The sequence below is a fragment of the Pseudomonas cedrina subsp. cedrina genome (assembly GCF_001983175.1).
Classification (GTDB): domain Bacteria; phylum Pseudomonadota; class Gammaproteobacteria; order Pseudomonadales; family Pseudomonadaceae; genus Aquipseudomonas; species Aquipseudomonas cedrina.
The window spans coordinates 1-48,895 of record NZ_MNPW01000022.1; the positions used below are offsets into that span (position 1 = coordinate 1).

At 61.0% G+C, this 48,895-nt stretch carries 40 protein-coding genes and 2 pseudogenes; 20 read left to right on the forward strand and 22 right to left on the reverse strand.

Features of this window, described 5'->3' with window-relative positions; translation table 11 throughout:
- Window positions 1-493 precede the first annotated feature (493 nt).
- The 14 genes from BLL36_RS28800 to arnC all read right to left on the reverse strand — a co-directional run bounded on the left by BLL36_RS28800 (window position 494) and on the right by arnC (window position 17,476).
- Complete coding sequence (locus BLL36_RS28800) at window positions 494-1,645, reverse strand: acyl-CoA dehydrogenase family protein (protein WP_076954979.1); 1,152 nt, start codon at window positions 1,643-1,645, stop codon at window positions 494-496.
- 3 nt (window positions 1,646-1,648) lie between these two features.
- Complete coding sequence (locus tag BLL36_RS28805; RefSeq protein ID WP_076954980.1) at window positions 1,649-2,752, reverse strand: enoyl-CoA hydratase/isomerase family protein; 1,104 nt, start codon at window positions 2,750-2,752, stop codon at window positions 1,649-1,651.
- Between the two features lie 116 nt (window positions 2,753-2,868).
- Window positions 2,869-3,720: an alpha/beta hydrolase gene (locus tag BLL36_RS28810; protein ID WP_076954981.1), complete on the reverse strand. Its 852-nt coding sequence runs from the start codon at window positions 3,718-3,720 to the stop codon at window positions 2,869-2,871.
- Complete coding sequence (locus tag BLL36_RS28815) at window positions 3,717-5,387, reverse strand: cytochrome P450 (RefSeq protein WP_231998976.1); 1,671 nt, start codon at window positions 5,385-5,387, stop codon at window positions 3,717-3,719. The genes BLL36_RS28810 and BLL36_RS28815 overlap by 4 nt, the downstream gene beginning before the upstream one ends.
- Window positions 5,335-6,954 carry an acyl-CoA dehydrogenase family protein gene (locus BLL36_RS28820; protein ID WP_231998977.1) on the reverse strand — a complete coding sequence of 540 codons (1,620 nt, stop codon included), beginning with the start codon at window positions 6,952-6,954 and terminating at the stop codon, window positions 5,335-5,337. The genes BLL36_RS28815 and BLL36_RS28820 overlap by 53 nt, the downstream gene beginning before the upstream one ends.
- Window positions 6,955-7,224: 270 nt before the next feature.
- Complete coding sequence (locus BLL36_RS28825) at window positions 7,225-7,935, reverse strand: HPP family protein (RefSeq protein WP_076954983.1); 711 nt, start codon at window positions 7,933-7,935, stop codon at window positions 7,225-7,227.
- 229 nt (window positions 7,936-8,164) lie between these two features.
- On the reverse strand, window positions 8,165-9,787 hold the full coding sequence (locus tag BLL36_RS28830; protein WP_076954984.1) for an ArnT family glycosyltransferase: 1,623 nt from the start codon (window positions 9,785-9,787) through the stop codon (window positions 8,165-8,167).
- A gap of 3 nt (window positions 9,788-9,790) precedes the next feature.
- Entirely contained in the window at window positions 9,791-11,170 is a 1,380-nt protein-coding gene (locus BLL36_RS28835; RefSeq protein WP_076954985.1) for a UDP-glucose dehydrogenase family protein, read from the reverse strand.
- Entirely contained in the window at window positions 11,167-11,580 is a 414-nt protein-coding gene (arnF, locus tag BLL36_RS28840; protein ID WP_076954986.1) for a 4-amino-4-deoxy-L-arabinose-phosphoundecaprenol flippase subunit ArnF, read from the reverse strand. The genes BLL36_RS28835 and arnF overlap by 4 nt, the downstream gene beginning before the upstream one ends.
- Window positions 11,577-11,924 carry a 4-amino-4-deoxy-L-arabinose-phosphoundecaprenol flippase subunit ArnE gene (gene arnE, locus BLL36_RS28845; RefSeq protein WP_076954987.1) on the reverse strand — a complete coding sequence of 116 codons (348 nt, stop codon included), beginning with the start codon at window positions 11,922-11,924 and terminating at the stop codon, window positions 11,577-11,579. Before arnE ends, arnF begins: the two co-directional genes overlap by 4 nt.
- Window positions 11,921-13,576: a lipid IV(A) 4-amino-4-deoxy-L-arabinosyltransferase gene (arnT, locus tag BLL36_RS28850; protein ID WP_076954988.1), complete on the reverse strand. Its 1,656-nt coding sequence runs from the start codon at window positions 13,574-13,576 to the stop codon at window positions 11,921-11,923. Before arnT ends, arnE begins: the two co-directional genes overlap by 4 nt.
- Window positions 13,573-14,457 (reverse strand): 4-deoxy-4-formamido-L-arabinose-phosphoundecaprenol deformylase, encoded by an 885-nt coding sequence (gene arnD, locus BLL36_RS28855; RefSeq protein ID WP_076954989.1) that lies wholly within the window; start codon window positions 14,455-14,457, stop codon window positions 13,573-13,575. Before arnD ends, arnT begins: the two co-directional genes overlap by 4 nt.
- The gene (gene arnA / locus BLL36_RS28860; protein ID WP_076954990.1) at window positions 14,457-16,448 is read right to left on the reverse strand and encodes a bifunctional UDP-4-amino-4-deoxy-L-arabinose formyltransferase/UDP-glucuronic acid oxidase ArnA; all 1,992 of its coding nucleotides are present in this window, start codon (window positions 16,446-16,448) and stop codon (window positions 14,457-14,459) included. Before arnA ends, arnD begins: the two co-directional genes overlap by 1 nt.
- Window positions 16,445-17,476, reverse strand: a complete 1,032-nt coding sequence (arnC, locus tag BLL36_RS28865) for an undecaprenyl-phosphate 4-deoxy-4-formamido-L-arabinose transferase (RefSeq protein ID WP_076954991.1) — start codon at window positions 17,474-17,476, stop codon at window positions 16,445-16,447. The genes arnA and arnC overlap by 4 nt, the downstream gene beginning before the upstream one ends.
- Before the next feature lie 412 nt (window positions 17,477-17,888).
- Between arnC and BLL36_RS28870 the strand changes: the two genes are divergently transcribed.
- Together BLL36_RS28870 and BLL36_RS28875 are read left to right on the forward strand one after the other, a co-directional pair.
- The gene (locus BLL36_RS28870) at window positions 17,889-18,713 is read left to right on the forward strand and encodes a M949_RS01915 family surface polysaccharide biosynthesis protein (protein ID WP_076954992.1); all 825 of its coding nucleotides are present in this window, start codon (window positions 17,889-17,891) and stop codon (window positions 18,711-18,713) included.
- Window positions 18,714-18,821: 108 nt separating this feature from the next.
- The gene (locus BLL36_RS28875) at window positions 18,822-19,736 is read left to right on the forward strand and encodes a site-specific integrase (protein ID WP_076954993.1); all 915 of its coding nucleotides are present in this window, start codon (window positions 18,822-18,824) and stop codon (window positions 19,734-19,736) included.
- A gap of 135 nt (window positions 19,737-19,871) precedes the next feature.
- Here the strand turns inward: BLL36_RS28875 and BLL36_RS28880 are convergent, their stop codons facing one another.
- Window positions 19,872-20,729 carry an SDR family oxidoreductase gene (locus tag BLL36_RS28880; protein ID WP_076954994.1) on the reverse strand — a complete coding sequence of 286 codons (858 nt, stop codon included), beginning with the start codon at window positions 20,727-20,729 and terminating at the stop codon, window positions 19,872-19,874.
- A gap of 112 nt (window positions 20,730-20,841) precedes the next feature.
- Window positions 20,842-22,050 carry a multidrug effflux MFS transporter gene (locus BLL36_RS28885; RefSeq protein WP_076954995.1) on the reverse strand — a complete coding sequence of 403 codons (1,209 nt, stop codon included), beginning with the start codon at window positions 22,048-22,050 and terminating at the stop codon, window positions 20,842-20,844.
- A gap of 628 nt (window positions 22,051-22,678) precedes the next feature.
- Between BLL36_RS28885 and BLL36_RS31860 the strand changes: the two are divergent.
- From BLL36_RS31860 to BLL36_RS28905, 5 genes and pseudogenes are all read left to right on the forward strand, one after another.
- Window positions 22,679-22,963 (forward strand): annotated as a pseudogene (locus BLL36_RS31860) (HAMP domain-containing protein); the annotation flags it as partial.
- 132 nt (window positions 22,964-23,095) lie between these two features.
- Complete coding sequence (locus BLL36_RS31865) at window positions 23,096-23,821, forward strand: methyl-accepting chemotaxis protein (RefSeq protein WP_394329507.1); 726 nt, start codon at window positions 23,096-23,098, stop codon at window positions 23,819-23,821.
- Between the two features lie 197 nt (window positions 23,822-24,018).
- Window positions 24,019-24,939, forward strand: coding sequence for a ribokinase (gene rbsK, locus BLL36_RS28895; protein ID WP_076955018.1), 921 nt, complete (start codon window positions 24,019-24,021; stop codon window positions 24,937-24,939).
- Between the two features lie 28 nt (window positions 24,940-24,967).
- Window positions 24,968-26,299, forward strand: coding sequence for an L-fucose:H+ symporter permease (fucP, locus tag BLL36_RS28900; RefSeq protein ID WP_076954997.1), 1,332 nt, complete (start codon window positions 24,968-24,970; stop codon window positions 26,297-26,299).
- Entirely contained in the window at window positions 26,296-27,342 is a 1,047-nt protein-coding gene (locus BLL36_RS28905; RefSeq protein WP_076954998.1) for an aldose 1-epimerase family protein, read from the forward strand. The genes fucP and BLL36_RS28905 overlap by 4 nt, the downstream gene beginning before the upstream one ends.
- Here BLL36_RS28905 and deoR read toward each other — a convergent pair.
- A complete protein-coding gene (deoR, locus tag BLL36_RS28910) occupies window positions 27,339-28,097 on the reverse strand; it encodes a DNA-binding transcriptional repressor DeoR (RefSeq protein WP_076954999.1) in 759 nt (252 codons plus the stop codon). The two genes, BLL36_RS28905 and deoR, sit on opposite strands and share 4 nt — an antisense overlap.
- A 127-nt stretch (window positions 28,098-28,224) precedes the next feature.
- Here deoR and deoC point away from each other — a divergent pair, with 127 nt between their 5' ends.
- A complete protein-coding gene (gene deoC, locus BLL36_RS28915; protein ID WP_076955000.1) occupies window positions 28,225-28,908 on the forward strand; it encodes a deoxyribose-phosphate aldolase in 684 nt (227 codons plus the stop codon).
- An 82-nt stretch (window positions 28,909-28,990) separates the two neighbouring features.
- Here deoC and BLL36_RS28920 read toward each other — a convergent pair whose 3' ends face one another.
- Entirely contained in the window at window positions 28,991-29,236 is a 246-nt protein-coding gene (locus tag BLL36_RS28920; protein WP_130926008.1) for a hypothetical protein, read from the reverse strand.
- A 500-nt stretch (window positions 29,237-29,736) separates the two neighbouring features.
- Between BLL36_RS28920 and BLL36_RS28925 the strand changes: the two genes are divergently transcribed.
- The 3 genes from BLL36_RS28925 to BLL36_RS28935 all read left to right on the forward strand — a co-directional run bounded on the left by BLL36_RS28925 (window position 29,737) and on the right by BLL36_RS28935 (window position 36,742).
- Entirely contained in the window at window positions 29,737-30,939 is a 1,203-nt protein-coding gene (locus BLL36_RS28925) for a M48 family metalloprotease (protein WP_076955002.1), read from the forward strand.
- Window positions 30,927-36,380: a WGR domain-containing protein gene (locus tag BLL36_RS28930; protein ID WP_076955003.1), complete on the forward strand. Its 5,454-nt coding sequence runs from the start codon at window positions 30,927-30,929 to the stop codon at window positions 36,378-36,380. The genes BLL36_RS28925 and BLL36_RS28930 overlap by 13 nt, the downstream gene beginning before the upstream one ends.
- Window positions 36,381-36,514: 134 nt before the next feature.
- On the forward strand, window positions 36,515-36,742 hold the full coding sequence (locus BLL36_RS28935) for a hypothetical protein (RefSeq protein ID WP_076955004.1): 228 nt from the start codon (window positions 36,515-36,517) through the stop codon (window positions 36,740-36,742).
- Between the two features lie 21 nt (window positions 36,743-36,763).
- Here BLL36_RS28935 and BLL36_RS28940 read toward each other — a convergent pair whose 3' ends face one another.
- A complete protein-coding gene (locus BLL36_RS28940) occupies window positions 36,764-36,994 on the reverse strand; it encodes a hypothetical protein (RefSeq protein ID WP_076955005.1) in 231 nt (76 codons plus the stop codon).
- A 197-nt stretch (window positions 36,995-37,191) separates the two neighbouring features.
- Between BLL36_RS28940 and BLL36_RS28945 the strand changes: the two genes are divergently transcribed.
- The 5 genes from BLL36_RS28945 to idi all read left to right on the forward strand — a co-directional run bounded on the left by BLL36_RS28945 (window position 37,192) and on the right by idi (window position 42,494).
- Window positions 37,192-37,452, forward strand: coding sequence for a metallothionein (locus tag BLL36_RS28945; RefSeq protein WP_076955006.1), 261 nt, complete (start codon window positions 37,192-37,194; stop codon window positions 37,450-37,452).
- Between the two features lie 364 nt (window positions 37,453-37,816).
- Window positions 37,817-38,686, forward strand: coding sequence for an isocitrate lyase/PEP mutase family protein (locus BLL36_RS28950; RefSeq protein WP_076955007.1), 870 nt, complete (start codon window positions 37,817-37,819; stop codon window positions 38,684-38,686).
- 217 nt (window positions 38,687-38,903) lie between these two features.
- Window positions 38,904-41,120, forward strand: a complete 2,217-nt coding sequence (locus BLL36_RS28955; protein ID WP_076955008.1) for a cytochrome P450 — start codon at window positions 38,904-38,906, stop codon at window positions 41,118-41,120.
- Window positions 41,117-41,962 (forward strand): class I SAM-dependent methyltransferase, encoded by an 846-nt coding sequence (locus BLL36_RS28960; RefSeq protein ID WP_076955009.1) that lies wholly within the window; start codon window positions 41,117-41,119, stop codon window positions 41,960-41,962. The genes BLL36_RS28955 and BLL36_RS28960 overlap by 4 nt, the downstream gene beginning before the upstream one ends.
- The gene (gene idi, locus BLL36_RS28965; RefSeq protein WP_076955010.1) at window positions 41,952-42,494 is read left to right on the forward strand and encodes an isopentenyl-diphosphate Delta-isomerase; all 543 of its coding nucleotides are present in this window, start codon (window positions 41,952-41,954) and stop codon (window positions 42,492-42,494) included. The genes BLL36_RS28960 and idi overlap by 11 nt, the downstream gene beginning before the upstream one ends.
- 57 nt (window positions 42,495-42,551) lie before the next feature.
- On the opposite strand, the gene BLL36_RS31870 is transcribed toward idi, so the two are convergent.
- Together BLL36_RS31870 and BLL36_RS31875 are read right to left on the reverse strand one after the other, a co-directional pair.
- Complete coding sequence (locus BLL36_RS31870) at window positions 42,552-43,136, reverse strand: methyl-accepting chemotaxis protein (RefSeq protein ID WP_370737450.1); 585 nt, start codon at window positions 43,134-43,136, stop codon at window positions 42,552-42,554.
- A gap of 3 nt (window positions 43,137-43,139) precedes the next feature.
- A pseudogene (locus BLL36_RS31875) lies at window positions 43,140-43,907 on the reverse strand (PAS domain-containing protein); the annotation flags it as partial.
- Window positions 43,908-44,086: 179 nt separating this feature from the next.
- Between BLL36_RS31875 and BLL36_RS28975 the strand changes: the two are divergent.
- Together BLL36_RS28975 and BLL36_RS28980 are read left to right on the forward strand one after the other, a co-directional pair.
- The gene (locus BLL36_RS28975) at window positions 44,087-44,467 is read left to right on the forward strand and encodes a RidA family protein (RefSeq protein ID WP_076955012.1); all 381 of its coding nucleotides are present in this window, start codon (window positions 44,087-44,089) and stop codon (window positions 44,465-44,467) included.
- Between the two features lie 70 nt (window positions 44,468-44,537).
- On the forward strand, window positions 44,538-46,517 hold the full coding sequence (locus tag BLL36_RS28980) for a peptidase U32 family protein (RefSeq protein WP_076955013.1): 1,980 nt from the start codon (window positions 44,538-44,540) through the stop codon (window positions 46,515-46,517).
- On the opposite strand, the gene BLL36_RS28985 is transcribed toward BLL36_RS28980, so the two are convergent.
- A complete protein-coding gene (locus BLL36_RS28985; protein WP_076955014.1) occupies window positions 46,495-47,400 on the reverse strand; it encodes a DMT family transporter in 906 nt (301 codons plus the stop codon). The genes BLL36_RS28980 and BLL36_RS28985 overlap by 23 nt on opposite strands.
- 109 nt (window positions 47,401-47,509) lie before the next feature.
- On the opposite strand from BLL36_RS28985, the gene BLL36_RS28990 reads away from it, so the two are divergent.
- The gene (locus tag BLL36_RS28990) at window positions 47,510-47,953 is read left to right on the forward strand and encodes an Lrp/AsnC family transcriptional regulator (RefSeq protein WP_076955015.1); all 444 of its coding nucleotides are present in this window, start codon (window positions 47,510-47,512) and stop codon (window positions 47,951-47,953) included.
- A 303-nt stretch (window positions 47,954-48,256) separates the two neighbouring features.
- The gene (locus tag BLL36_RS28995) at window positions 48,257-48,715 is read left to right on the forward strand and encodes an REP-associated tyrosine transposase (protein WP_076955016.1); all 459 of its coding nucleotides are present in this window, start codon (window positions 48,257-48,259) and stop codon (window positions 48,713-48,715) included.
- Window positions 48,716-48,895: the final 180 nt, after the last annotated feature.

Genomic DNA, 48,895 nt, shown 5'->3' on the forward strand with positions numbered 1-48,895 from the left:
TATCACTTTGGTCATGACACTGGCCGGTGCTTTTTTCTCAAACCGCGCTAGAACTTCTGCCCACATCGCTTTCGTCACCCTGACTGGAGTTTTGAGGGATTTTATCAAAGACCTTGAAAGGGCTGGCCCTTACGGCGGGTCACTTTTTGAAGAGCGCAAAAAGTAACCCAAAACGCTTCGCCCCACCACTCGGTGCCTCGCCTAGGCTCGGCATGCCCGTAATCCGACATTGATTTGGGGGGCCGCCGCCACGCGCCATCCATGGCGCGGGGCGGCTAAACCGGCGTCCTGCCGGTTTACCCCCCAAATCAACATCGAATTAAGGCCAGCGTGGTTGACGGGGCGCCTCAGATCAAGATCAAAAACAAAGCGCGGCGGCCTTAGAGCCGACCGGTATTCATGTCGAACTCGGTTCAAAATGTGGGAGATTGGTCAACTGAAAGTTGTGTAGATACCCATGGCCATCGCAGGCAAGCCAGCTCCCACATGTCAGTTATAGCTGGTAATTTTTCAACTCCCGCGCAATCACCATCCGCTGAATCTCGCTGGTGCCCTCGTAAATCTGCGTAATCCGCGCATCCCGGTAATAACGCTCCACCGGGTAGTCCTCCAGGTACCCATACCCACCGTGAATCTGCATGGCTGACGAGCAGACCTTCTCGGCCATTTCCGAGGCAAACAGCTTGGCCTGGGACGCTTCGGACAGGCACGGCTTGCCCGCGCTGCGCAGGCGGGCCGCATGCAGGATCAACAAACGCGCAGCGTTGAGCTGGGTTTGCATGTCGGCGAGCAGGTTGGCCACGCTCTGGTGTTCGATGATCGCCTGCTTGAACTGCACGCGGTCACGCGCATAGGCCAAGGCGGCCTCGAACGCAGCACGGGCAATGCCCAGCGCCTGGGCGGCGATGCCGATGCGACCACCTTCCAGGTTGGACAGGGCGATGGCCAGGCCTTTGCCGCGCTCACCCAACAGGTTCGCTTCGGGGACGCTGCACTGGCTCAGGGTGACCGCGCAGGTGTCCGACGCACGGATGCCCATCTTGTGTTCGGTGCGATCCACCACGAAGCCTGGTGTATCGGTCGGGACGAGAAACGCCGAAAGGCCTTTTTTGCCCAGCTCAGGGTCGGTCACGGCGAACACGATGGCGAGCTTGGCGCGCTTGCCATTGCTGACAAACTGCTTGGCGCCGTTGATCACCCACTGCCCGTCGCGCAGTTCGGCGCGGGTGCGCAGGTTGTGCGCCTCAGAACCGGCCTGGGGTTCGGTCAGGCAGAAGCATCCGATGGCCTGGCCGCTGGCGAGATCGGCCAGCCAGGTTTGCTTCTGTGCGTCTGTGCCGTAGTTGAGGATGGGCCCGCAACCCACTGAATTATGGATACTCATCAGCGCGCCAGTGGCGCCGTCTCCGGCGGAGATCTCTTCGACGGCGAGGGCATACGCGACGTAATCGACATAGGTGCCGCCCCATTCTTCCGGCACCACCATGCCCAGCAGGCCGAGCTCGCCCATTTTCGCCACCAGGGCGTCGTCGATCCAGCCGGCTTTCTCCCAAGCCTGGGCGTGGGGGGCAATTTCACCGCGGGCAAAGTCGCGCGCCATGTCGCGAATCATCACTTGTTCTTCTGTATATTCAATGTCTTGCATGGCTTAGTTCACAACCTTCTTGAAGTGATCGAAGAAGCTTTGCACATGGCTCGGGTTCAGCTCGTGCAAGGTTGGCGGGTTCCAGCGCGGGCTCTTGTCCTTGTCGATGATCAAGGCGCGCACGCCTTCGATCAGGTCGCCGCGTTCGAACCATTGGCGGTCCAGGTGCAGTTCCAGGGCGAAACATTGCTCCAGGGGCAGGCGACGGCCACGGCGCAGCATCTCCAGGGTGACGGCCATGGCCAGCGGCGAGCGGGTTTTCATCAGGTTGGCGGTGGTCAGCCCCCATTCGCGGCTGTCGGCGACGGTCACTTGCTGCAACTGCTCAACGATGCTTGCGACATCCGGCAGCGCGAAGAAGTGATCGATGGCGGGGCGCAAGGCGGCCAGCGGCGCATCGGGCAGTCGCTGCACGGCGAGTTTAGCCAGCACGCCCTGCAAATCCTTGAGCGGCGAGCCATGCCATTGCAGGCCGTCGAGCTTGCGGTCGAGATCGGCGAACCTGGCGCTTTCCAGGTACCAGTCAGCCAGGCCGCAATAGAGCGCGTCGGCGGCGTGAATCTGCACCCCGGTCACGCCCAGGTAGGTCCCCAGCTCGCCGGGGACGCGCGACAGGAAATAGCTGCCGCCCACATCAGGGAAGTAACCGATGGCCACTTCCGGCATCGCCAGGCGGCTGCGCTCAGTGACGACGCGCAAATCCGCGCCTTGCACCAGGCCCATGCCGCCGCCCAGGACAAACCCGTCCATCAGCGCCAGCACCGGCTTGCGGTAATGGTGGATGGCCAGGTCCAGTGCGTATTCCTCGACGAAGAAGTCCTGATGCAGGGTATCGCCGTTCTTGAAGCTGTCGTGAAGCGAGCGAATATCGCCGCCCGCGCAGAAAGCCTTGTCGCCGGCGCCGCGCAGCACCACGGCATATACCTGCGGGTCGTCGGCCCATGCCTGTAGCTGCGACGCCATGCTGCGCACCATCTGCAGGGTGATGGCATTCAAGCCGGCGGGGCGGTTGAGGGTGAGGTGGCCGATATGGTTACGGACCTCGGCGAGCACTTCGTCCTGAAGCGTTTCTGCGTGGCATGCTTCGGATGAAACCTGAGCAGTCATCGATAACTCCCTGCTTTTATTGTCTTTATCAAGATGTTCGCGGGCGAACTCTCTCGTGATCGTACCAGCGCAAATTTGCCCAGTACAACCTTCAATCGTGCAGGTGGTTTTTGCATTTATGCAGAGGTGCCAGCCTCCGTGAAATGCCTCGCCAACGCTTCGGCGCACAGCAGGATGGCGCGTCTGGCCTGCGGGTTGGCGGCGGGGTAGTTGATAAAACCGTGGCACATACCGGCGTACTCCTTGTGGCGCACCGGCACACCGGCTTTTTTCAAGCGGCTCGCGAAGGAACGTCCTTCATCGCGCAGCAGGTCACAGCCGGCGGTTATGATCAGCGTAGCAGGCAAAGCGTTGAAACAGGTGTCCCGCGCCGGCGAGAGCCAAGGGTGAGCCAGAGGCACACCCGGCGGCACGTAGTGACCCAGGTACCCGTCCAACTTGTCGGCGGTCAAGCCGAAGCCGTCGGCGAATTGCTTTCGGGAACGATTGCACGCCAGGCAGTCGAGCACCGGGTATAGCAGCAACTGGAAACCTATTTCGGGGCCCTCCAGATCCCTGGCGATCTGGCTAATCGCGGCAGCCAGCCCCCCGCCGGATCCACCGCCTGCGACTGCCATGCGCGAGGCGGCCAGTCCCAACCCGGCACCTTCACGTGCTATCCATTCGGTAGCGGCGTAGCAGTCTTCCACCGCTCGGGGAAAACAACGCTCGGGCGGGCGGGCATAGTGCACGGCCACCACTGCGCAGCCGGCCCACTCACACATGATTCGGCAGAAGCTGTCATGGGTGTCCAGATCGCCCGCAACCCAACCGCCCCCGTGGAAAAACATCAGCACCGGCGCCGGATCCGGATGCGCTGGCCGATACAGCCTGACCGGCACCGACCGGCCCCGTGTGGTAAGCGTGATATCGCTTATCCGCATGACCACAGCATCGCGTACCGCCTGGCGTTCCTGGGCCACGTTCATAATTGGCCGACCACGGCCTGGGCTTCGATTTCAATCAGGAATTGAGGTGCTATCAGCGCCTTTACGCAGAGCAACATCGTCGTGGGTTCGCAGTTGTTGAAAAACTTCTTGTGGGCCTTGAGGATTTTGCGCCACAGCTCCATGTCGGTGGTGTACATGCGCGTGGCAACCACGCGCGTACGATCGGTGCCCAGCTGCTTGAGCGCGGTCTCGATGATCTCCAGGCATCGCCAGGTCTGACCATAGACATCGTCTTCGGCGAAAGGCTTGCCTTGCTCGTCGAACGCGACGGTCCCGCTGGTCATGATGAGGTTGCCGGCGCGCAGCGCGCGGCAGTAGCCACCTTTCTTTTCCCAGGGCGCTGCGGAAAAGCAACGGGTAATAGCATCGGCGGAGGGAGCCAAATCCACTTGAATCCGACTCAAGCCACGAAACTGCAGGCTGTTGCCGCGCCAGAGCGGCGGCCGCCCTTTAATGAGGTGCATGTGCGGAAAACGCCGCAGCAGGGTGGTGAACAGAATCTTGGCTTCCAGTTTGAAAAGCAGGCGGCCCATGCAGAAATGGGGGCCGCGCCCAAACGCCAAGTGGTCCAGTTTCGTGCGCTTCAGGTCGAATTGATCAGGGCGAGCAAAGCGCGCCGGATCGCGATTGGCTGCCGCCCGCATCAGAAACACCAATTCACCTTTGCGCATGGTTTTACCATGCAGAACCACGTCCTCCGTCAGTACCCGATGACTCAGTTGACCGGCCGGGCAAATGCGCAATGCCTCCTCGATAGCAACGTCTATCAGTTCGGGATCGTCCCTGACTTGCGCCCAGCGCGTTGGCTTCTCCAGCAGGTAGAACAGGATGATTCCCAATTGGTCGGCACTGGTGGTCGTGGCGGCAACCAGGACGAATGCCAGTTGGGCCAGGCCGTCTGCCTCGCTCATGCCCGATTTGTCAGCGGCGACGATGACTTGACTGACCAGGTCGTTTCCGGGCGCACGTCGGCGTTGACCAATGAGCCGGGAAAAATAGCCGTACATCTCTTCGATGGCCTGCAGCGCCTGTTTGGGGCCATAAGCCGGGTCGGTGCTGCCGACCATGCACACGATAATGGCGTCGGTCCAGTTCCTGATTTTCAATGCGTCTTCGGCTGGAATATGGAACAAATACGCCAGAATGAATGCGGGGATCTTGTTGAACAGCTCAACCATCATTTCCGGACGGGGGCTCAACTGGGTCAGTTGGTCGTCGACAATCTGTTGAATCGCATCGCCAAGCGCCTCGATAGCGCTCGGGCTGAAGGCTTTGCCCAAGACTTTACGCCCTGCCTCATGCTCCTTGCCGTCCAACGAATACATCCAACGGGATGCTTTCTCGACAAAGGGCTCCAGCACCGCACGTTTTGCCTTGGATAACTGTGCGTCCGCCAGTTGGCGCATGCGATTGGATGAGTAACGTTTAGCATCCACCTGCGCGGCGTTGACGTCACCGAACCGGGTGAGCAGCCAAGCCTTGTGGTGCTCGCACCAGTGCACCGGGTCGTGTGTGCGCATCCAGGCGAAGGCCCGGTAGGGATCACGAATGATTTTCGGATCGGAGAAATCAGGTGGACTCTGAAGGGCCATTTCATTGCTCCTCATACAGTGGTCGCGTGAACTGACGGATGTAATCAGGCGCATCGATCATCGCGCTGATCAGGGCCTGGGGCGGTTTGAGCTGGCCTGCCAGGCGCGCGATCTGCGTTTGGGTGGCATGCTGGCGCAGGTTCTGCACGCGTGGGCTCAGCCAGGAGTGCAGTGGTCCGTAGAACACTTCAACCAGGTCGGTAAGTGTCTCGGAGTCCAACAACTGCGGGCTTTCGACTTCCTGAATAATCAGGTCCAGAGCCCTGGCATAGGCCATGCCCACGGCCTGTTGATGGTCAAACCCTGCCGTCTCGGCGCATTGCGAGACGATCTTCGCTTCTACCCACTGGCCGAGATTGCTGGGCGTGCTGCCGACAAAGCGTGGCCGCGCCAACGCGTCCCTGATGATCTGGTAGGCCATCACTGAGCTATCACCGGCGAACGTATTGGCGACTTCGCAGTCCATACGTTGCGTGACGATCTGGTTGTAATGGTGAAAGCCTTGGGAGCCGCACAGCTCACGGGACAGGGCGATCACATCGAGCCCCAGCCAGGCACCGACGGCCTTGTCCAGTGCCGCCAACAGGTGCAACTCCTTGCGTCGTGGGGGCTGCGCCCAATGCGCTTCGAAGCGCTTGCGTACCGCTTGCTCCAGGTATTTGAGCGCCAGGGCTTTGAGCTGTATGGCGTAGAGGCGCTGGCGGAACAGCGGCTGGCTCAAGAGCGGCTTTCGGCCATCTGCACCGTGGACCAACCGGTGCCGGGCGAACCTATACCCCAAGTGCGCCGAAAGGCCCGCGCTGTGGCGTATGCCCGCCATGAACAACAACCTCTCCTGAAGGAAGGTCTTCAACGAATCAATGAAGCGTTCAGCCAGCGGCAGGTCGCTGACAAAAGCGCCGTCGTCGGTAAAGTGTGCGTGCCGTTGCAACAGTGCATCCATCGGGATGGTCATGTGGTCGAAGCGGATTGCGGCGACCTGATTGGCGTGAATACCCCCCTTGGGATCGCAGGCCATTACCCGAACCCCCTCTTGGAGGCGGCCGTTTTCCCGTTTACGAATCACGACGCGAAACCAGTGATGCCCCTGATCCTCGCCGTCTACCATCAGGCGCGCAATTACCATCACCACCTGCGCCGCGCGCAGCGCATTGCCTATCCAGCATTTGCAGGCTTGAGGGGAGGGGGAATGAAGGATCAAGCAGTGGCGCTTACGATCATAGGTCACTTGGGTTTGCACGTGGCGCACGTCGGTGCCTACGCCCACTTCCGTACAGCCGAAGGCATAGACCTTACGCAGGCGCAGGGCCTCGTCGCGATAGCGCACCACTTGGCGGGGGCTGGCGTGGTTGAACAGCGCATCGACGGCGATCATATGGTCGACGATCGAGGAGTGCAGCGCGTAGTCGAATGCGCCCAGCCAGCCCATGATTTCGCAGAGTTTGGCAAACTCCCGTTGACGCGACTGCCCCAGCCACAGTTCGTTACTGATGACGCCGCTATCGAAAATCGCATGCATGCGCCGGATGGTCAGGTCCATATAGGCCTGAAGGCCGAGATGATGACGTTGTCGCGGCTCAAACAGCGAAGAACTGAACAGCGCTTTAAGCGTGGCTTCCATGGCCGAGCTCTCCCGTTTCCAACATTAACTGTCGAAACACTTGAGCAGGAGCGCCGGCAGGGCGAGTGGCGTGAGGGGGTAACGGAAGTGACCGATACACGATAACGCCCAATGTACATTGGACCATAGCCAGACATTCCTTTGTCTTCGCTACTGGAATTACGCGGATCCAGACGTCAGGGTGAACAGCAGACAACTTCAAGTGGTGTATTTACTCTAGTCCGCGCATGACCCATTGCAAGGTGCGGTATTCGCCGTCCGTCGCACCTGTCATACCACCCGACTTGCCAGCACTTCCCCGATGCTCCGGCGCCTGGCATGGGTTTCCGCTGCGTGGATCAACTGTTCAAGCTCGGTGGGCTCCACATCGTAGAACCGCTCCATTTCGGCCAGCGCCAGCTTCAAATCGGCGGCGGTGATGGCGGGGTCGCTAGCGGCGTTGGGGTTGACCAGGAGTGCGGCGGCTGGTTCGACTGCGCCTTTGGGGTAGCGCGTGCGGGTGGCGTTGTTGTAAGCCAGCGCACAGGCCAGCAAGCCGCCGGCGCCCAGCAGCACGGCGCCCAATTCGTACCAGCCGAGGGCGGCGGAGGCGGGGTCGGCCAATACCAGCGTCATGGCCAAGCCCCCGGCCGGTGGGTGCAGGCAGCGCAGCCAGCACATCAATATCACCGTCATGCCCGCCGCCAGGCAAGCGCCGCCCAGGGAGGGACCCAGCACGCGGGCGATCAGCAGGGCCACCACGCCCGCGCACAGGTAGCTGCCGATGATCGACCAGGGCTGCGCCAGCGCACCGGATGAGACGGCGAACAACAACACGGCTGAAGCGCCGAGCGGGCCGAGCAGGTGCAGCGCGACGTCCATGCCGAACGCTTTGGAGCACAGCCAGACACTGAACAGCGTACCCAGGGCCATACCGATGGCGGCACGGCTCCATTCGGTAGGGCGGGTGTTGATAGCAGCGGGGAACCAGCGAGCGAGCATTGAAAGGGGATCCATAAACAGCGGGCAAAAAAAAGGCTTGTCTGGTTGCCCGGAAAAGCCCTTTGAAAGTTCCAGCATTTGGGGGAAGGAACGCTGTGCAGTGTGCCGCCCTTGGGGAGCGTGCGCCAATGCATATTAATGAGGGTTGAGTGCAAAAATAATGAGCTGTAACGGCTTCAATTGGACAGCGCACAGGCGTTTTCTGCGCCGTGAGCCGCCGGTACCGACGTCAAGGCTGCGCTGTCTTGTCCAGGTGCAGCAGCACGTAAGGGTTGTGGTCAAACGCTCCGGACAGAGTCGGGGTGATGGCGCGAAAGCGCGGGTCTGCCAGACCTTCATAGTCCGCTTCGCTCATCACCAGCCAGGCGGGCCCCTGGATCGGTTTTAGGTCGCCAGCCTGTTGGGTAAACAACGGCACCTGGTCGCAGTCGAGGTTGACCATGTACTTGATGGCCTTGGCGTCTTTGCCCAAACCGTGCAAGACCACCGGCGCCCGCTGCGCCATCACCTGTTCATGCACTCGGAGGGTAAAGGTGCGGGTGTCATAGACACTGCGCAGCAGCGGCTCGACCACCAGGATATAGGTGCCCCACACCGCCAGTACTGCCACAAACGCGGGGCCGACCGGCCGCAGGCGCGCCTTGAACAGCATGACCAGCGCCAGGGCCTGCAGCGCCGCAAGCGTGCCGAGCACCCAGCCGAGAGCGTTCAATTGTTCCGGGTAGCGCGCACGTGCGACTAACAGGCTGGCGATCAACAGGGTCGGCAACAGCGTCCAGATCCCCAGCATCAGCCCACGCAACCCGGCGAACAGCCGCCCGTGCGCGACGTGGAACGGATACGCCGCAATAATCGCCGCCATGGGCAGCATCGGCAGCACATAACGCGCCTTTTTCGCCTGGGGAATGGACAGGCCGAGCATGACCAGCAGCCCCGCCGCCGCGCAGTACCCCACCAGCCGCAACGCCGGCCCCGGCGCTCGCCGCCCGCTGATCAGCATGGCCAACAACACCAGCAGTGCCATCGGGTACGCCATGGCGGCGTTGCCCAGGGAACTGGTGAAGTAATACAGCACGCCACTGGAGCCTTCGCTGCCATCCATGCGCCCCAGAAACTGCATGCGGATCACGTCCTGCATGAAGCTTTCGCCGCCGCTGAGCTTGGCCATCAGCAACAGCAGGCCCACACAGGCCACCAGCAAGGCCAGCGCCAATAAGCCAAAACTGATGAGCTGGCGCCATTGACGGTTGAGCAGGTAGTAACTGCACAGCATGCCCGTCGGGATGACCAGGCCAATCGGCCCTCGCACCGCAAAGCCGAGAATCAGCAGCAGGTACACCCAATGCAGGCGCTTGGCCGCGCCGAAGTGGTCATGGGCATACCCCAGGTAGAACACTGCCAAGGCAATCGCCGCCAGCATCTGGTCGAGGGACACCGCGCGGGTTTCGCTGATAAACGTGCTGCTCAGCAACAATACCGCGATGCTCAACACGCCCCAGCGCTGGGAGTAGGACGCCGTCAGGCGATACACCAGGGTGACGATCGACGCCGAGGCAACCGCCGTCGGCAACCAGGCGGTGAGGCTGGTGACCTCGCCGAAGGGCAATGACAACAACCAGGTCAGCAGCGTCGAAGTGGCCAGGTAATCCGCATAAGGCTGCCCGTACGTGGTGGGAAAAAAGCCTGGCCCATGGCGCAGCATCTCTTGGGCGAACAGCACGAAGCGTGAGTCGAAGCCAATGATCGCCTGGTGCCAACTGCCGGCGATAAACAGCAACAACGCCAGCAAGCCCAAACCAAGGGATTGGCGGCGGATCGGCGGGCTCAGCAGGGGCGGTCGATCTTTATTCACCTATCAGGCTTCCACAACCTGCGGCAGCCACTGCTGCTGGGGAATCGGCAACTGGCAGGAGTCGCCACGGCCGATCGGGTAATACTGGAAGCCCTTGCGCGCCAGGCGTTCGCCGTCGTAGAGGTTACGTCCGTCAAAGATCACAGGGGTTTTCAGGCGCTGGTGGATCAGGTCGAAGTCCGGCGCCTTGAACTGTTGCCATTCCGTGCAGACGATCAGCGCATCGGCGCCGGTCAAGGTCGACTCGGGCGTACCCATCAGCATCAGGCGCGCTTCGTCAGCGTAGAGGCGCTGGGTTTCCTGCATGGCTTCCGGGTCGAAGGCGCGCACGTTGGCGCCGGCGGCCCACAATGCTTCCATCAGCACGCGGCTGGGGGCATCGCGCATGTCGTCGGTGTTGGGCTTGAACGCCAGGCCCCACAGGGCAAAGGTCTTGCCGCGCAGGTTGCCCTGGAAGAACGCATTGATGCGTTCGAACAATTTGCTCTTCTGGCGCTGGTTGATCGCTTCCACCGCCTCGAGCAGATCGCTGGAGCAGTTGGCCTGCTTGGCGCTGTGGATCAGGGCACGCATGTCCTTGGGGAAGCATGAGCCGCCGTAGCCGCAGCCGGGGTAGATGAAGTGATAACCGATGCGCGAGTCGGCGCCGATGCCAAGGCGCACGGCTTCGATGTCGGCGCCCAGGTGTTCGGCCAGCTCGGCGATCTGGTTGATAAAGCTGATCTTGGTGGCCAGCATGCAATTGGCGGCGTATTTGGTCAGCTCGGCGCTGCGCAGGTCCATGAAGATGATGCGGTCATGGTTGCGGTTGAACGGGGCGTACAGGTCGCGCATCACCTCGCGTACTTCTTCGCGCTCACAGCCGATGATGATGCGGTCCGGGCGGCGGCAGTCGGCGACGGCCGAGCCTTCCTTGAGAAACTCCGGATTGGAGACGATATCGAATTCCAGGTGCCGGCCGGCCAGGTGCAGGGCCTTCTCGATGTGTGCCCGCAGGGTGTCACCGGTGCCGACGGGCACGGTGGATTTCTCCACCAGAATTACCGGGTCCCTGCGGTGCCGGGCCACCGCATCGCCCACCGACAGCACGTACTTCAGGTCAGCCGAGCCATCTTCGTCCGAAGGCGTGCCCACAGCGATAAACAGCACCTCTCCATGCTCGACGGCCAGCTTCTCGTCAAAGGTGAAATGCAGGCGTCCGCTCTCCAGGTTCTCCTTCACCATCGCCGCCAGCCCCGGCTCGAAGATGCTCACATGGCCCTGCTGCAACAGCTTGACCTTGTTCTGGTCGACGTCCATGCAAATGACGTCGTGACCCACCTCGGCCAATACAGTGGCCTGCACCAGGCCGACGTAACCACTACCAAATACACTGATTTTCATGGGGCATTCCTGGGACTTGTAGCGCTAACACGACGAGAGTTGATAACCAACACACCGAAGATGACAAACGCCACCCCCAGGGTCTTTGAAACGGAAAATTCTTCATTGAACACCGGCAGGCTGGCCGCCAGCAGGTACACCAGCGCATAGCTGACGCTCAGCAACGAATAGGCGCGGCCCAGGGGCAGGTGCTTGAGCGCGCCAAGCCAGCAGAGCATCGACAGCGCGTAGGCCAGGATCGCCACGATCACCACGCCAAGGGCGCCGAGATCGATACCGCCGTTGTTGAAAGCGCTCAGCCATGCATCGGGCAGCGGCAGGCGCGTCATGCTCCAGCGCATGCCCAGTTGGGCGGCGCTGACCAGGCCGACACTGCCCAAGGCCAGGGCAAAGCCTTGAACCCGGCTCATAGGTGGCGCCCCAGCAGCACGACACCGCCGATCACCAGCGCCACGCCCAGCCAGTGACGGCCATCGACGGGCTCATCAAAGACAAAGCGCGCCACCAGCGTGACCAGCACAAAATTCAGGCTGAGCATGGGGTAGGCAATGCCCACTTCCAGGCGCTGCAATACCAGCAGCCACACCAGCAGGCCCAGGCCCAGGCACGCCAGCGCCGACCACAACCAGGGCGAGCGCAGTTTCAGCGCCCAGCCATCCGGCAGGTCGCGCCAGCTTTCCACGGCGAATTTCTGCGAGACCTGGCCCATGCAGGTCAGCAGGCAGGCGGTCAGCAACAGCAGCAGGGTGATCAAGGCGTCACCTGCGGGAATACCAGGATCACGATGTTGCCTTGCTCGTAGCGCTTGCCGTCGCTGGGCAGCAAGGCGACTTCGGCCCGTTCATCCTCACCTTTGACCCGCATCACCACCGCCACCGAGCCTTTTTTGCGGGCCTCGAGCATCCATTGCTGGACCTGGGTAGTGTCCACCTGATGATGGCCGGCATCCGGGTAGGCGAGGCCGTATTTGACTTCGCCGACGGTGTTGTAGAGCGTCACGTCCGGGCGCGCCAGGCGCCATGCCAGCGCCGACGCCGCGCCCAGGTCATTGCTCAGCAGGGCGCTGGCCGGTTGCAGTTGCTGCAGGTGATCGATGATGAATTGATCCGGAGTCTTGTTGTACACCACCGAATGGGGCAATGCGGCCGGCAGCAACGCCACCAACAGCCAACTGCCGATCACCGGCGCCGCCCACAGCCGCAAAGGCTGCGCCGCTTGCAGCAGGTTGACAAGGATCCAGCCGAACAGCGCGGTGAACACCAGCACCAGGCTGAGGGTCTCCTGACCGGGCGCGTAGACCGGCTTTTTCAATTGAAACCAGGTCAGGGCCAGCAGCACCACGACGCCAATGATCAGGTTCAGCCCGCCGTTGATGCGCAAGGCCCGGTAACGGCCCTGGGCCAATTTGTCAGCCAGGGTGTTGCCCATCAGCAAGGCCAGCGGCAGCAGGCACGGCAGGATGTAGGCCGGCAGCTTGCCCTTGGCCAGGCTGAAGAATGCCAGTGGCATCAACAGCCACAGCAGTACGAAGCCGATGTTCGCGCTGCGTTTGTCCCGCCAGGCCTGGCGCAGGGTAGACGGCAGCAACGCGATCCACGGCAGGCTGAACGCGACCAGCAGCGGCAGGTAATACCAGAACGGTTCGGCGTGCTGCGCGTCGTCGCCGGCAAAGCGCTGGATGTGCTCGTGCCAGAAAAAGAAGTTCCAGTAATCGGGTTCCTGCAGGTGCACGGCCAGTGCCCACGGCAGGCTGACGATAATCGCCACCAACACGGCAACCAGTCCATAGCCCAGTAGTTCACGCAAACGCTTTTGCCAGATCGCGTAGGGCAGGGCGATCAATACCGGCAGCAACCAGGCCAGGAAGCCCTTGGTCATGAAGCCCATGCCACAGGCCAGGCCGAGCAATGCCCAGGACCCTAGCCGAGCGCTGCGCGTGGTGCTGTCGAAGCAAAACCACAAGGCCACGCCGGTCAGGTTCACCCAGAAGGTGAACTGCGGGTCGAGGTTGGCATAACCGCCCAGGGCCGCGACGCTGACAAAACTCATGTACAGCAGGCTGCTGGCCAGGCTTTTGTGCGGGTCGTTCCACAACCGGCGCGACACCCAGTACACCAGGAGGATACTCAAGCCGCTGCTCAAGGCCGATGCAAAGCGCACGCCGAACAGGTTCTGCCCGAAGATCGCCTGGCCCAGCGCGATCATCCAGTAGCCCGCGGCGGGCTTCTCGAAGTAGCGAATACCCATGAAGTGCGGCGCGGCCCACTTGCCGGTCAGCAGCATTTCCTGGCTGATCTGCGCGTAGCGGGTTTCATCCGGGATCCACAGGCCATGGGTGGCCAGCGGCAGCAGGTAAAACACAGCAAACGCCAGCAGCAACAAAGGCAGGGCCAGACGACGGATCATGCCTGTTGCACTCCGAGCCAACCCTCACGACCGGGCAACGCACCGCGCACCAGGTGTTGCTGGGGCAGGCTGGCCGGGTCGCCGGGCAACAGCTCGCCCAGCGGCGTGAAGTCGATGCCGCGCTGCGCTGCCTGGGCGAGCAACTGGCGAAAATCGTTGGCCATCAGTATCCCTTCTACTTCGGCGTGGATCGTGTAGACGTTGAGCCTCGACGCGGCAAAACGATCGAGGATGAAGCTGTTGAAGTCTTTGGCAACCACCACCGGCCCAACGACTTCGTCGAAGGTCGGCAGGTCTACCGGAATTTGTGGGGTGCCCGCGCTGCCATCGGCCAGGGTTGGACAAAACAGGCTGGTGCCCCGGCAATCGCTGTTGTAGCGAAAGTTGAAACCTTGCTTGGCTTGCACCACGCGTTCGTCGGCACGCCAGCCGGCGGCGGCTGAACAGTCGACGCGCTCACCGAGGATGTCGCTCAGGGTGTCGACACCCCGGCGGATCTGCTCGACCAGTTGGGCCTCGCTCCAGCGCCCGGTGTTGGCCTGCCAGCCGTGGTGGTCCCAGGCGTGCAGGCCGACTTCGTGCCCGGCGGCCTTGGCCTGGCGCATCAAGTGCCCCAGGTCGCGGCCGATCGGCTTGCCCGGCCAGGCGGTGCCGGCCAGCAAGATATCCCAGCCGTACAGGCCGGCGGCATTGGAACGCAGCATCTTCCACAGGAACTGCGGGCGGATCAGGCGCCACAGGTGGCGGCCCATGTTGTCCGGCCCGACACTGAAGAAGAACGTCGCTTTCACCGAGGCTTCATCCAGGGCTTCGAGCAGCCGCGGCACACCGTCACGGGTGCCACGGTAGGTGTCGACGTCGATGCGCAGGCCAGCTTGCATTAACGTTTGTCCGCGATTTCAAGCATGGCTTCACGCAGGAAGAAATCCAGCGTGTTGCCGATGGTTTCGCTCATCTCAACGGTCGGCGCCCAGTTCAGCAGGCGCTTGGCGTTTTCGATGCTCGGCTTGCGGTGCGCCACGTCCTGGTAACCGGCGCCGTAGAACGCCTTGCTTTCCACGTCACGGAAACCGGCGAACGGCGGGAAGTTGCCGCGCAGCGGGTGGGCTTCGAACTGACGCAGCAGCTCTTCGCCCAGTTGGCGGATGCTGGCTTCGTTCTCCGGGTTGCCGATATTGATGATCTGGCCGTTGCACACGTCATTGTCGTTATCAATGATGCGCGCCAGGGCTTCGATGCCGTCGGCGATGTCGGTGAAGCAACGCTTCTGCTCGCCACCGTCGAACAGGCGGATCGGGGTGCCTTCCACCAGGTTGAGGATCAGTTGGGTGATGGCGCGCGAGCTGCCGATACGCGCCGAATCCAGGCGGTCCAGGCGCGGGCCCATCCAGTTGAACGGACGGAACAGCGTGAAGTTCAGGCCCTTGGCGCCGTAGGCCCAGATCACGCGGTCCAGCAGTTGCTTGGAGACCGAGTAGATCCAGCGCTGCTTGTTGACCGGGCCCACCACCAGGTTGGAGGTGTCTTCGTCGAAGTACTGGTCCTGGCACATGCCGTAGACTTCGGAGGTCGACGGGAAAATCACGCGCTTGTTGTACTTGACGCAGTAGCGCACCAGCTTGAGGTTCTCTTCGAAGTCCAGCTCGAACACGCGCAACGGGTTGCGGGTGTATTCGATCGGCGTGGCGATGGCCACCAACGGCAGGACCACGTCGCACTTCTTGATGTGGTACTCGATCCACTCGGTGTGGATGCTGATGTCGCCTTCCACGTAATGGAAATTCGGGTGGCTGCGCAGGCGCTCGATGGCGTCGGAGCCGATGTCCAGGCCGTAGACTTCGTAGCGGTCGTCACGCAGCAGGCGCTCGGACAGGTGGTTGCCGATAAAACCGTTCACGCCGAGGATCAGCACGCGGGTGCGGCGCGGCTTGCGGCCGGACTCGGCACCGCGCAGCACGGAGCCGTCGACCAGGCCCAGTTCATTGGCCAACGACGGGCCGGCGAGGTACAGGCCGTTGTCGTTGCGCTGGCCGAAGGTGATCACCAGGGAGTCTTCAGCGCAAGCAATGCGCAGCGGGTTGACACTGATCACACGGCCCGGCGCCAGGCCTTCGTTACCCTTGACCACCTCGGCTTGCCACACGATCAGCTTGTGCTCGCCGACCGCGCAGAAAGCGCCAGGGTAAGGCTGCGTCACGGCGCGAACCAGGTTGAACAGCTCTTCAGCCGGTTTATTCCAGTCAAGCTTGCCGTCGGCGGCGGTGCGGCGGCCGAAGCAGGTGGCCTGGCTTTCGTCCTGGGCAGTTTCAGCCAGCTTGCCTTGCACCAGTTGCGGCAGCGCATCGCGCAGCAGATGGCTGGCGGCCTCGCGCAGTTTGGCGTGCAGGGTCAGGCCGGTGTCGCTGCGTTCGATGGTGACTTTGTGCTGGGCCAGGATCGCGCCGGCATCGGCACGTTTGACCATGCGGTGCAGGGTCACGCCGGTTTCGGTTTCGCCGTTGACCAGCACCCAGTTGGCCGGCGCGCGGCCACGGTATTTGGGCAGCAGCGAGCCGTGCAGGTTGAACGCGCCCTGGCGTGCGGAGGCCAGCAATGGCTCGCTCAGCAGGTTGCGGTAGTAGAACGAGAAGATGTAGTCCGGGCTCAACTTGGCGATGCGCTCGACCCACAGCGGGTGGTTGGCGTCTTCCGGGGCGTGCACCGGGATACCGTTGCGCGCGCACAGCTGGGCGACGGAGGCGTAGAAGTTGTTTTCCTTGGGGTCATCGGCATGGGTGAACACGGCGGCAATGTCGTAACCCGTCGCGAGCAGCGCTTCAATCCCGGCACAGCCAATATCGTGATACGCGAATACAACAGCTTTTGAACTCATGATTGGACCTGATCAGCAGAAGTAGAAGTATGGGAGGACACCAGGCCGTCGACGACGACCACCGGAGCCGGTGCTGCGGGCGTATTGCGCAGCACTTTTTCGATAAAGAAGCGCGGGCGGGCGCGCACATCGCTGTACATGCGGCCCAGGTATTCACCCAGCAGGCCCATGCCGATGAATTGGCCGCCGGTGAACACGAACAGCACCGCAAACAGCACGAACAAGCCATCGCCCGCCCAGTCGGCGCCGAAGGCCAGGCGCATGACGATCAGCGCAAAGGCAAACAGCATGCCCAGCGCCGCCAGGCTGAAACCGACGATGGACAGCAGGCGCAGCGGGGTCGTGGTCATGCAGGTCAGCAGGTCGAACATCAGGCTGATCAGGCGCATGGCGCTGTATTTGGATTCGCCGTGTTCGCGCTCGGCGTGGTGCACCAGGATCTCGGTGGTGTGACGGGCAAAGCCGTTGGCCAGGATCGGGATGAAGGTGCTGCGTTCGCGGCAGGCGAGCATGGCGTCGACGATGGTGCGGCGGTACGCGCGCAGCATGCAGCCGTAATCCGTCATGGCCACGCCGGTGGAACGCTGCACGGCCAGGTTGATCAGGCGCGAAGGCCAGCGGCGAAACGCCGAGTCCTGGCGATTGTTGCGCACCGTGGCGACCACGTCGTAACCGAGGGCGGCCTGTTCTACCAGGCGCGGGATTTCTTCGGGCGGGTTCTGCAGGTCGGCATCGAGGGTGATCACCACGTCGCCCCGGCATTGCTCGAAACCGGCCATGATCGCCGCATGCTGGCCGTAGTTACGGTTGAGGATCACCGCCACCACGTGGCTGCCTTCCTCTACGGCTGCGTCTTCCAGCAATTGCGCCGAATTGTCGCGGCTACCGTCATCCACCAGGATGATTTCGTATTCGTAGGCCAGTTGCTTGCAGGCTGCCGTCGTGCGCAGCAGCAATTGCGGCAGGCTCTCTTCTTCGTTGTAGACCGGGATAACGATCGACACGCAATGAATAGGGTAGGGTTTCAAAGATTCATGACCTCGGGGTTTAAGCAACTTGGAGCATGGAAACAGCAGCAATCATTGGGCGAAAGTCCAGGCCGCAGACCCGGAAGCGCCGCCAAAGGTGAAGTGTAATCAATAGCTTAGACGCTGTAGCGCAGTTAGCGGTGAAGTGCTGTGTTCAAGATTAAGCGTAAACATGTGGAACAGATATGAAAGGCAGATGAAAAACTCGTTTATTTGACAGGTAGACAGCTAGGGTTCAGCTAGACAACTAAGGGGCCGCCGGCTTTAGTTGCCGGGCGAAATAGGAGCCGTGAACCGGGCATTTGGTTCAACGGGCGCGCCTATGCGCCGTCAATGAATTTTAGTGAAGAATCTTCTCTGCAATGCACCGCAAGTGCCGGTAAAGTAAGCCGTCTCTTGCCAGGGTGATCGGATGAATAGCGTGCAGCTTTTACGCGGCCAGTTGCGGCCGGCTTTGTTGGGATCGTTGATCGGGTTGTTGATGACCGTTGCGTGTGCCGCCCCGGCGCAGGCCGACGACGCCGTGGCGCTCAGCAGCCTCGACCAGGTGCCGGACGGCGTGGAAGTGCGCGGCAAGCAGATCGCCGCCTATACCTGGGACGACCGCCAAGGCAAGAACCTGTTGGTACTCGCCGAGCAAATCAGCGAGCGGGACGATGACGGCACGCAGTCGGCGTTCGTGTACGCGGCCCAATACCTGATCGACGGCAACCGTCCCAAGCGCGTGTGGATGCTCTACGACGACGTGCAGCATTGCCAATTCGATGCCTCCCTGCGCTTCGACAGGGCCGCGACCAAAGTCACCGACTTGAGCGGCGATGGCATCACCCAGGCGACCGTGGGGTATTCGCGCACCTGCACCAGCGACGTCAGCCCTAACGAATTCAAGCTGATCATGCATGTCGGCAAGGCGCAGAAGTACCGTTTGCGCGGTGTCGACCGCTACGGCGCGGCCTGGTGGGATGAAGAGGCCGGCGCGCTGCGCGGCATGCCATTGCCCAAGGACTGCAGCGTGGCCGGGCAACAGGCGCTGGTCAGCCAGTACAAGGAGCAGGGCACCGAGTTGCCGTTGCCAGGCTGTTATGGCGATGAGAAAGACTTTGCCAAGGCGCCAGAGGCTTACCTGACGTTCATGCGCGAGCATTGGTTCGCCCTGATGCAGAAACAGGACAGCGAATGGAGCCAGGCCCAGCTCCAGCCGCAGGCGCCCACCGAGGAAGACGATACGGCCCCGTGACTTGGTGCCAGGGCCGCTCCCGGGTTAGACTCAGCCTTCGCCAATTCACTAAATACCTCGATTTAACAAAGGCTTGTTCGAGGTATTTAATCCAAAGGCTGATCTACATTGACTGAGTCCATCCGCAACCCACTGACCCTGTACCTCACTCGCCTGGCCCCCTCCAGTCAACTGACCATGCGCTATGTGCTGCAAGACGCAGCCGACCGCCTGGGCTTCGAGGACATCAACCTTGAAGACATCGACTGGCACCTGTTGCAACCCGAACACGTCATTGCCCTGGTCGCCGCTTTACGCGAGGACGGTTACGCACCCAATACCTCATCGTTGTACGTCAACGCGGTACGCGGGGTGATGAACGAAGCCTGGCGTATGAACCTGATCAGCCAGGAACACCTGTTGCGCATGCGCACGGTCAAGGCTGCCTCCGGCACGCGATTGAGCCAGGGCCGCAACCTGCGCCGCAGCCTGATCCGCGAAATGATGGAAGTCTGCGCCGCCGACCCACGCCCGCAAGGCCTGAGGGACGCAGCGGTGATTGGCATTCTCTACGGCTCGGGCATGCGCAAGTCGGAGTCGGTTAACCTCGACCTGGCGCAGCTTAACTTCGAGGAACGCAGCCTGCGGGTGATCGGCAAGGGCAACAAGGAGTTGATCAAGTACGCGCCGGATTGGGCGTTCGCCAAGCTGCAGGCATGGCTGGCGTTTCGGCGCGAGCAGCTCAAGGAAGGCGAGCAGGACGACAGTTTCCTGTTCAACCGCATCCGTCGCGGCAGCCATATCACCCGTGAGCGCATCACCAAGCATGCGATCTATTACATCGCCCGCCAGCGCGGTGAGCAGGTGGGGGTGAAAATCATGCCCCATGACTTTCGCCGCTCGTTCATCACGCGGGTGATCGAAGAGCACGATTTATCGATCGCGCAGAAGTTGGCGCACCACACCAATATCCAGACGACCGCCAGTTATGACGTGCGCGACGACAATGAGCGGCGGCGGGCGGTGGATCGGTTTGATCTGTAATGGCAGCCAGGCTTATGTGGGAGCTGGCTTGCCTGCGATAGCATCACCTCGGTATGACTGATACACCGAGGTGTCTGCATCGCAGGCAAGCCAGCTCCCACACAAGCCCGCTCCCACAGGGGATTTGCGTAAGGGTTAGAGAATGGGTTTACCGCCGGTCACCGCATAACGCGAGCCGGAGATATAACTGGCTTCATCCGACGCCAGCAGCACATAAATCGGCGCCACTTCCACCGGTTGGCCAGGCCGGCCCAGCGGGGTTTCGGCGCCAAAGTTCTGCACATCCTCGTCGGTCATGGTCGCCACAATCAACGGCGTCCAGATCGGCCCGGGCGCTACGCTGTTGACCCGGATGCCCTTGCTGCCGAGCAACTGCGCCAGGCCACCGGTGAAATTGGCAATCGCGCCTTTGGTCGCGGCGTATGGCATCAAGGTCGGCTTGGGCATGTCCGAATTGACGGACGTGGTGTTGATGATCGAACTGCCGGCCTGCATATGCGGCACGGCGGCCTTGCAGATACGAAACATCGCCGTGATGTTGATATCGAAGGTCTTGACCCATTCTTCGTCCGAGATTTCCTCAAGCGTTTCGTGGCTCATCTGGAACGCGGCATTGTTGACCAGCACATCGATGCGGCCGAATTGTTCGACCGTCTTGTCGACCAACTCCTGACACACGCTTTTCTGTGCGATATCACCGGGGAGCAGCAGGCACTGGCGTCCGGCTTCTTCGACCCAGCGCGCGGTTTCCTTGGCATCGTCGTGCTCGTCCAGGTAAGCGATCGCCACATCGGCGCCTTCGCGGGCAAAGGCGATGGCGACCGCACGGCCAATACCGCTGTCGGCGCCGGTGATCAGTGCGATTTTGTTGGCCAACCGACCCGAGCCTTTGTAACTCTGTTCGCCGCAATCGGGGTAGGGATCCATTTTTTTCTGGGAGCCGGGCACGGATTGAGTCTGAGGTGCGAACGGTGGGCGAGGATAGTCAGTCATGTTTAATCTCCATAGTTATCAGAGGTGCTATGGGATTAGTAGTTGGCAGGTGAGCGATAGTTGTAGTGGATGCCGGTCGGGCCCGACGAATGGTGCGTCGGGCCCATGCGTCTCAGGAGGAGGGCGGGGCGCTGGCCAAGTGAGCCGGCAAGCGGCGCAGGGTCCAGATCACGGTCAGCATCGCCGCGACGGCGCACAGCGCGATGCCGATCAACATCGGCGCGGGCGTGTGATCGGCAAACACACCGACCAGGGTCATCGACACGGCAGCGGTGATCATCTGGATCGCCCCGAGCAAGGCCGACGCAGAGCCGGCCACCGCACCATGATCCTCGAGGGACAATACGCCAGCCGCCGGCAGCAGCAGGCCCAGAAAGCCGAAGCCGATAAACAGCAGCGTCATCATCAAGACCAGGCTGTCGACCCACAGGGTGGTAATCGCCAGCACTACCATCACCGCCGCTACCGCCACCACAGACCCGCGTATCAACGGGGCCAGGCCAAAGCGCGCGCTGAGGCGGGCGGTCAGTTGGCTCATGGCAAAGAACGACGCGGCGTTCAGGGCAAAGCACAGGCTGAACTGCGTAGGCGTCAGGCCGAAATACTCGATGTACACGAACGGCGCGCTGCCGATAAACACAAAGAACGTAGCCAGCCCGAAGCCGCAGACCACCGATAAACCGATGAACACCGGATCGCGCAGCAGCGCCCCATAACTGCTGAACGCGGTGCCCAGGGTCTTGCCTAGCCGGCGTTCGGCGGGGTGGGTTTCCGGCAGTTGCAGGATGGTCATCAGCAGGCATGCCACGGCCACGACCGCCAACACGGCAAACACTTCCCGCCAGCTCCACAGCGAGATTATCAGGCTGCCGGCCAGCGGCGCGAGGATCGGCGAGACACTCATCACCAGCATCAACAGCGCCATCAGTTTCGCGGCTTCATGGCCGGTGTACAGGTCGCGCACGATCGCCCGCGGAATCACCATGCCCGCGCAGGCGCCGAAGGCCTGCACGGCACGAAAAGCGATCAGCGTTTCGATATCGGGTGCCAAGGCACAGCCCACACTGCCCACGGCGAAGATCACCAGGCCGATATAGATCGGCGGCTTGCGCCCGAACACATCACTGAGTGGCCCGTAGAACAGTTGGCACACACCAATGATGACGAAGAACACCGTGAGGCTCATCTGTACCAGCGCCGGCGAGGCGTGCAGGCTGGCGCCCAGCGTTGGCAGGGCCGGCAGGTAGATGTCGATGGCGAAGGGGCCGACGGCGGTGATCAGCCCCAGGAGCAGGGCGAGATGGGCGATACGTCGAGACATGGGCAGTTCCGGGCGAAGCAAAGGGCCGCCAGCTTAAGGTATCCGCGCAGATCCGCAAACTTAGGCTTCACTAACGGACAGGCGCTGCCGATAACGTGATCAGCGATGCTCAAAGGGTTGGGTTCCCAACCGGCCGCAGGCTACGGGGATAACAGGCATGACGATCAAATTACGCTTGATGCTGTTGATAGCGACCGGGCTGCTCACTGCGCTGATCATGAGCCTGGTCAGCTACGTGGGAAATATGCGTATGGACCAGGCCGTGCAGGACAGCGAGGTCAGCATGGCGGTGCTGCGCAACCACATGGAGGCCGACATGATGCACGATGCCCTGCGCGCCGACGTGTTGTCGGCGATGTTGGTGGGGTTGGGCAAGAGTGCCACCACCAAGGCCGAGGTCAACAGCGCCTTAAAGGAACACGCCGAACATTTCCGCCAGGTACTTGGCGATAACTTCAAGCTGCCGGTGGAAGATACGATCAAGGCAGGCCTGGAGAACATCAAGCCCAGCCTTGAGACCTACATCAGCACCGGTGAACGTATTGTCGCACTCGCTCTGAACGATCCTGAAGCCGCGCGCGGACAATTGGATACCTTCCATGCCGCTTTCAGCCAGCTGGAAGACCAGATGGCGAACCTGAGCGAACTGATCGAGAGCCACACCCAACGGGCCAGTGCCAGCACACAAGAGGCCATCCACACCGCCAACTTCACTCTGGGAGCGGTGTTGATTGCCAGCCTCTTATTGCTGTTGGCACAGGGGCGCTGGGTCATTCTGAGCATCATGGGCCCGTTGCAGGCGGCCAGCCGCATTGCTGCCAGTATCGCGCGGGGCAACTTGAGCGAAGCAATTGTCGAACCCAAGCGCAAGGACGAAGCCAGCTCGTTGATCCGCAGCCTCGCCACCATGCAACGCGACCTGCGCGGCATGATCGAAGTGGTGCGCAGCAACGCCCAGGGCGTCAACGGCATGAGCGAGCAACTGAGCCACGGCTGCCATGAAGTCGCCGACAGCAGCCAGCAGCAAAGCGCGGCCGCCAGCACCATGGCCGCCGCCGCGAGTGAAATGACCGCCAGCATCGAGGAAATCACCCGGCACGCCGGGCGCGCCCTGGACATGGCCAACCAGGCAGAGACCCTGGCCAAGGAAGGCGGCCGGGTGATTCATCAGGTGGTCAGTGACATGGACGGCATCGCCCGTTCCGCGCAGCAATCGGCCCTGGTAATCCGCACGCTGGACAAAGAGTCCGAGGCGATTTTCAGCATTATCCAGGTGATCAAAGGGATCGCCGACCAAACCAACCTGCTGGCCCTGAACGCCGCAATCGAGGCCGCGCGCGCCGGTGAGCAGGGGCGCGGTTTCGCGGTGGTCGCCGATGAAGTGCGCAGCCTCGCAGGACGCACCAGCGCGTCGACCCAGGAAATCGCCAGCATGGTCGGCCGCATCCAGCAGAGCACGCGGGAAGCGGTCACCAGCATGGAGGAGGGCGTTGCCCAAGTGGATAAAGGCATGGCGGTGACCGCCGAGGTGGAGCGGGCGATCCGCGAGATTCTGCAGGCCACCTTGAGCACCACCGAAATGGTCAACGATATCTCGCGTACGATCGGCGAGCAGAGCCTGGCCAGCAATGAAATCGCGCACCAGGTGGAGATGATAGCGGGGATGTCGGCCAGCAACAGCCGCATCATTGGGGAAACCGCCTCTACCACCGATGAGCTGTCGGGTTTGGCCGGCAAGTTATCGCAGTCCGTGGATCGCTTCAGCTTGTAACGCAGGCAACATTGCCTGATTTAAACCGGCGTTCGACCGACCGGCCCACTACGGGCCGGTTTTTTTTGTGCGTTACGCAGGTTTCATTGATCGACTATCGCAAAAAAAAGATTGAATATTCACACCTAATGTTATTTAAATAACAAAACAAGAGCGGCATGATCGGCCTGGTCGTGCTGCAACAAGGTGGAATAGCAATGAGCAAGATCGCAGTCATCGGCAGCAATATGGTGGATTTGATTACCTACATCGACCGCATGCCGGCCCAGGGCGAAACCCTGGAAGCGCCGGGCTTTGCCCTCGGTTGTGGCGGCAAGGGGGCCAACCAGGCTGTGGCGGCCGCCAAGCTTGGCGCCGATGTCCTGATGCTGAGCAAGGTCGGCGACGACATGTTTGCCGACAACACCGTGGCCAACTTCCAGCGCTTTGGCATCGACACCCGTTATGTACAGCGCGTGCCTGGCGTTTCCAGCGGCGTCGCGCCGATCTTCGTCCGGGCCGATTCCCATAACAGCATATTGATCGTCAAAGGCGCCAATGCGCATTTGTCGCCGGCGGACATTGATGCCGCCGCGGCCGACCTGCGCGAATGCACGCTGATCGTGCTGCAACTGGAGATCAACCTGGAGACGGTCTACCACGCCATCGAATTCGCTCAGCGCAACGCCATCGCGGTGCTGCTCAACCCGGCACCCGCCCTGGCCGGGCTGAGCGCCGAGCACTTGGCGAAGCTTGACTTCCTGATCCCCAATGAATCGGAACTGGCGTTGATCAGCGGCCAGGTGGTGGACTCGCCTGCGTCAGCCCAAACCGCCGCGCGTAGCCTGGTGGCCAGCGGCATTCGCCATGTGATCGTCACCCTCGGCGAACATGGTGCGCTGTATGTGGGCGAGGAGGGCGAGTTCCAAGTGCCTGGCGTACAGGTGGTGGCCCGTGACACCACCGGGGCCGGCGATGCCTTTATCGGTTGCTTCATCCATCACTGGAACCGCGACGGCCATATCCGTGAGGCCATGGAACAGGCCGTGGCGTATTCCGCTTGCTCGGTCATGGGATTGGGTACGCAGACGTCTTACCCCGACGCCGAAACGTTCGAGCGCTTCCAGCAACAGCGATAACACCTTCAAACCAGCCCGGAGAACAATAATGAACAAACCTGCGCTGCAACAGACACCCGATGGTTTCTACCTGAACCGCACGCCCTGGTTCGCCTTTATCCTGCTGTGCAGCATTTTTGCACTGTGGGCCGCGGCGGCCAGCATGAACGACGTGCTGATCGCGCACTTCAAGAAAGCGTTTTTGCTCAGTGATTTCCAGACCGCCTTTGTGCAGTCGGCGTTTTACCTGGGCTACTTTTTCGTGGCGATTCCGGCCGCGATGGTGGTGCGACGCTTGAGCTACAAAAGCACGATCCTGATCGGGTTGATGCTGTATATGTTCGGCTGCCTGTTGTTTTTCCCGGCGGCCTCCACGGCCAAGTACGGCATGTTCCTGTTGGCGCTGTTTGTAATCGCCGCCGGCCTGTCGTTCCTGGAAACCGCGTGCAACACCTACTCGACCCTGATGGGACCACGGGAAACCGGGACCCGGCGCTTGAATATCTCGCAGACCTTCCACCCCTTCGGCGCGATGGCCGGGGTATACGTGGGCAGCTTTGTGATGTTCAAGGACACCGACGCCACCACTGAACAACTGACGCAGATGAGCGCTTCCGAGGCGGCGGTGCAGCAGTTGCAAATGATCCAGTCCACACTGTTGCCCTACAAGTGGATGATCGCCGTGCTGGTGCTGGTATTTATCCTGATCGCCATTACCCGGTTTCCCGCCTGCAAGGGTAATCAGCCCGCAGGCAGCAAGCCTGGCAGCCTGCGTCAGAGCCTGGGCCGGTTGTGGCGCAACCCGCGCTTTACCTTTGGGGTGTTGGCGCAGTTTCTCTACGTGGGCGCGCAGGTCGGTGTCTGGAGTTTCACCATTCGCCTGGCCATGCAAATGGGCGGTATGAACGAGCGCAGCGCTTCCTGGTTTCTGCTGACCACCTTTGCCGCCTACTTTGTCGGCAAGATGATCGCCAACCTGTTGATGCGACGCCTGCATCCGGCCAAGGTATTGGCGATCTACGGTGTGCTGTGCATTGTGCTGCTGGCCTATACGATTCTGGTGCCGAACATTTCGGCGGTGTATGCAGCAGTCGGCGTGAGCATTTTCCTCGGCCCGTGCTGGCCGACCATCTACGGTCTGACCATTGATGGCCTGGGTGAAGACACCGGCGTCGGCGGTTCCTTGCTGGTGATGAGCATTGTCGGCGGCGGGGTGATCCCGATCTTCCAGGGCCTGCTGTCCGACGCCAGCGGCGGCAATATGCAACTGGCCTACAGCGTGCCGTTGCTGTGCTTCATCGTGATTGTGATGTATGCGCTCAAGTGCATGCGCCAATCCAACAGCTCGCCGGTGGGCGCGGCGGGGGCGGTAGCCTCATGAATACACGTATCCCGCTGTACCCTGCGCTGTTTGGCGAGCAGGAAAAAACCCTGCTGCAATCGCCGGCATTCAAGGTCAGCGCCTGGACTTACCCGTCCGGCGTGCCGGCCCTGAGCCTTGAAAACAGCCGTGGACGGCTGGTGGTATTGCCTTATCAGGGGCAGATGATCTGGTCAGCCGTGTTCGACGGTTGCGACTTGACCATGAGCAACCTGTTCGAGCAACCCAAGCCCAGCCCGACGATCATTGATACCTATGGCTGCTTCATGTTTCACAGCGGCTTGCTGCGCAACGGTTGCCCGGCGGCGGATGACACCCATGCCTTGCACGGCGAGATGCCATGCGCGCCGATGGACACGGCCTGGCTTGAAATCGACGAGGGCATTTTGCGCCTGGGCGGTTCTTACCAATATGCCAAGGGATTCGGCGATCGCTACCGGGCGAGCCCCTGCGTGACACTGCGCGCCGATTCGGCCTTGTTCGATATCGGTATGGACGTGACGAACCTGGCCGGCAAGCCCATGGACCTGATGTACATGGCCCACATGAACTACGCGTTCGTGACCGGTGCGCGGTTTGTCGAGCCGCAGGGCATGCAGCGCATGCGCCTGCGCACCAGCGTGCCGGACCACGTCAAGCCAACCCCGGCCTGGAGCGCCTATATGGCGCAACTGGCCGCGCAACCGGCTCAATTGGCCTGCCTTGATCAGCCGGCACTGTACGACCCGGAGATCGTGTTTTTCTTCGATGGCGTAGGTACGGATGCCGCGGGCCAGGCGCATTTTCTGCTGGATCATCCCGACGGAGCTGCGTTCTATACCCGTTACCGTCCCGAGCAGTTCGAGCATGCCGTGCGCTGGATCCTGTACACGCCGGATCAGCAAGTGGCGGCGTTCGTACTGCCGTCCACCTGCGAGCCCGAGGGCTATAACGCCGAAAAAACCAAAGGTCACGTGCGCGAACTGGCGGCTGGAGCCAGCGCTTCGTTCAGTGTCACCACCGGATACTTGAATGCGCAGGAACGGCAGAAACTGTTGGGTTAAACCAGCAATTGCGCACCGTTGGCCTGGATCACGTCCTTATAGCCGCGCGGGATTTTCTTGTCGCTGACTACGTACTGAAAGTCTTGCAGAGCAGCGAAGTGAGCGGTGCGCACGGTGTCGAACTTGCTGAAATCGGCGAGCAATACGCGTTGCTGGGCTTGGCGCATGACCTTTTGCTTGACCTCGACTTCATTGAAGTTGAAGCACGTCACGCCAAATTCCTGGCTGACACCGGCGGCAGTCACGAAGGCCCACGTCAGGCGCACGCTGTCGAGAATGCTGCTTTCGGCACTGCTTTCGAAGACCTGGTTCTTGCGGTGGAAGGTGCCGCCGCACAACACGATGTGGCAATTGGGCTTGTTCTGCAGCTTGAGCAGCACGTTCAACGAGCTGCACACCGCGGTGAACTCCAGCGCATCGGGGATGAAATCCACGACAAACGGCGAAGTGGTGCCACAGTCGAAAAATACCGTGTCGCCTGGCTGGATCAACTGGGCGGCGAGTTTACCGATACGGCGCTTTTCCTCGACGTGACGCGTGTCCTGCTCGGCTACCCGGTAATCGCCGACCTCGTTGCCGACGCGGGTGATGTAGCCACCCAGCAGCCGCAGATGCTTGCTGAAGTGGTTGAGATCGCGGCGCAGGGTCATCTCGGAAACGTCCAGCAGGGCGGCCATTTCCTTCAAGTGAATGGCGTTCTGGTCTTGCAAGGCTTGTTGGATAAGCTTCAGTCGCTCGGCTTTTCTACTGTCCACGAGTATTCCAGGGCTTGATTGTTGATGTTAAATAAGTAACATTAAATGTGAATATTGCAACTATAAAAGTGAGCGTCGTGACACGCGCCGCACACTCATTGGCAACATACAGGCAAGGACCCCTTAAATGAACAGTCTTCCACCCGCAGCATTAGCCAAATACATCGATCACACGTTGCTCGCCGCCGACGCCTCCCGTGAGCAAATCCGGACCTTGTGCGAAGAAGCCCGGGAACACGGCTTTTATTCGGTGTGCGTGAATTCCGGGCAAGTGCCTTACGCCGCATCGTGCCTGAGCGACAAATCCGTGGTGATTTGTGCGGTGGTGGGCTTCCCACTGGGCGCTGGCCTGAGCGACACCAAGGCGTTCGAAGCCCGACAGGCGATTGCCGCCGGGGCAGGGGAGATCGATATGGTGCTCAATATCGGCTGGTTGAAGGACGGGCTGCTGGACGCCGTGCGCGAAGACATTGCCCAGGTTCACAAGGCCTGCGGCGCCGTACCGTTGAAGGTCATCCTGGAAACCTGCCTGCTTGATGACGAGCAGAAGGTCCAGGCCTGTGAAATCTGCCGCGACCTGGGCGTGGCCTTCGTCAAGACATCCACGGGGTTCAGCCGCGGCGGCGCTACGGTCGAAGATGTGGCACTGATGCGCCAGACCGTGGGTGCCGGGGTTGGCGTAAAGGCGTCCGGGGGCGTGCGCGACTATCCGACAGCGTTGAAGATGATTGAGGCCGGAGCGACACGCCTGGGCAGCAGCTCGGGGATTGCGATTGTGGGTGGCGCGCTGACGGCGGCAGGCGATTACTGAGGTGAGCATATAACTCAACTAAATAGTCATTTAGTTGAGTTATATTATTTTGCTATTAAAGTGAAGCAGGGTAGACCTAATCTTAAGTGGTTTCTGCGGGTTTTAAGAGAGCCTGGAAAGCTTGCTCAGTGGCTTGTTCCGCCTCTTTGATTTGGTTGAGAACTGCCATAAGGCGCTGGGAAATTTCTTCTTCTATTGCCGAGTCTGATAGATCACCTAGCAGGCTCGACATCTTTTTTAGACGATTCACATGGTCGCTATTAGAAGGCACCACATAGCATCTGAATTTTGCGATCTCTATCTGGGTAGCTCCAATGGGTGTTGTCATGATCTGCGCTAGGAGCTTCGCGCTTGCGGCCCGTTCACGTTTCCTTTGGGCTTTATCAAAGCTCAAGTGCAATAGCAGCTATAGCGTCCCAGTCGATTTTCCATTCGGTACAAAGCCACATGCAATTTCTCCGTCAATTGGTGAGGCGACGTTTGTCGGGCAGCATTCAAGCGCACAGTGATCAGCATTGCCAATGCTGAAAGCAGCAGGCGCCGTCAGGCTTCAAATGTGACCGGCAGAGTCCCCCAGTTTCATATAGGACGGTTCGCATAATGTATATTATGTTAAATAGAGGATTACGCTGATAGGCTCATGCGCAGCCCAAAGCCCTGATTCGACAATCCCACTTCCGATGTCCACTTTCTTTCACAAGTATTTTCCCCTCCCCATAGGTATGCTCCGCGTTTGTTACCAATCATTGATACCGGGATGCCGACCCAGGTCTCTGCTGCACAACCGCAGTATATGGAGCCGTATCCTCTCAAGGACGTTTGAACACAATGAGTACCACCGCGCTGGACATCAGCAGCCTGACGCCACTGCCTTACCACCAGCGTGTGGTCGATTACCTCAAAGCCTATGAACCTGTCGTGTGGGAATGGGCCTCGTCCTTGGGCGTTCAACAGGAGCATGCTCAGGATGTGCGCGCGCAATTGCTGCGTGACACTTATCGCCTGAGCCCCGAGACCCATCCCCAGGCCTATCAAGCCTGTGAAACAGCGCTGCAGTGCTTGCAGATCAACGCACCCGCAACCCTTTACCAGGCTGGCGACGGTGCGATGAATGCGAGCCTGTATTACCTGGCCGGTGAAGTGCATGTGGTGTTTTACGGACCGATTCTTGAGCGCCTGGATGCCCAGGAGTTGCTGGCCTTGCTCGGGCATGAGTTGGCCCATTACCGCTTATGGTCGGAGCACAATGGCGACTTTCTCACCGCCGAGCGGATTCTTAATCATGCCATGGCCGATGTGAATACGCCGGCCAGCCTGGAACAGACCGCACGTCTCTATAGCCTGCACACTGAAATCTATGCCGACCGCGGTGCCGCCCTGGTTGCCAATGGTCCAGAAGCGTCGATTACGTCTCTGGTCAAGATTCACACCGGGATTATCAGCGTTGATGCCGCCAGCTACTTGAAGCAGGCCCGTGAGCTGGACGGCAAGGATGCACCGTTATCCCAGGGCATTTCCCATCCGGAGACGTTTCTACGCTCCCAAGCGGTAGACAGCTGGTGGCAACAACTCCCGGATACGGACAACTGGCTAAACCGCCGCTTGCACGGGCCGTTGTCGCTCACTCGTCTGGACGTGACCGATCAGGTCGAGTTGACCGCCCTCACCCGCAGCTTTATTGCTCATTTCATCGGCACGTCCGTGTTGCAATCGGAGGTTGTGCTCAACCAGGTGCGAGGTTTCTTTCCGGACTGGAAAGACAACGAAACGCCACTCGATCTGGCGACGCTGAATGCCGAGCGTATCGACACAAGCATCCATGAATACCTGCACTTCATCATGCTTGACCTGAGCCTGGTGGACCGCGACCTGCGGGATGAAGCCCTGCTGCACGCCGCGCGCACCGCCAAGAAACTCGGCAGCGCCGATGACTTTATCAACGTGCTCAAGCGCGATATCAAACTACCAAAACGTGAGCTCGACCCGATCGTTCGTGCGCTCAAAGCGGAGGTCGACACATGGACCCAGTAATCCAACCCGTCACATTCACTGAGTTACTCAATAGCCACGATGGCGCTGCAGTACCCATCGACGATGTGTTGTTCCTGGCGCTACCGCTGCTACGCCAAGTGGCGCAACTGCATGAACTGGGGCGTGTCGCCCAGCTCAGTTATTTCGATGTGATACAGGGGCCGGAGCGCACGCTGCAATTGCGCAATCCCGAGGGTATACCTGCGCGACTGGCGATGGACGCGATCAAGCAGGTGCAGCCCAATCCGGAATCGGCGCTCAACGTCGTCGGCAAAGTCCGCCTGACTCGGGATTCGGAAAGCGGCGTGGCCATTACTGACCTGCAAGTCCAGGAAGATCTGCATCAAACCATCGACCACCCGGTGTTCCTCCCTGACCTGCACAGTTGGGAGCATCGCCTCGGGCACCACGATGAGATCACCGACATATTCCAGCTCGGCCAATTATTGGCGTGCCTGGCGTGCGGGCTGGATTTCGCCGATATCAATGACCTCAAGACGTTTGCCCGGCACCGTCGCAATCTGTTCCAGCTCAATGGCCGACTCAACCCGGTGCTGGCCAACCTTATCGTCGAGATGACTGAGCTCAACCGCCATGAGCGCGCCACTGATGTGGGCTCGCTGGCACGCCGCCTGGAGTCCTGGCGCGAACAGCCGGCCAGCCTGGACGTCGAGCGTGTGTTGGCCCAGGCCGAAGGCCCGGCTTCGCGGCGCACCGTGGTGCTGGAACATCTGCGCAACCGGTTGTTTGACCTTTCGCGTCGCAATCGCCTGCTGTATTTCCGGCCGACCCAGGCCAACGTCAACTTGACCGTGGCCAGCGTTCCGTTGGTGATGCGCATTGAAAGTATCCGGCCCGAAGCGCTGTGCACCTGGCAGCCCAACTTCGGCGGATTCTCCGAACAAGTGCTCAGCGGTAAACCTGTCGGCCTGCAGCAATGGCTACGGTTCGAAGACCAGGTCTGGCTGCAGGCGTCCCTGGAGCGCATCATCCAGGAAACCCGCCGCGACCGCGCCGAATTCGGCTTCAGTAACCTTCGCCTGGTGGTGGCGTTCATGCGCTGGCACAACCTCAAGGACACGCCGGAAGAACGCATCGTCACCCCGCTGCTGTGGTTGCCGGTGGAATTGAGTCGCAAAAAAGGCGTACGTGACCAGTTCGTGTTGCAGTGCGACGAAACCGAGGCCGAATTCAACCCGGTACTGCGTCATCAATTGCGTCAGCTCTACGACATCCAGTTGCCGGAAACCGTCGACCTGCAAAAGACTTCGCTGGAAGACATCCACGCTGATATTGCGCGCCAGATCAAACTGACCGAACCCGGCGTCGAGTTACGCCTGCAAAGCAAGCCGCAAATCGAACTGATCCACCAAAAAGCCGTGCAGCATCTGCACCACTTCCAGCGCCGTCGTGCCCGCCAGCGCATGTCGACACCTTTGACGAAGCCGGATTTCAGCTACGATCGCGAAGATTTCCGTCCCCTGGGCCTGCAGTTGTTCCAGCAGAAGGTGCTGCCCAGCGAGTTGCCGCTACGCCTGGCCGTAGGCGCCAAACCCGTTCCGCGCAACCAACACCCGCAGATGGTTGCCAGCAGTGCCGAAAACAGCACCTTCGCCCTGCCCGAGAACCAGGGGCATCGCTACGCCTGGGACATAGACCTCACCCAGGTGACCCTGGCCAACTTCAATTATCGCAAGATGTCGCTGGTGCGTGACTATGCACAGTTGATCGACGAACCGGCGCAGAACGAAGCGTTTGACCGGATGTTCTCCATCGAGCCTCGGGACGTCGAGGTCCAGGCCCCCGACCCGATCCCGTTGCCCGAACAGTGGAACGTGGTGGCGGGCGACGCCACGCAGAATGCGGCCGTCAGCCTGGCCCGTACCGGGCGTAACTTCATCATTCAGGGACCGCCAGGCACAGGCAAATCCCAGACCATCACTAACCTGATCGCGGACTACGCCGGTCGCGGCCTGCGAGTGCTGTTTGTCTGTGAAAAACGTGCGGCACTGGACGTGGTGTTCCATCGCCTGCAGCAAAGTGAACTGGGTGATTTGTGCTGCCTGATCCACGACTCCCAGACCGACAAGAAGACCTTCGTGGGCAACCTGCGCGAGTGCTATGAGCGCTGGATCGCCGGCGATGCGCAGTCGTCGCAGGTGCAGGCCAGGCGCGACACCTTACTGGCTGGCCTGAGCCAGCAGTTGGGCTTGATAGAGCGTTTTGAACAGGCAATGCGTGGAATGCCGGAGTCCTTGGCATGCTCGGTACGCGAGTTGGTACGTCACTTGATCGAACTGCCGCCCGTTGCTGCCACGCTGCCTCCCGAAGCCTTGGAGCGTCTACCCGAATGGCGTCATTGGCAGGCACAAAGCGAGCTGACCGGTCGCGTCTATCAGGCGATCAAAGAACGTTTCGGCCTCGACAGCTTCGCACGTCACCCTTTCAGCCGCTTGGCCTCAAGCCTGATTACCCACGAACATGCGTACGGCCAACTCAAGGCGTTCCTGGATGAAGCCGGTGGGCTGATCGACAGCGTCGAGCAATGCCTGGAGTCATCGTCGAGCCTGTTGTCCGCGGACACTCGCCTGGCGGACGCGTGCGTGCTGACCCAGGCCGCCGAACACTTGACCAGCGCCAACCTGGCAGCGCATCTCGACCTGCTGGAACCGGGCTCATCAGGCGCCCAAGCGCTGCACGCCGAGCAGGCGGCGTTGCAAGCACTGGCCGTACAGCAACACAACGCCCGTGAATCCAACCACCACTGGCGTGAAAAACTCGCGCCCCAGGACACCCAGGCTGCCATCGATCTGGTACAGCGCCTGGAAGGCTCGCTGCTGCGTTGGCTGCAACCTGCCTGGTGGCGGCTGCGCAGTGAATTGCAACGACGCTACGACTTCAGCCAGCACGCGATTCGACCAACTTTGCGCAGTGTGCTGGACAACCTGGCCGACGAGCATCGCGCTACTGCCCAAGTGCACGCTGAGCAGCAACGTTTGCAAGGCCGTTATGGCATCCCGGATATCGACCTGTTCGTGCACAACCTGCAAGCCTTGCTCCAGCAACTGAGCGCATCACCGCTGTTGCGCCAATGGGTTGAGGGCCTGCGAGACAATCCGGACGCCCTGCCCGGTCTAAGCCAGGAGGCCAGCTTGCGCCAGCCGGTAGCCCGCCTGGCCGAACTGGTCGCTCGACATTGTGTGTTCGACCCGGCGTTGAGCCTGGGCGAGTTGGCCGAATACCTGCGCGATCTGCGTGAAGAACTAGACGAACTGCCCGACACCCTGCCCCTGCTCAATGAGCTGCACCAAGCCGATCCTGTCTGCCTGGCGGTCGTGCAACAGTACGCCTTGGCGCAACGCGCACTGGACGGTTTGATTGCCCAGGAAAACCTGACCCGCCTGTACCGCGCCAATCCGCAGCTGGCGCGCTTCGACGGCCTGGCCTTGAGTCTGGCTGCGCGCCAGGTCAGCCTGGCTGAATGCAACCTGCTCAAAAGCAACGCCCACGTGCTGAGCGCCACGTTGCACCAGCGTTTTCTGGAGCATGTGAAGCAATCGGCGATGTCGGTGACGCAACTCGATGCCCAGGCCCGTGAGTTCAAAAAAGCCTACGCCAAAGGTCGCCGTGAACTGGAACATGAGCTGGGCAAGACCATGCGCTATCGCTCCATTCGCGAAATGGCGAGTGGTGACAGTGGCCGCGTGATCAACGACCTCAAGCCCATCTGGTTGATGAGCCCGCTGTCGGTGTCCGACACCCTGCCTTTGACGCCGGACCTGTTTGACGTGGTGATTTTCGACGAAGCCAGTCAGATCCCCAGCGAAGAAGCCGTGCCCGCACTGAGCCGTGCGCAGCAGGTGATCGTGGTCGGTGATGAAATGCAATTGCCACCGACCAACTTCTTCTCCAGTGCCGGCGACCAGGACGATAACGAACTGATTGCCATGGAGGATGGCGAACAGATTGCAATCAACCTTGATGCCGATAGCCTGCTGAGCCAAGCCGCGCGTAATTTGCCGGCAACCCTCCTGGCCTGGCACTACCGCAGTCGCCACGAAGCCTTGATCAGTTTTTCCAACGCGGCGTTCTACGAAGGGCGGCTGATCACCATTCCCGACCGTCGTATCGAGCGCCCTGCCCCGGCCCAGACCGCACTGGACTCCACGGACGCCCAGGCAGCCATCCGCGGCGCCGACACGCTGCTCGACAGCCCGATCAGCTTCTTGAAGATGAGCGACGGTGTCTATCTCAGTCGCAGCAACCTGGCCGAAGCGCGGTATATCGCTAACCTGGTACGGGAGCTGCTACAACGGGAGACTGGACTGAGCCTGGGTATCGTCGCCTTTTCCGAGGCCCAGCAAGGCGCCATCGAGCAGGCCCTGGAAGACTTGGCCAGCGGCGACTCGGCCTTTGCCACACGGCTTGAGCGCGAATACGTGCGTGAAGATGCCGGGCAGTTCAATGGCTTGTTCGTCAAGAACCTGGAGAACGTCCAGGGAGATGAGCGTGATGTGATCATCCTGAGCATTTGCTACGCGCCAGGACCGAACGGCAAAATGCTGATGAACTTCGGCCCGATCAACCAGCGCGGTGGGGAAAAACGCCTGAATGTGATCTTCAGTCGCGCGCGCAAGCGCATGGCGATTGTCTCCAGCATTGAGGCAGAGGCTATCACCAACACCCACAACGACGGTGCCGCCGCACTGCGTGCGTTCCTGCAGTTCGCCCAGGCCAGTGCCAGCGGGGATGCGCCACGTTCCCAGGGTATCCTCGCCAACCTCAATCCAGGTGCCAAGCAGTCCTTTGCCGTCAGCCTGCCCAAGGACCACCTGCGCGGCGCGCTCGCTGCCGCTTTGCGCAAACGTGGGCATTCGGTTGAGGAATATGTCGGACGTTCGCAGTTCCGCTGCGACCTCGCGATCAGTGACGCCAGTGGTGAACACTTCAGCGTCGGCGTACTGCTGGACGGTGATATGGCCGCCGCTGACGTGCGTGAGCGCTACATCTTCCGTCCGACGGTACTGCGCAGCTTCGGTTGGAAGATCATCGACGTGCTCAGTAATGACTGGCTGCGCGACCAGGAAGAGGTGCTCAATCGCATCGAAGCGTTGCTAAGGGGCGAGGACGCCGCTGCACTTCCAGAACCGGAACAGCCAGAGGAAGCCATCGAGATCCAAGCCCAGCCGCCAGCCCTCCCTGAAGCGACACCCTTGATGCGCGAGTTCACGTTTGGTGAAGGCAATTCCAACAAGTTCTGGCGTATCGGCGTCACCGAGGCTGAGGTGGTGGTGAATTTCGGTCGTATCGGCACCAAGGGCCAGACCCTGATCAAGTCCCTCGACAGTCCCGAACGCGCCTTGCGTGAAGCGCAAAAGCTGATCGTAGAGAAACTGCGCAAAGGGTATCAAGAGCAGGCGGGTTCAATCGCCCCGCAGTGAGCTGGGTCGGTCCAGCATGAATGAGACAAGCGCGTTCAATTTGAACGCGCTGCAGCCACTTTTTCTGAATCCTCCCGCACTGCGCCGCTCAAACAACAAACACCCCACCGCTCATTTGCCTTGAGGAAACGTCCATGTTTGAAAAGCCGCACTACCTCGTCAGCTTCATCCTCGATAGCCAACCACAAAGCCGAACGCTCGAGCACGATGCGCATGACCTTGATCCGCAACTGGCGCAGACCCTGCTCAAACAGCGCTTCCCTGAACTCAAGGATGCGCCGCTGAGCGACGTTCAGGTGCAAAAGCGCACCAAGCCCGTGGACGAAGGCCATGACGTCCCCGGGCACTACAAACAGCCGTAAATGGCTCAGGCGCTGGCCGTCTCAGTCGATCGGGCCAATATTGATCGTACGGTCAGCGCCCAGCCCCTCGACCTTGGCGAGGACGTCGCTGGGCGTGCCTGCGGAAAAATGCACCACGTAGCCCATGCCGCTGCCATCTTCCTCGACCGAGGTGACCCACAACTCGACCTCGTCGGCGGCCAAGCCGATGGCGTTGCCGATCTGGCGATTGCGCTGGCCGGAATCGTTGTCGTCCAATGGGTAGTTATTCATCGGTAAACCTCCTCGTTCATGGATTGACGCTGTTACCTCCATGGACGCCCAAGGCCGTGGACGGTTCGTTTTTTCTGCCGCTCGGTAGTCGGCTGCACCGCTCATCACCCGAAGCGTGTTTTTTTTACAACCTTGCGGATTTTTCAGGGTTCAAAAACAGGTGTGTCGACCCTTACATCACTGATTGCGGAGGATTCATGAACCACGCCACCACGAATTTGCCCTGCGCGTGCCCTGATTGCAGTTGCCACGTCGCCGAGGACACGCGCTATCAGCGCGACGGCAAAGCCTATTGCAGCCAGGCATGTGCCGACCTGCACCCGGCCGGGCAACCGTGCCCGTCGGACACCTGCCATTGCGAACGCGGTGTTGCGCTGGAGGAGCGCAGCATCAGCGATTCGAAACTCGATGAGGCCGTGGAAGAAACTTTCCCGGCGAGCGATCCGATTTCGCCTTGACCTGGCATCACGCATAAAAATGTGGGGGCTGGCTTGCCTGCGATAGCCATAAGTATCTACACAACTTTCAGAGGCTGGCGAGTTCCCCCTGTGGCGAGCGGGCTTGCCCCGCGTTGGGCTGCGCAGCAGCCCTAAATCAGACTCTGCGGAATGTCTGGTACTCCGCATTCGTTTCCATTGGGCTGCTGCGCAGCCCAACGCGTGGCAAGCCCGCTCACTACGGTTATGCGTAGGCTGAAGATTTATAGGTCAGCGTTTGCTGGTGCTGAAACGTCATCATCCTGCGTTCGTCTGCATGGTAATCTCGCACCACCATGAATAGACATTGATCGTCATGTGACGATGACCAGAACCAGGAAAGAACATGCCAAAGATTTCTCACTCAGCCCTGCGCCGCCAATTCCGTGAATTGCTCGCCACCCCAATTTGCGTAGAAACCGCCTCCGTCTTCGACCCGATGTCCGCGCGTATCGCCGCCGACCTGGGTTTCGAGGTCGGTATCCTCGGTGGTTCCGTGGCCTCGTTGCAGGTCCTGGCGGCGCCGGATTTTGCGCTGATCACCCTGAGTGAGTTCGTTGAACAGGCCACCCGAATCGGGCGCGTGGCCCAGTTGCCGTTCATTGCCGATGCCGACCATGGCTACGGTAACGCGCTGAACGTGATGCGTACCGTCGAAGAACTCGAGCGCGCCGGTGTGGCCGCGTTGACCATTGAAGACACGTTGCTGCCTGCGCAGTTCGGGCGTAAGTCCACCGACCTTATCTCGATTGAAGAAGGCATCGGCAAGGTCCGCGCCGCGCTGGAAGCGCGGGTTGATCCGCAACTGTCGATCATCGCCCGCACCAACGCCGGTGTGTTGCCGACCGAAGCGGTCATCGAGCGCACCCTGGCTTACCAGAAAGCCGGCGCCGACGGGATCTGCATGGTCGGCGTGGCTGATTTCGAGCATCTGGAAAAAATCGCCGAGAACCTGACGGTGCCGCTGATGCTGGTGACCTACGGCAATCCAAAACTGCATGACGCGCAACGCCTCGCCAGCCTGGGCGTGCGCGTGGTAGTTGCCGGTCACGCAGCCTATTTTGCCGCGATCAAGGCGACCTACGACAGCCTGCGCGCCCAGCGCCAGCTGACCCATAGCACCTCAAACCTCAGTGCCACCGAGCTGACGCACACCTACACCCTGCCGGAAAGCTACGTGGCGTGGGCTGAAGAGTTCATGGATGTAAAAGAGTAACCCCCCGCCTCGCAAAGAAACCGGGCCGGCTCCGCGCCGGCCCGTGTTAAGACGTACCCATCGCTCAACCTCTACCCTCCTGCGCGTTCACCGCGCCCCCGGCGGCTTTTCCTGTCGCTATCTCAAATTATTCCCACATCGCAGGCTGTGCCTCATCGCGTAAGGTCACGCTGGCTGGACGCTTCTACCCAGATGCGTCAAAAAACAGGAGCGCTTCATGCCACCCGAACCCCACGAAGGCGACCCTGGCGGCCGCGATGACAGCTATCATCTACCGTCAACCCCGCTGATTATTCCCGACGTCCAACTGCCGTTCTCAGCCCCGCCGCCACGTTCCGACACGGATCACCTGCGCACCCATGCGCTCGCCTGGGCGCAGCAATACGGCTTGATTGGCCGCCGCGGCGCACATCGACTGGGCACCACGCCTCTGCTCGATCTGGGCATAGCGCTGTGCGGCGCAGCGCCCACGGATCGCGCAGAGGTGCTGGTGTGCTGGTACCTGTGGGCGCTTATCCTGGATGATCGCATCGACGACGGGCCATGGGCGGAAAACGGCGCATTGGAACGTTTCAATACTGCCGTGCAGGCAGTCACCGAGGCCGATGGCGCGCCAGGCCACCGATTTGACGACCCGATGCTCGTTGCCCTGGCCGATGATCTGTGGCCGCGCACCCGTTGCTGGGGCGGCGAGCGTTGGCGGCATCGGCTCGTGCGGCATCTGGGCCGACATCTGCAAGCGCAGGCGACGTTGGTGCAGGTGCGTGAAACCGACGGGACGCTCACGTTGGCCGAATATCTGCCGTTGCGCCGGGATTCGTTTGGCGCATTGTTCTTCTTCGATCTGATCGACGGGGCCGAAACACTGGACCCTTATCTGCATCCGGAGTGCGCCGAGGGGTGGAACCGGCTACGTGAACACAGCGCCGATATCATCGCCTGGACCAACGATCTCCATTCGATTGCCAAAGACGTGGTGTGTGGCGAGCGCTTCAACCTGGTGTCGATACTCGCGGCTGCGACTGGCTTCGATTGGCCTGCCGCGATCGAGTCCGCGCATCAGCAGGTCACCAAGGCCGTCGAGCAGTTCACTGCAGTAGCCGCTCGACGGGTCAGTCAGCGGTCCTGCGCCGCAACCGACCCGGAGCGCCTGAGCCAGGTGGTGCGCGCGGCCGGCGACTGGCACCGAACCGTTTCCCGCTATCACCTGCATGCCGCCGGCACAACGACGCAGGCCAGCCGGCAAGTGGACCTGCAACTCACCCCGCCGACGCTCAAATCCCGGCAGTTCGAAATCGATCCCTACCCCTTGTATGAGCGTTTGCGCACCACGCTGCCGATCGTCTACGACGAGCCCACCGATGTGTGGCTGGTCAGCCGGCATGTGGACGTCAAGGCTGCGCTCACCCACCCTGGCGCAAGCAGCAACAACTACGCCTGGCAGATTGGCCCGCTGCTGGGGCACACGATTGTCGCCATGGACGGCTGCGAACACGCCCAGCACCGGGCATTGCTCAGCCCGGCGTTCCGCAGCAAGGCACTCGCCCTGCTCCAAGACTCGATCATTTCGGTGACCACTGACCTGCTGACGCCGATGCACGGCCGTTCCCAGGTCGAGCTGATTGCCGATTTCACCGCAGCCTTGCCGGTGCGGGTGATGGCACGCGTGCTGGGCCTGCCGGCCGAAACCTGTGAACAGGTGGCGCAGTTGAAGCGCTGGTGCGCCATCGGCTTCGCTTACATGGGCAACTACCGACAGGATCCTGCCCTGTTGACCGGCGGTTTATCCAATCGGGACAGCTTCTACGACTTCATCCAGCCGTACATCGATGCTCGCCGTGCGCAGCCCACCGACGACTTGATCTCGCAGCTTCTGGCGGCACGCATTGACGGCGAACCCTTACCCGAGACATTGGTGCGCGCGTACTGCGCGATCCTGATGACGGCGGGCAGCGAGACCAGCCATGGCGCCCTGGCCAATCTGCTGGTCAACCTGTTGAGCGAGCCCGGCGTCAAGGAAGCGGTGATGGCCAATCCCGAGTTGATGGACAACGCGCTTTGCGAAACCCTGCGACGCAACCCGCCCTTGCAACTGGTCCTGCGGGAGGCCCGTGAAACGCTGGCGCTGCCGTCAGGAACGATCCCCGCCGGCGCGACCCTGGCATGCCTGATCGGCTCGGCCAACCGTGATCCGGACCAATTCAGCGAACCGGACACCTTCAACCTGTCTCGTGCCCACCAGGAAGCGAACCATTTCGCCTTTGGCGCGGGCCGGCACTTCTGCCTGGGCTCCCTGCTGGCGCGGATGGAAATCACGATTGGCGCTCGCATGCTGCTGCAGGCCTTTCCCAACATACGCTGGGCCCCAGGCTTTGAGCCCACGGAGTGCGGGTTTCTCAACCGCGGCCCCAATCGACTGGAGGTTGCACTATGACCACCCCTTTCCTCGCCGAGGAACCTGGCTACACCAGCAGCTATCTCGGTGACCAGCATGCGGGTCAGTTGGCACGGCTGCGCACCCTGGAATCGGCCTTTGATCCGCTGAGCCAATCGGTATTCGAGCAACTGGTTCTTCCGGCCAGGCCTGCCATCCTGGACCTGGGCGCAGGTGCCGGATCCCTCGCCGCCTGGCTGGCCCGGCGATATCCCGACGCAAGTGTCACCGCCACCGACATCGATACGCGCTTGCTCATGGATTTACCTGGCATCCACGTGGTCGCCCACAATGTCGTGACCGACGATTTTCCAGCGGCTTCCTTTGACGTTGTGCACGCCCGGGCGCTGCTGTGCCATCTCGCCGAGCGCGAAGAAATATTGACGCGAGCCATCACCTGGCTTCGTCCAGGCGGCTGGTTGGTGATTGAAGACGTGAGCCTGCAACCGAGCTTGAGCACGGAGAACCCGTTGTTGCGCAAAGTGGCCCAGGCGGGTGTCACTCTGTTGGAGCAGTCCATTGGTTCCGACATGCGCTGGGCCGACACCCTTCCCCGCCAGCTCCGTGAGCGCGGGCTCTCGAACTGTGCGCATCGCACCCTCGAAGGCCGGATCGGCGATGGCAGCGCAGCCGATACCTTCTGGGCCGCAACCACCGCACAGGCGGTGCCCGCGCTGCTGAAACTCCAGTTGCTCACCCAGCAAGACCTTGATGCCATGGCCGACCTGCGGGCCGATCCGGGGTTCACCGAAGCGGCTTTGACCTTGGTCAGCGCCTGGGGGCAAGTGCCCGCACTTGACAGGAACGACGCAGCATCGAGGGAGTTACACAATGAACCATGATGTCGTGCTGGTTGACGCGCAGGATGTACCCATCGGTGTGTGTGACAAACGCGTCGCACACCTGGGGTCGGGACAGCGCCATCGCGCATTTTCCGTGCATCTGATCGACAGCGCCGGGCGGCATCTGCTTCAACGTCGTGCTGCCGGTAAAATGCTTTGGCCGAGCTTTTGGTCGAACGCTTGCTGCAGTCACCCGGCGCCTGGCGAGCGCATCACGGATGCCGCGTCCAGGCGCCTGCGCGAAGAATTGGGCATCGTTGCCTCTTGCCGCTTTCTATACAGCTTTGAGTACCATGCACACTTTGGTGACATCGGAGCGGAACACGAGCTGTGCCATGTGTTGGTGGCTCAATCCGACGCACCGGTTTTACCGGTTGCCGAGGAAGTCAGTGAGACCCGGTGGATGACTCGTGCGCAAATATCGGCGCACCTTTCGGATGCGCAAGCGCCATTCACACCCTGGTTTCGAATGGAATGGCGCAGGCTTTTATCCGAACACCCGTCGTTCGATACGCCCACCCCGCGGGCGTAGCCTTATAAACGGTGCCGCTGAAGCCGACCGACAACGGCATCGGCCAGCGCTATCGCTTCAGCCCACCCAGCCGACCGCCGTTTTGGGAATAACTTCGGACTCGTCCAGCTTGGATGCAAACATGCTCACGGCCTCCACCGCATCACTGGTGCTGGTGCGAATCTGCAGGATCACCGAACCCGCTTGATCGGCCAGGCTCACGCCGCGTTGCGCGCCTTCCTGGGTGGCGTTCATGCTGGTCACCGCGTCGCGGGTTTCCGAGAGGATCATGCCGATCATCTCGGCAATTTCCGCCGTGGAGCGGCTGGTGCGCCCGGCCAGTTGCCGGACTTCATCGGCCACCACCGCGAAACCGCGCCCTTGATCACCCGCGCGCGCTGCCTCGATGGCCGCGTTGAGTGCCAACAGGTTGGTCTGGTCGGCGATGCCACGAATGGTATTGACGATGGCGGTGATCTGCTCGGAACGATCGCCCAGCTGCCCCACCAAGCGTGCCGAGGCGCCGATGTTGTCGGCGATGCGGCGCATCTCGCTCGCAGTTTCCTGGATGACCTGGGTACCGTGTTCGGCGAAACGCTCGGTTTCCGAGGAAATATGGTACGCCCTTGAAGCGCCGCGCGAGTCTTCCTCGAACTTCTCCACGCGCTCGGTGATGTCGCTGGCGAACTTGACGATCTTGATCAGCTTGCCTTCGCCGTCGAAGACCGGGTTGTAGCTGGCTTCCAGCCAGACCACACGGCCATGTTTGCCGATTCGCTTGAATTGCCCGGTGAAGAATTCACCGTTGTTCAAGCGCCGCCAGAAATCCGTGTACTCATGGCTGTTGACCAGGGTCGGTTCGCAAAACAGACGATGGTGCTTGCCTTTGATCTCCGCCAGCGTATAGCCCATTACATTCAGGAAATTCTCATTGGCGTCCAGCACCTGGCCGCTCAGGTCGAACTCGATGGCAGCCATCGCGCGGTCCAACGCCGTGAGTTTGCTGCGGGTCGCGGCCTCCTGTTCCACCTTGGCGGTAACGTCCAAGGCGTACTTGACCACTTTCAGCACCTGGCCACGCTCATCCAGCACCGGGTTGTAACTGGCCTCCAGCCAGAGGGTCCTGCCGCTGGCGTCCACGCGCTTGAAGGTGCCGGAGACGAATTTTCCGGCTTTCAAATCACTCCAGAACTGACTGTACGCCGGGCTGCCGGTCAGCGCCGGCGGGCAAAAATCACGGTGGGATTTGCCGGCCAGTTGCGCAGCGCTATAGCCCAGGGTCTTGAGAAAATTGTCATTGGCGCGCAGGACCTTGCCATTGAGGTCGAATTCGACCACGGCCATGGAGCGTTCCAGCGCAGCGATCAATCCCTTGTAATCGGAGACTTCGGCCGTCCTGGCCGCCAGTTCTATTTTTAGTGTTTTGTTGAACATGACGTACCCTCAGCCGTGCGAATAACCTTTCTCTAGTCGGGCTATCGGCGGCGGAATAGGGGACTTGATGCAACTTAAATGATTATTTTCTGGCGTCAAAAAAACCCAAGGCAGTTTGCCCCTGAGACTGTTTTCGGGGACCATGGGCGCCTTCTTTTTTCCGTCACCGCGAGGCGCCCATGGCCAACCACGAGCTGCACTACACCCCGGACCCCGATGCCGACTCGATTTCCTCCGATGTGATCGGCTTCAACGGCATCCTGGTGTCCACCCAGATCCCGACCCGCGCCGACGGCAGTCTGGAACTGGGCGACATCACCCTGCAAAGCGAATGCACCCTGCAAGCGCTCAAAGTCGCCCTGGAAAAAGCCGGCAGCTCAATGGACCGGGTGATGCACCTGACCATTTATCTGACGGACATGGCGGATCGCGCCGCCTTCAACGAGGTCTACAAGCGCTTTTTCGCCAAGCCCTGGCCCGTACGCGCGGCGGTTGGCGTGGCAGCGCTGGCGGTGGAAGGCATGCGCGTGGAAGTGACCGCGATGGCCGCCAAGGCCTGAGTTGATGCCGGTCAGGCATTTCACAGCTACAATGCGCGCCTCAACCGTGACAAGCCTGACTAAAAAAACTATGTCCTTGCCCAAGCATCACCTGGAATTGCTCAGCCCTGCCCGCGATGTCGCCATTGCACGCGAGGCTATCTTGCATGGCGCCGACGCCATCTATATCGGCGGCCCGAGCTTCGGCGCGCGCCATAATGCCTGCAACGAAGTGAGCGAGATCGCTTCCCTGGTGGAATTCGCCCGTCGCTATCACGCGCGCGTCTTCACCACGATCAATACCATCTTGCATGACAACGAACTGGAACCCGCGCGCAAGCTGATCCATCAGCTCTACGACGCCGGCGTCGACGCGTTGATCGTGCAGGACCTGGGCGTGATGGAGCTGGATATTCCGCCCATCGAGCTGCACGCCAGCACCCAGACCGACATTCGCACCCTGGGCCGCGCCAAGTTTCTCGACCAGGCGGGCTTCTCGCAGCTGGTATTGGCCCGTGAACTGAACCTGCAAGAGATCCGCGCCATCGCCGATGAGACCGATGCCGCCATCGAGTTCTTCATCCACGGCGCCCTGTGCGTGGCGTTCTCGGGCCAGTGCAACATCTCCCACGCGCAAAATGGCCGCAGCGCCAACCGTGGCGACTGCTCCCAGGCCTGCCGCCTGCCGTACACCTTGAAAGACGACCAGGGTCGCGTCGTGGCCTTTGAGAAGCACCTGCTGTCGATGAAAGACAACAACCAGAGCGCCAACCTGCGCGCCCTGGTCGAAGCCGGCGTGCGTTCGTTCAAGATCGAAGGCCGCTATAAAGACATGGGTTACGTGAAGAACATCACCGCCTACTACCGCCAGCGCCTCGACGAGATCCTTGAGGACCGCCCGGACCTGGCCCGCGCCTCCAGTGGCCGCACCGCGCACTTCTTCCTGCCCGATCCGGAAAAAACCTTCCACCGTGGCAGCACCGACTATTTTGTCAGCGACCGCAAGATCGACATCGGCGCCTTTGACACCCCGACCTTCACCGGCTTGCCGGTGGGCGTGGTGGAAAAAGTCGGCAAGCGTGACCTGCAGGTGGTCACCCATGAGCCGCTGTCCAACGGCGACGGCCTGAATGTGCTGGTCAAGCGTGAAGTGGTGGGATTTCGCGCCAACATTGCCGAGCCCAAGGGTGAGTTCGACGAAGACGGCGAGAAGCGCTACCGCTACCGCGTCGAGCCCAACGAAATGCCGGCCTGCCTGCAGCAAGTGCGCCCGAACCATCCGCTGAACCGCAACCTGGACCACAACTGGCAACAGGCCTTGCAGAAGACTTCCGCCGAACGGCGCATCGGCCTGGCCTGGGTGGCGCGCTTGCGCGAAGACCGGCTTGAAGTCACCGCCACCAGCGAAGAAGGCGTCAGCGCCAGCGCCACCCTGCCCGGCCCGTTTGGCGTGGCCAACAAGCCGGAACAGGCGCTGGATACCCTGCGCGACCTGCTCGGCCAATTGGGCACCACCGAATACCACGCGACCGACATCGCGCTGGATGCGCCGCAGGCGTTCTTCATCCCCAATTCGCAGCTCAAGGCCCTGCGCCGCGAAGTGATCGAAGCGCTGACCGCCGCCCGTGTGGCCGCCCACCCGCGCGGTGGCCGCAAAGCCGAAACCTCGCCACCGCCGGTGTACCCGGAAGCGCATTTGTCGTTCCTGGCCAACGTCTACAACCAGAAGGCCCGCGACTTCTACCACCGTCACGGGGTCAAGCTGATCGACGCTGCCTTCGAAGCCCACGAAGAAACCGGCGAAGTGCCAGTGATGATCACCAAGCACTGTCTGCGCTTCTCGTTCAACCTGTGCCCTAAACAGGCCAAGGGTGTCACGGGCGTGAAAACCAAGGTCGCGCCGATGCAGTTGATCCATGGCGATGAAGTGCTGACCCTGAAGTTCGACTGCAAGCCGTGCGAGATGCACGTGGTGGGCAAGATCAAGGGGCATATCCTTGGGTTGCCGCAGCCGGGCAGTGCCGTGGAGCATTTCAACCCGGAAAATATCATCTTTCAGGGCACGCACTGACCCTACGGGAGCGGGGCCATTTCCAGCCCCGCTGCAACCCCGCCGCCGCCAGCAGGATCGCCGCCACGCCCAGCCATTGCAGCCAGTCCAGGCGATGCCCGAACGCGATCCAATCCACCAGAATCGCCGCAATCGGATAGATAAACGACAATGCGCCGGTGATCGCCGTCGGCAGTTTCTGGATCGCCCCGTACAACAACACATACATCAATCCGGTATGCACCACGCCAAGGGTCGCCAAGGCCGCCCATGCATCGGCGGACGCAGGCAGGCTGTCCCACGGCACCAGCGGCGCCAGTAGCAACGCACCGGTGATCACCTGGATCAACGCCATCAAATGCGGCGGCACCGCCTTCAAGCGCTTGATGATCAGCGCCGCCACGGCGTACAGAAACGCTGCCCCCAACGCCAGCGCGATACCCGCCAGATAATTCCCGCCCCCCGTTTGCTGTTCGCCATGGGCGCTGACGATCGCCAGCATGCCGAGAAACGCCACGCTCAGCCACGCGAGTTTCTGCAGGGTGATTTTTTCGTTGAGAAACACCGCCGCCAGCATCACCAACATGAACGGCTGCACGTTGTACACCGCTGTACTGATAGCAATCGACGCATGGGAATAGGATTCGAACAGCAGTAGCCAATTGCCGACAATCGCCACGCCACTGAGCATGGCCAGGCCGAGCCTGGCCCAACTGAGCAGCTCCAGGCGCAGATAACCCAGCCAGGCGCATACCAGCAGCAACGTCAGGGCGCCGATGACGCAGCGCCAGAACACCACCTCGATCACCGACACGCCGGACACCAGCACAAACCAGCCGATAGTGCCCGAAATCAGCATGGCAGCGACCATTTCCCACGAACCGCGACGGATAGATGTATCCATGTTTGAGGCTCCTCAAGTGAGGCTCAAGTATGGCAATCTGCTGGGTAGCGGCTCCAGCGACTAAAAAAGGCAAATTCCGGAAATCACCTTTACTTATTAGGTTGAAACCATGATCGACACTATCGACCAGCAACTGATCGCCGCCTTGATGGACGACTCGCGCCTGTCGCTCAAGGCACTGGCGGGTATCACCGGGCTGTCCTCGCCCAGCGTCGGCGAACGACTGCGGCGTCTTGAAGAGCGCGGCGTGCTGACCCACTACACGGTCGACATCGACCCCAGACATTTCGGCTACCTGCTGCAAGCCATCGTGCGCATACGCCCCCTGCCCGGCAAACTGCAGGAGGTTGAACGCCAGATCCAGGCGATCCCCGAGTTCACCGAATGCGACAAAGTCACTGGCGAGGACTGCTTCATCGCGCGCCTGCATGTGCGCACCATGGATCACCTCGACAGTCTGCTGGACCGCATCAACGCGTACGCCGAGACCAACACCGCCATCGTCAAGAAAACCCCGGTGAAGCGACGTTTGCCGCCGTTGGCGGATGAATGATTTTGGTGGTGCTATCGCGAGCTTGCTTGTTGTGGCCTGTGGCGAGCGGGCTTGCCCCGCGTTGGGGCGCGAAGCGGCCCCAGTCAAATCGCCGCGTTTATCCAGATACACCACGGGAGCAGGTTTTGGGGCTGCTTCGCAGCCCAACGTGGGGCAAGCCCGCTCGCCACAACAGCCCGACTCGCCACAGGATGAGCTGCTCATTTAGTGTAAGTGAGGTAATACAATGACACTGAACTCAACGCGGCGGAGGCGCCACCACTGCTAGCGTGAAAGCTCCTATTCACTTACAGGAGCAACGGATTGCCTCGCCAGCCAAACTCTCATCTGTTACGTCGCGGTCGTTACTCAGAATGCGGCCGCGCTTATCTGGTCACCGCCGTGGTGCATCAACGCCAGCCCTTGTTCAGGGATTTTCAGTTGGGGCGGTTATTGGTCGCTGAGTTCAAGCGAGCCCATGACGCCGGGTTAGTGACCTCCCTTGCGTGGGTAGTCATGCCAGACCACTTTCATTGGCTATTAGCCCTCAATAGCACGACGCTTGCCGGTGTAATGCGACAGACCAAGTCACGCAGTACCTTGAGCATTAATCGAGCCCGCTGCAGCCGGGAAAAATTTTGGCAGCGTGGCTATCACGACCGGGCCGTGCGCGCGGATGAAGATCTTTTGAAAATGGCCCGTTACATCGTCGCCAACCCATTGCGTGCCGGCTTGGTTGAGCACATTGGCGATTATCCATTGTGGGACGCCGCCTGGTTATGACTTGGCTAGGATTCCTGTGGCAAGGCCCTGGCTGGGTGAACGGCACATCTGCGTGGCGAGCGGGCTTTGTTGTGGCGAGCGGGCTTGCCCCGCGTTGGGGCGCGAAGCGGCCCCAGTCAAATCGCCGCGTTTATCCAGATACACCACGGGAGCAGGTTTTGGGGCTGCTTCGCAGCCGCA

Coding starts and splice junctions, on each gene's coding strand:
- BLL36_RS28800 (WP_076954979.1), bottom strand. CDS start 1,645: ATGCAAGACATTGAATATACAGAAGAACAAGTGATGATTCGCGACATG.
- BLL36_RS28805 (WP_076954980.1), bottom strand. CDS start 2,752: ATGACTGCTCAGGTTTCATCCGAAGCATGCCACGCAGAAACGCTTCAG.
- BLL36_RS28810 (WP_076954981.1), bottom strand. CDS start 3,720: ATGAACGTGGCCCAGGAACGCCAGGCGGTACGCGATGCTGTGGTCATG.
- BLL36_RS28815 (WP_231998976.1), bottom strand. CDS start 5,387: ATGCGCCTGATTACATCCGTCAGTTCACGCGACCACTGTATGAGGAGC.
- BLL36_RS28820 (WP_231998977.1), bottom strand. CDS start 6,954: ATGGAAGCCACGCTTAAAGCGCTGTTCAGTTCTTCGCTGTTTGAGCCG.
- BLL36_RS28825 (WP_076954983.1), bottom strand. CDS start 7,935: ATGCTCGCTCGCTGGTTCCCCGCTGCTATCAACACCCGCCCTACCGAA.
- BLL36_RS28835 (WP_076954985.1), bottom strand. CDS start 11,170: ATGAAAATCAGTGTATTTGGTAGTGGTTACGTCGGCCTGGTGCAGGCC.
- arnF (WP_076954986.1), bottom strand. CDS start 11,580: ATGAGCCGGGTTCAAGGCTTTGCCCTGGCCTTGGGCAGTGTCGGCCTG.
- arnT (WP_076954988.1), bottom strand. CDS start 13,576: ATGATCCGTCGTCTGGCCCTGCCTTTGTTGCTGCTGGCGTTTGCTGTG.
- arnD (WP_076954989.1), bottom strand. CDS start 14,457: ATGCAAGCTGGCCTGCGCATCGACGTCGACACCTACCGTGGCACCCGT.
- arnA (WP_076954990.1), bottom strand. CDS start 16,448: ATGAGTTCAAAAGCTGTTGTATTCGCGTATCACGATATTGGCTGTGCC.
- BLL36_RS28870 (WP_076954992.1), top strand. CDS start 17,889: ATGAATAGCGTGCAGCTTTTACGCGGCCAGTTGCGGCCGGCTTTGTTG.
- BLL36_RS28880 (WP_076954994.1), bottom strand. CDS start 20,729: ATGACTGACTATCCTCGCCCACCGTTCGCACCTCAGACTCAATCCGTG.
- BLL36_RS28885 (WP_076954995.1), bottom strand. CDS start 22,050: ATGTCTCGACGTATCGCCCATCTCGCCCTGCTCCTGGGGCTGATCACC.
- BLL36_RS31865 (WP_394329507.1), top strand. CDS start 23,096: ATGGCCGCCGCCGCGAGTGAAATGACCGCCAGCATCGAGGAAATCACC.
- rbsK (WP_076955018.1), top strand. CDS start 24,019: ATGAGCAAGATCGCAGTCATCGGCAGCAATATGGTGGATTTGATTACC.
- fucP (WP_076954997.1), top strand. CDS start 24,968: ATGAACAAACCTGCGCTGCAACAGACACCCGATGGTTTCTACCTGAAC.
- BLL36_RS28905 (WP_076954998.1), top strand. CDS start 26,296: ATGAATACACGTATCCCGCTGTACCCTGCGCTGTTTGGCGAGCAGGAA.
- deoC (WP_076955000.1), top strand. CDS start 28,225: ATGAACAGTCTTCCACCCGCAGCATTAGCCAAATACATCGATCACACG.
- BLL36_RS28920 (WP_130926008.1), bottom strand. CDS start 29,236: ATGACAACACCCATTGGAGCTACCCAGATAGAGATCGCAAAATTCAGA.
- BLL36_RS28925 (WP_076955002.1), top strand. CDS start 29,737: ATGAGTACCACCGCGCTGGACATCAGCAGCCTGACGCCACTGCCTTAC.
- BLL36_RS28930 (WP_076955003.1), top strand. CDS start 30,927: ATGGACCCAGTAATCCAACCCGTCACATTCACTGAGTTACTCAATAGC.
- BLL36_RS28935 (WP_076955004.1), top strand. CDS start 36,515: ATGTTTGAAAAGCCGCACTACCTCGTCAGCTTCATCCTCGATAGCCAA.
- BLL36_RS28940 (WP_076955005.1), bottom strand. CDS start 36,994: ATGAATAACTACCCATTGGACGACAACGATTCCGGCCAGCGCAATCGC.
- BLL36_RS28945 (WP_076955006.1), top strand. CDS start 37,192: ATGAACCACGCCACCACGAATTTGCCCTGCGCGTGCCCTGATTGCAGT.
- BLL36_RS28950 (WP_076955007.1), top strand. CDS start 37,817: ATGCCAAAGATTTCTCACTCAGCCCTGCGCCGCCAATTCCGTGAATTG.
- BLL36_RS28955 (WP_076955008.1), top strand. CDS start 38,904: ATGCCACCCGAACCCCACGAAGGCGACCCTGGCGGCCGCGATGACAGC.
- BLL36_RS28960 (WP_076955009.1), top strand. CDS start 41,117: ATGACCACCCCTTTCCTCGCCGAGGAACCTGGCTACACCAGCAGCTAT.
- idi (WP_076955010.1), top strand. CDS start 41,952: ATGAACCATGATGTCGTGCTGGTTGACGCGCAGGATGTACCCATCGGT.
- BLL36_RS28975 (WP_076955012.1), top strand. CDS start 44,087: ATGGCCAACCACGAGCTGCACTACACCCCGGACCCCGATGCCGACTCG.
- BLL36_RS28980 (WP_076955013.1), top strand. CDS start 44,538: ATGTCCTTGCCCAAGCATCACCTGGAATTGCTCAGCCCTGCCCGCGAT.
- BLL36_RS28985 (WP_076955014.1), bottom strand. CDS start 47,400: ATGGATACATCTATCCGTCGCGGTTCGTGGGAAATGGTCGCTGCCATG.
- BLL36_RS28990 (WP_076955015.1), top strand. CDS start 47,510: ATGATCGACACTATCGACCAGCAACTGATCGCCGCCTTGATGGACGAC.